Raw genomic sequence first — 55,624 nt, forward strand, 5'->3', positions numbered from 1 at the left:
TTCCTTCTGCGAGTGGTAGAAGAAGCCGAGATCGCCCACTTTCATCGTGCGCATGTGGTTGCGCGCCTGATAATTGCGTACGCCGTCCCATTCCTCGCCCGCGTCCCCTTTGGCGACCTGTTGGTCCCAGCTCCAGGTCGAGACTTCGGATTTGAACAGCCAGTACGCCATTAGCCAACCACCCGGTTCCACTGCTCGATGCGGACATCAGCAAACAGACCGGCCTTCGCATAGGGATCGCCATTGGCCCAGGCTTGTGCGTCGGCCATGTCATCAACGTCCAGCACCAGAAGCGATCCACACATCATACCGTCGGCGTCCAGAAACGGACCTGCCTGCGCGACCACGCCGGTGTCCTTGATATAGGCCAGATGCGCCTCGCGATTGGCTTTGCGGGTTTCGATGGCACCGGGTTTGTCAGTGCAGATGACGGCTACAAGCATTCATTCCTCCTTGAGCGGCCGTGACAAGAGCATGTCGACAGCTTCGTTTATGGTCAATTGATTGTCCAGCACGGCGACAACCATCTGCGCGATGGGCATTTCAATGCCGGCGTTTTGGGCAAAGTTAGAGACTGCTTTGGCGGTTGCACGCCCTTCGACGGTCGTGCCTTCCGGCAGGGGATCTCCGTGGCCAAGTGCCAGTCCATAGCTGTAGTTGCGGGATTTTTCGGACGAGCAGGTCAAGGTCAAATCGCCAAAGCCAGACAGGCCGGACAGCGTTTCCGGCTGCGCACCCTTTAGGGCCGCATAGCGCTGCATCTCGGCATAGCCGCGGGTCATCAGGGCGGCACGGGCGCTTTCGCCCAGCCCCGCGCCCATCGCGATGCCGCAGGCGATGGCGACGACGTTCTTCAGGGCGCCACCGATCTCGACCCCGATCAGGTCGCTGCTGCGATATACGCGGATGTTGTTGGTGGACAGCGCAGCTTGCAGCGCTTCGCCATTTTCACATGCCAAGGTCAGGGCCGTGGGCAATCCAGCTGCAATATCGACAGCAAAGCTGGGGCCAGACAGGATCGCTGGCGTGGCCGAGGGACAGGTGCGCTGAATGATTTCGGCTGGGCCAAGCCCAGATTGCAGATCGACCCCCTTACAGCAGGCAACAAGCGTCTTGTGCTGGAATAGGGTCGCATTCTCGGCCAGAAACCCAGCCAATTTTTGCATCGGAACCGCTAGCAGGATGATGTCCGATGTCTGCACACCTTCGATCTGATCAAGCACCGTCAGGCTGTCGGGAAAGGCAAAGCCTGGCAGGCGGCGGGTGTTTTCACGTGCGATGGCCATGTCGCCAGGATCGCGCGCCCACAGGCCGACTGCGCGGCCATCTTGCGCTAAGGAGATGGCCAAAGCCGTGCCGAATGCGCCTGCGCCTAGAACCGAAATGCTCATGCCTTTGCTCCCTTTTTCCCTGATCCCAACATTGCTGGTGCACGTTGGTCAAGCGGCCATCGAGGTCGCGCTTGCAAGGACATGTCATCTTGATGTCCTGCGCGGAAGCGCTCGATCCCGGTCCAAGCAATCATCGCGGCATTGTCGGTGCACAGCGCCAGTGGAGGGGCAAGGAAAGCCGTGTCGTGCTGTGCACAAACAGTCTCTAACTCACCACGAATGGCCATATTGGCGGCAACACCCCCGGCCACGGCCAGTGTGGGCTGTGTGGGATTAAGTAGCAGGTATTCTTTCAGCGCACGGCGTGATTTCTCGGCCAGAACATCGCGCACGGCAGCTTGGAATCCGGCGCAAAGGTCGGCGCGGTCCTGGACACGAAGCCCACCATGTTCCGCCACCAGCCGGTCACGTTCGCGCAGCAGGGCGGTTTTCAAGCCAGAGAAGCTCATATCGCAGCCGGGACGATCCAGCAGCGGGCGCGGGAACTTGAAGCGTTTGGGGTCGCCGTTCCTCGCCTCGGCCTCGACCGAGGGGCCACCGGGTTGGGGCAGGCCCAGAAGCTTTGCAGTTTTGTCGAAGGCTTCGCCGGGGGCATCGTCGATGGTGCCACCAAGGCGGCTGAATTTTTCCGGACCCTCGGCGATCAGGAATTGGCAATGCCCGCCCGACACCAAAAGCATCAGATAGGGAAATGCCGCCTGATCCGTCAGGCGCGGGGTTAGCGCGTGGCCTGCAAGGTGGTTCACGCCGACCAGCGGCTTGCCCGAACCTATCGACAGCCCTTTGGCGCACATGACGCCCGCTAGCACCCCACCGATCAGGCCGGGGCCAGCGGTGACAGCGATGGCGTCGACGTCAGAAAGCGTCATTTTAGCCTGCGTTAGAGCCTGTTCCACGCAAGTATCCAACTTTTCCGTATGGGCGCGTGCGGCGATTTCAGGCACCACCCCGCCGAAATCCGCGTGTAGATCTGTTTGGCCTGCGACCACGGATGACAGAACTTCGGGCGCCTCTCCGGGCAGATGACGCACCACTGCGGCGGCGGTATCATCGCATGAGCTTTCAAGCCCTAGAACGGTAAGAGGTTGATCTGAATTGGTCATCGGTCAAGCGATCTGTTGCGGGGACGGGTCCGCTCGGGGTAACACCAAGACAGTTCGCAGACAATCCCGGCCGCCCTTATGTCCCAACCCCCGACCCTCGTTCTGACGCGTCCGCCAGCAGCGGCACGAAGAGTCTTGGATCAGATCGAAAGTGCGCTTGGCCGCCCGGTGCGGCATATTTTGTCGCCGATCCTGCAGATTGAACCGGTCGGGACGTGGCCGGATCTGCCAAAGGGGGTTGAGGTGATTCTAAGTTCCGAGCATGCGGTGCGGGGCGATTTGTCTGACGTCGTCGTCCATTGCGTCGGAGCGCGGACGGCATCGGTTGCCATGGCGCAAGGGGCGAAGGTTCAAACCACTGCCACGACTGCCGAAGAGCTGTTGCAGGTGCTGGCGACCAGATCTGCTGAGTATCTACATTTGTGTGGATCACATAAAGCGGTCGATATTTCGGCCCGGCTGACGGCATTGGGTCACGCTTGCCGCGATCATCAAGTCTATGCGCAGGTCACACAGCCTCTTTCCGAACAGGCTCGGGCTGCTCTGGAAGGGGAAGACCCCGTATTGCTTCCCCTTTTTTCGCCCCGCTCGGCACGATTGGTTGTAGAAGCCATTGCGAAACCGGGTCCGCGGCTCCACGTAATTTGTATGAGCAAAGCGGTCGAGGCCGAGTGGCGAACAGCCACCGGCTGGCCCGCTGACATTGTTGTCACGCCCACAGGTGACGCAATGGTGAGAGAGATTGTCGCAGCGTTGGGCGGTCACGCCGCTTGAGCGATGACAAGGCAGGCGATAGGCTGTTCTACGCAGCTGCAGCATTTTAGAGTAAGATTCGAGGGGTTCGTGACATTGGCCAAGTCTCCGAAAACAGCCAAGGCAAAGACGAAAGCGGTGGAAGACGCCGTGGTCGTCGAAGAAACCAAGCTGGACGAGGAACAGGGAAACACCCCCGAAGATCCGACCAATGGCGAGACCCTGACGGAACCCGAACAGGGTAACGATACTGGCGCCGACGACGCGGATCGCGAAACGGGCGAAGACCTGCCGACAGATGAGGCCGAAGAGACCTCTGACAAGGAGCCGGAGAAGGCGGACATTCCGGTCGATGCTTCCGACACTCCTGCACCGATCATTGAACAGAAGCGCGAGTCCAGCTTCTTGCCCATGCTTTTGGGGGGTGCCATCGTCGCCGCCCTTGGATTTGGTGCGGCACGCTATCCCGATCAGTGGCCGTTTGCTCAGGCCGTCGAGGATCCGGTGATTGCCGAAATGGCCGCGCTTCAAGACCGCATCGCGGGACTGGAAAGCAGCACTGCGGCGCAGAGCGACAGCCTTGACGCACTGGCCGCGGATGACTCGCTGGATCGCCTTCGGGGCGAGACATCGGGAACGATGGACGAATTGCGCACGCAGTTGGACAGCATGACCGCCAAGCTGGGCGAGCTTGAGAACCGCATTCATACAGTTGAGAAACTGCCCCAGGGCTCGGGTATGGAAGCGGCGGCTGCCGCGGCCACCGCGTATGAACGCGAATTGCAGCAGATGCGCCAGATGCTCGATACCGAGCTTGCGCGCATCACCAGCCAGAAAGAAGACGCACAGACACTGGAAGTGTCCGCCGCCGAAACTGCACGGGCAGCTGGTGCACGCGCCGCCATGTCGCGCGTTCATGCAGCGCTTGAGACCGGCCAGCCCTTTGGCGACGCGCTGTTTGATCTGACGGAGAACGCTGGTCTTGCCGCGCCGGATGCCTTGTCGTCCATCGCTGCTGATGGCGTTGCTACTCAGCAGGGGCTGCAATCCAGCTTCCCTGAAGCGGCACGCGCATCTCTGGATGCAGCCATTCGGGCCGCTGTTGAGGGTGGCTCGATGGATCGGGTGTCGGCCTTCTTCCGGACCCAATTGGGCACACGGTCGTTGGAGCCGAAGGAAGGCGACGATCCGGATGCGATCCTGTCGCGCGCCGAAGCGGCGTTGAAAGCTGGTCAGGTGGACACCGCTTTGACTGAACTGGCGGCAATGCCCGAAGCCGGACAGCCCGCGCTGGCCGATTGGATCGCAAGCGCAACGCAGCGCCGCGATGCTTTGGCCGCAGCGACCGATCTGTCCACGCAACTGAATACGAACTGAGGATACGCCGATGCTTTGGTCTTTGATTAAGATTGTCCTGTTCATCGCCGCGATTGCGCTTTTGACGATAGGTGCTGGGATCCTCATGGAAACGGATGGTGGTGTGCGCATCGCCGTTGGCGGCACCGAATTCAATATGGAGCCACTTCAGGCCGTGATTGCCGGCGTGCTTCTGGTGATTGCGATTTGGCTGGCGCTGATCGTGTTTGGCCTGATCATCGCCTTTGTGCGCTTTGTGAACGGCGATGAAACCGCGATTTCGCGCTATTTCGACCGCTCGCGTGAACGGAAGGGATACGAGGCTTTGGCCGAAGGCATGATGGCGATTGCGTCGGGCGAAAGTTCGACCGCGATGTCGAAAGCTGCCCGGGCCGAGAAATATCTGCGTCGCCCTGAACTGACCAACCTGCTAACCGCTCAGGCGGCTGAAATGTCAGGTGACAAGCGTAAGGCCGCTCAGGTCTATAAGCGTCTACTGAAAGATGAGCGCACGCAGTTTGTCGGTGTGCGCGGGATCATGAAGCAGAAGCTGGACGAGGGTGACACCGAGACCGCGATGAAGTTGGCCGAGAAAGCCTTTGCGCTGAAGCCGCGTCATACGGAAACGCAGGATGTGTTGTTGGGCCTGCAGGCGCAAAACAATGACTGGGCCGGAGCGCGCAAAACGCTGGGTGCCAAGCTGAAGTATGGCGCCCTACCCCGTGATGTGCACAAGCGCCGCGATGCGGTTCTGGCCCTGTCCGAAGCCAAAGGCGTGATGAAAGAGGGCAACCCCGTCGAAGCGCGCGTCGCCGCGATCGAGGCGAATCGCCTGTCCCCCGATCTTGTGCCTGCTGCCGTAATGGCCGCGCGTGGCTATATTGCGGATGGCAAACCACGATACGCCTCGCGTGTGCTGGTCAAAGCGTGGTCGGCGCAGCCCCACCCTGATTTGGCCGCAGCTTTTGCTGACATCGCCCCCGATGAAACCCCTGCCGATCGGATCAAGCGCTTCCGCGCGCTGACCAAGCATCAAGATGGTAACCCCGAAACGCGGATGCTGTTGGCCGAGCTGAACATCTCGGCCGAAGACTACCCTGCCGCTCGCAAGGCGCTGGGCGATCTGCCCGACACGATGCCAACCCAACGTGCGCTGACGCTTCTGGCGGCGATTGAGCGGGGCGAGGGCGCATCGGATCACGATGTTCGTGCCGTTCTCGCACGGGCTGTGACGGCACCGCGTGGGCCGCAATGGGTTTGCGAAAGCTGCAACCATGTGCACGCCGCGTGGCTGCCGGTCTGTAACAACTGCGATGGGTTCGACACGCTTGCGTGGAAGCAGGCTCCAGAAGCCGAAGGCGCTGTTCCAAGCGGAGCGGAAATGCTGCCTTTGGTGGTCGGCGACGCGCCCGAGCCCGAGGTTGAGGACGTCGAAGAAGCTGATGACGAAGGTACCGTGCTGGACGGTGAAGTTGTCAAAGAAGCGGACGACAAGCCCGCTGCGTAAAGATCAGATCAGGCGGCGCTACTGTGTTGCCGCCTGATACCACGCCACGATTATCTGGCGTTCTTCCGGTTCCATGAAGCTGACATTTGCAGGTGGCATCGCAGTGGTGCGGCCCGAGTGCAAATAGATCGCCTTGGCCCATTTCGCGACTTCCGGCGCGGTTTCCAACAATACGCTTTTTGGGGCGCGGTGGATGCCGTCGTATCCTGGCTCGCGGGCGTGGCACATCGAACAGCGGCCCAATACGATGTCGGTCACATCTTCGAACCCGTCCGCGCTGGCAAAGACCTGTTCGGTCGGGGTCAGTTCGCGGGCCTCTTCTTCATCCCAGTCGCTTTGTTCCAGCGGAGCTGTCGACAGCCACATGATCAGGATGAACAGGATGACTGTTACGGCCCAAGTCCATGTGGGTTTTCCGATCCGCGCATGCATCGAGTTGAAATAATGCCGGATCGTAACTCCCATCAGGAAGACCAGCGCCGCAATCACCCAGTTATATTGAGACGCAAAAGCCAGCGGATAGTGGTTCGACAGCATCAGGAATACGACCGGCAGAGTCAGATAGTTGTTGTGGGTCGAACGCAGCTTGGCGATTTTGCCGTATTTGGCGTCGGGCGTGCGGCCCTCTTGCAGGTCTTTCACCACAATACGCTGGTTCGGCATGATGATCAGGAACACATTTGCGGTCATGATCGTCGCCGTAAATGCGCCAAGATGCAGCATCATCGCGCGGCCTGTGAAGATCTGGTTGTAACCCCAACCCATCACGACAAGCAGCACAAACAGAAGCACCATCAGGGCGGTCGGGCGCTCGGCCAGCCCTGATTTGCACAGCGTGTCATAGACCAGCCAGCCCACCGTCAGCGACACGGCTGAGATCAGGATCCCCTGCCACAAAGTCAAGTCAGCTTTGGCCGCGTCGATCAGATAAAGTTCGCCGCCGACCCAATAGACGATCATCATAAGGGCAGCCCCAGACAGCCAAGTGGAATAGCTTTCCCATTTGAACCAGGTCAGATGCTCGGGCATGTTTTCGGGCGCTACAAGGAACTTGCGGATGTGATAGAACCCGCCGCCATGTACCTGCCATTCCTCGCCATGCGCACCTTTCGGCAGATCTGGCGCTTTGCGCAGCCCTAGATCCAACGCGATAAAATAGAAGGACGACCCGATCCAAGCAATTGCCGTGATGACGTGCAGCCAGCGCACGGCAAAGCCCAGCCATTCCCAGAAAATTGCGGCTTCTGCCATTTCATTGTCCCTCGTTGCTGTTTGCGCCATGCGCCAAGACAAAGACTAACCTGAAACACCGGGGGCAGGTCCATTCTTTTGTGCAGATCGGGACGGGCCATTTTCTCTTGCGCAATGATCATGTCGGGTCTAAAACCCCCAACGCTGCGGGGCGGAAGTCGCCCGGCAACATGTGGGCCGCTGTAGCTCAGCTGGTAGAGCACGTCATTCGTAATGATGGGGTCGTAGGTTCAAGTCCTATCAGCGGCACCACTTCTTCAAACACAGTTGGATCAAGATAGTTCCGGTCGTGAAGGGCTGGACGCGGGTGTCGCGTCCCTTCGTTATTTTGAATTGCCGCCTGATTTCTGCGACAGAAAATAGCTGAGCGCCCCGATGACAAGTGCAATGGCAACGCCATAGCCAAGCAGGTCGCGCTCGCCATCCCAGCTGACCACTTGACCCAAAAACAGCACGCCAAGGACAACGATGACTACCGCGATCAGCTTGTTCTTCAGATCATCAAGATTATTGATCGTCAGCCAGCTTGGAAGCTTCACATTCGTGCTGATAAAGAGCTCATAAAGCCCGATAGCGACGATATAAAATACAGTGCCAAGAAGGAATAGATCGATGATCTCGATGAATTCCAGCGACAGCCCCTTGGCAACTTTTCGCGTCAACTCGCCGGCTTGAATGGTGTTCAAGATCAACTGAGCAGTCGCCATAAACCCATAGACAAGCAATGTGGTCGCCGCCAGAAGTGCGCCGATCACAGCGAAGATGACCAGAAAGCGGCTTGCGCCAAGAAGTGTGCTCATTGTCTGCTCCCTTTTGTCCTGTGTGCGCAGCACTCTGCCAGTCGTCAAGCCGAGATTCTTGTGAGGTGAGGATTAGCCGCAGCTTCAAAACCCTGAATCTGCTGTACCCGAGGGGCTATTGCCCGTGGCGATCAATCAGATTTACGAAATGGCGGATCAGGTTTTGGGGACACCGGGTTAAGCCAATGTGGTGCCCCGTTAGTTCACGCGAATAACATCCCCTGCGCGCAGACTTTTCTCTGCATTCCCAACGCGGATCCAGATTTTGTCGCCACGGATGCGCGAGACACGCAGTGTGCTTAGCTTCGTGCCGTTTGTAACTTTCACAATCTGGCCGTTATCAAGCGCCAGCAGGGCCCACGCGGCCGAGCGGGTTTGGAACACGCCTACGACTGACACACGTTTGCTTCCCGCCACCGATACTTCGCTGATTGCTGCGACTTTGGGCGCAGCAGCCTTGGGCGCAGCTTCTTTCGGCTTCTCGGCGACGACCGGTCTCTTTGGGCGAGGCTGAGGTTTAAGCGCATAGGTGGGCGTTTCTACTGCGACGGTGGTCGGCGCAGTTGGTTCCGGCACGGGATCAAGTGTGGCCGCTTCAACCGGGGCTTCGGGCTCTGCAGGGGTCAGTGTTTCCGCAAGTGCCTGTTCAGGCAGCGGATCAATCAGAACATTCGGAAACAGAGTTTCAGCGGTTGTTGGGCCATAGGAAGCAAGCCGATGGGCCGTTTCGGTCTGCACCAACTTCGGCTCATCAATCCCGATCAGAACCGGCGCGTTTGCCAGATCTTCAAAGTGCAGCTCTGGTACCAAGTTTGCTGCGACACTGGCCCGCTGGTCGGACAGGGCTTCCGGAACTTCGCGTATCGCTGGGGGCGAGAATTGGAGATCTCCAAGAGAGGCTAGGATTTCGGAGGTGTCCGCAGGGCGCGCGCTTTGCCATCCCGTGCTACGCACGATCGGCGCGAATTCGAGTGATAGGTCCGGTGAGGAAGCAGTGGTCAGCGGTATGGGCAGACCGTCCGAAACCGCAAGAACCTGCGCGGGTTCGACAAGGTTCACATAGTCGATCGCTGGCTTGGCAGGTTGTGACGCCGGTTCTGGCTTGGGGGCTACGATTTCCGGTGCAGAGGCTTCAGGCAAAGGATCCGCGGGTGCAACTTCGGTGTCCGCTGGGCTATAGGCCAGTTCGGTTTGTGAAAAGTTCACTCGGGGAACAGAGGAGTTGGGCAAAACCAAGTTTGATGCAGCGACTGCAACCGTCAAAAATAGGCATGCTGCCCCTGCAAAGACAAAGGCAACCGAAATCGGAAAATGCCGCTCTTGATACGCACTCATCAGAAAAATCCGTAAATCGTCAACAACTATACCTGTATGCCCGTCCGTCCCAACGTGAACGAAAAGGCGTCTGATCATAACTCCATTGTTAAAACCTAATATGAAATTACGTCAGAATTTTAGGCAGAATGCGTCGAAACTGCGCGGAAATCAATGATATGGCCGTATTTTCCACCAAAGGATTAACGCACATTCGCTTAGCGGGTAATCTGAACGCTTGTGTTTTGGCGTTGTTTCCGTATGTCTGTGGAACGACTGTTTAAAGTACAAGCTTATAATGAAGATAGGGTATCTTGGGGATGAACTACCTGCCAAAATTGGGACTTGCAGGCGCTGCCGTGTCGCTGATGCTAAGCGGTTGCGTAAGCAATGAGACGTCCAACAGTCAGACAGAGCCTGCTGCCAAGGCGATGTCTGAGGTGCAAACGAACACGAACTCGGATCAGTTTCTTGCTGTCGAAGATGCGCAAGAACTGGTTGATGCACGCGCCGGCGACTATGCAAAGCTGACACGTGATGCGCGTCAAAAGGGCGCCTTGGGCGGTGCCTTGCGCGGCGCGCTGATCGGTTTGATCATCGACGCGGATCCCGCGTTGATAGCGGGCGGTGCCGTGATCGGTGGAATGATTGGTGCTGAAAGCGGCAACCAGGTCGCGTCGAACCTGATCCTTGAGCACAAGAACTATTTGATCCGCCGTTGGTCGCTGGAACAGGTTCTTGCCTCGGTCCGGACTGACAGCAAGAACACGCGTTTTGATCTGATCTTGTCCAATAAGATGATTGATGCGGCCAAGGATGCGCCCGCACAATCGGTTGATACCAAGACTGTTGCGCAGTTGGGCGAGTTTAAGAACCACGCCGTATCGCGCGCATTGGCGTTGAAAGAAATCATGCCAATCTATGACGATCAGCCCGCTGCGCAGAAGCAGTTGGAGCAAGAGTTGCGGACCCAGCTTGCCATGATCTCCGATCTTAACGAGAACCTGCTTCTGTTGGAGGCGCTGACATGAACTCGCCACGTATTATGACCGCTGCTTTGGCCGGAGCCGTTCTGACGGTGGCCGCAGCGTGTACACCGACCCAGACGCTGGAAGATCCGTGTGCGGCGGCAGACCGCCCCGTGACACTTGAGAACCTGCTGGAAAACAGCTTTGCCAGTGCCTACGAAGCCTGCCTCGCCGAGGTGCGCGACGAGGCTGTTAAGGAATTGGAGAACTGATGCGAAGCAAGATCATCCTGATCGGGTTTTGCGCGTTCCTGTCAGCGTGTAGCGCGCAACATCTGCCCCACGGCACAAACGGGGATTGCACGGAAGACACGTGCGAGGTGACGCGCGCGGACGTATCCGATCGTCACTGGCTGTATCAGTGGTATTATTTCCTGGCGTTCCCGTTCATCAGCGGGTCCTGATCCAGAACTAGGCTCAGAAATTACAACAGGCAGGGTGAAAGCTCTGCCTGTTTGCTTTTCTAAGGGCATTGCCACACCATGATGGACCGGCTTCAGGCTGGGCACTTCCCTTCCCTTGATAACAGGCTCAAAGCAAAAGGGCGGCAGGTTTGCACCGGCCGCCCTTCGTAGTTGATTTCCTGTCAGATCAGAACGTGTAGTCCAACCCGATCGAAACACCCAGAGAATCCCAGCCGTCACCGCCGTCGGCAAACACCGACCCGCTGACCAGGAAGTTCGACCCGCTGTCATAGTCCAGCCCGATCTCAACCCGTCCGGAATGGCCCTCGGTGAGCGATCCGGCGGCCCCGCCATTGTCTACATCGAAGGTCCAGATCGACATGGCGCCAAGGCTTGCTGTCAGGATTGCTCCGTTGTTCAGGGCAATGTCGCGCGTGATGGTCGGGCCAACTTCGAACGAGCCGAAGGACGTCGTTACAGCCGGAATGCGATTGCCACCGTTGTCCTGATAGGCGTCAGTAGTTTCTTCGAACCAAGACACGCGAGCTTCGGGAAGAATGGTGAAGCCACCGGTCTCGAACTCGCCAACGATGGCGGCTGTTGCAAGCCAGCGTTCCGAGTTCACATCGTCGGTATAGGTGCCGAAGGGCGACACTTTGTTCTTGGCTTCACCCCAAGCAAGACGCGCATCGAAGAACAGGTTCTCGTGAATTCGAGCTGTCATGTAGGGTCCGACCATATAGCCGTCGCCCGAGATCGACGCACCACCGGGACCAGACGCCTCGGCGTGGTCGAACTGTACGCCAAGACCTACCAGCAGATCTGGGTTTACAAGGTAGTCCAAGCCTAGATGGATGATGTTGAAATCACCCTGCATCTGTCCTGCCGAGAAATCCGAATACGAAGCCTCTGCCCAGAATTTATATGGTGTGGTTTGGTCAATAATGTTGGACGCTGCAAGGAACGTACCACCACCTTCGCCTTCACCCTCTGCTGCCGAGCCACCACGTGTGACCGCTGGTGCTGCTCCGCCTGAATTGCCCAGACGCCCAACACGGCGGTGCACGCTGGGACCGCTTTGCATGATCATACGACCGCGTGCTTCCGAGAACTGGGCGACCTGTTCGGTCGTGACCCCAACGAAGTCGATGGGCTCCGTAACATCGATCGTCAGGAATGCGGTTGCGGATGAACCACCCGGCGATGCGTAAGTTGTGATGACGATCTGATGTGCCCCAGGTGCGAGCGTACCAGGCAATGTTACAGTCGTACTTACATTGTAACGGCTTGTGGCGTTTCCGCTAGCCGAGTTCGACCCAGAGGCCAGCAAGGTGGTGCCATCCAGATGGATTTCCCACGGCGCAGCCGTCGGTCCGTGCCCAATGTGATAAACAGAATAGTCAAAGCTCACGGTCATCGAAGTACCCGCGTCTAGCGTGGCTTTCGATGCTGCTTCGTTGGCAATTCCTCGATTTGAGTGCGCATAAGCGTGTGTTGCCCCAACAAGGCCAACCGCAACCACTGCTGCAAATGTTTGAAATCTTTTTAGCAAGCCGGACACACCCATTTTGTCCAACTTTTCCTTAGTGCGCGTAATCGCCATCCCCTAACTCCTTCAAGCTCGTTTACTCATGCCAATTGGCACGTTGTGCGAGTTCCAAAATCGACAAGATGTCCGGAAGGAATCAGAAGATTCAATACGCCTTGATAAACGTTTTGTTTTTGTTTCGCGCGCGCCCGGAACAGATCGTCAAAATCGAAATGTTACCCCCAAATCTGGTTGTATTTACGTTTGGTTAACTTTTGAAGAAAAGAGGGTCTGGGCGTGATGATTGCAGGACAAAAAACCCCATTTGGGTATTTTTGCTACAGTTTGAATTACCTTAGGTAGAAAGTTGAGTCGAGTGAGCGAACCAAGGGTGGATTGGGAGAGAGACAGGTTTCTGCGATGAACGCGGCTCGAGCACTATTTTAGACGGGTTAGATCCCAAAAGTCGCCATCACGGAACAAGCGCAAAACGATTGTTGCGGATGCCGAGGCAGCAATGCCCTTCGCTGAAAACTTGTTGGGCGGAGTGAACACCAGATCAAACTGCGTCTGGGATGTGCCGTCGACCAATGTCGCCTCGATTGTGATGTTCTCTGCACTTCGAGGCGTCAGGTCTAGATCATAGAGATAGACTGCGACTTCGTTGTCCAAACGTACAAGTTCGACATGGTTGTGTTGGGTCGCAACAATCGGCCCACCATGCTGCCCGTTGTGTTCGGGGCTCTGATGCGCATGTACCATCTGAGCGCTTGCTTGAAGCACTAGAATTGCGGTCGCGACGCGCTTGAACTTCGAAAGAACCATAATCACATCCCCATTTTCGGAAAAACCGGAGTCATTATACAAACGCTCCACCCGATTGATTGGATACGATGTGACCCAACGCATATCAAGCGCCCATCAATGCGCGCGGCGGCGTCGACGGTATTCCGTCATCGGCATTATGTTTCAGTGAAAGTGGTGAGCCGTGAAGGATTCGAACCTTCGACCCACTGATTAAAAGTCAGTTGCTCTACCAACTGAGCTAACGGCCCACTCTGTGAGCGCGGTGACTAAAGGCAGTGGCGGGTGGGGTCAACCCCATTTTCGAATGAATCTGCACGATCTCTGGCAAAAGTTTTGCCAAGGGCTTATATCGCGGCTCATGGCTGATACGCAGACACATACGGACGCCCTTGAGTTCATGAAATGGCACGGCGCGGGCAATGACTTCGTGATGATTGATTCACGGGGGCGGGATGCTGTTGTTTCTCGCGAACTGGCCGCAGGGCTGGGTGACCGCAATCGAGGTGTTGGCTTTGATCAGCTGGCCGAGATTCGCAGCTCGGACGTAGCTGATATTGATCTGGATTTCTGGAACGCGGATGGCAGCCGGGCCGGGGCGTGCGGAAACGCGACCCGTTGCGTGGCGCGGTACATGATGGAGCAGACCGGCAAGGATGCCCTGACCATCCGGACCTCGCGTGGAATTCTGCAGGCACGGGCCGACGGTGATCTGGTCGCTGTGAATATGGGGCAGCCTCAGCTGACGTGGCAGGAAGTGCCATTGGCACGCGACGTGGACCTGCAGCACCTGCCGCTGGAAGGAGATCCCGTCGCTGTCGGAATGGGCAACCCGCATTGTGTGTTCTTTGTAGATGATGCTGAGGCTATGGATGTCGCCGGGATCGGGCCGGGTTTCGAAACCGATCCGCTGTTCCCTGAAGCCACTAATGTTGAATTCGCCGAAATCCGCTCGCGGGATGAGATTCGTATGCGCGTCTGGGAACGCGGAACAGGGATCACGCTGGCCTGCGGCTCGGGCGCCTGCGCGACTGCCGTTGCCGCCCATCAGCGCGGTCTGACCGACAAGCGCGTACGGATGGAGCTGGATGGCGGTTGGCTGACGCTGGATTGGCGCGAGGATGGCGTCTGGATGACCGGCCCCACGGCCTTTGTATATAGCGGCCAGCTGACGCAAGCCTTTCTGAAGGGGCTGTAAGATGGGCGCGAAACCCCCTGTATTTGCGACGCTAGGTTGTCGCCTGAACGCCTATGAGACTGAGGCGATGAAACGTCTTGCCGACGAGGCTGGCGTCGAAGGCGCTGTGGTGGTGAACACCTGCGCCGTGACCGCCGAGGCGGTGCGCAAAGCCCGTCAGGAGATCCGCAAGCTGCGCCGGGAACACCCGGACGCGAAGGTGATCGTCACTGGCTGCGCCGCCCAGACCGAACCTGAGACCTTCGCCAATATGGACGAGGTCGACGCGGTTATCGGCAACCACGAGAAAATGTCGCCCGAAACCTGGGCGGGCCTTGCCCCCGATCTGATCGGCGAGACTGAGCGCGTGCAGGTCAACGACATCATGTCTGTGACCGAAACCGCCAGCCATTTGATTGATGGGTTTGGCACGCGGTCCCGCGCCTACGTACAGGTTCAGAACGGCTGCGATCACCGCTGCACTTTCTGCATTATTCCCTATGGCCGCGGAAATTCGCGGTCTGTACCGGCAGGCGTTGTGGTCGATCAGATCAAGCGACTTGTGGATCGTGGCTTCAACGAAGTTGTGCTGACTGGGGTCGACCTGACCAGTTGGGGGGCTGACCTGCCCGGAGAGCCGCGCTTGGGCGATCTGGTCATGCGCATCCTGCGACTGGTGCCAGATCTGCCGCGCCTACGCATCAGCTCGATTGATTCGATTGAAGCGGACGAGAATCTGATGCTGGCCATTGCGTCCGAGCCACGATTGATGCCGCATTTGCATCTGAGCCTCCAGCACGGGGACGACCTGATTCTGAAGCGGATGAAGCGTCGCCATTTGCGCGACGATGCGATTGCCTTCTGTGAAGAGGCGCGCAAGCTGCGCCCCGGGATTACCTTTGGCGCAGATATTATCGCAGGCTTCCCAACTGAAACTGACGAACATTTCGAAAATAGCCTGAAGCTGGTCGAAGATTGCGACCTGACATGGCTGCACGTCTTCCCGTACTCGAAACGCGAAGGCACGCCTGCCGCGAAAATCCCCAGCAAGGTTGATGGCAATGTGATCAAGGCCCGCGCGGCGCGTCTGCGGGCGGCTGGCGATGCACAAGTACAGAGGCATCTTAAAGCGCAAATCGGGAAGGAACATCAGATCCTGATGGAGAACCCCACAATGGGCCGCACCGCCCATTTCGCCGAGGTTGTGTTCGATACCCCTCAGATCGAGGGCGCGCTGATCACAGCCACGCCCACGCGGATTGTAGACAAACAGTTGGTTGTCTGATCACCGTTGATCCAGGAAGTAATCTCACACTGTTGAGGGACTTCCCGGTTTCTTGTGATGAAAGACATTGTTTAGGGTCGCAAGGCCAAACTAGATCACGATGGTTCAAACATAAAATCGTGAGCCCCAAGCTTGTGACTTTGCCGATATCCGAAATCGGCTAAGAATTCGGCGGCTGCATCGAACTCACTCTTAAACTCTCGCAGTTCAATCCAGATCTTGGGCCGTGCCTCGGTCAATGTCTTCTTTGCACCTGACAGGACTTCAATGTGCATCCCCTCAACGTCGATCTTAATAAAGTCCACAGCTCCACCGGTTTCCTCATCGATCAAGGAATCCAGTGTTCGCATGTCAAATTTGCCATCGGTGTCTTCTTTGAAGGCTGTCGCGCCGGTATTGCGGGCAGCATATGCCGTGATTGATCCTGCTCCTTCCACGCTTCCGAGCATGCAGCTAGCTACGCTGCTGTTTTGAATGTCGTTAAGGCGAATATTCTCTTGCAACGTACGATTGGCGGATTTCTGGGGTTCCACAGAAACGAGCCGCGAAGGCTGAAACATCAGAGCAAAGAAAAGGCTATGGTTTCCGATATTGGCGCCGACATCATAAATGATGCTGCCATTTTCGATCCCGGCTTTTTGATAAAGAAGCTCTAGCTGTCGAGTTTCATAGAACGTTCCTGATCTCAAAATTGCCTTCTGAATAAAGTCACGATCAGCGTGTGGAAGGCTCATTTTGACTTCCTCATCATTGTAAAGGAAGTTGAAAACATGCCCATCCTCGAGGAGCGAAATACGTTGAAGTTGAAGCATGTCTTCCATTCTGTTGGCGACAGCATTCGTAATCGAGATCAGCTTGTCGAGCTTTTCGTCCAGTGAATCCATTTTCCGGCCTTGCTTGTTAAAAATCTATTCTGCAATGCAGCATGTATATTGCGCGCGCCGCATATCGCCTGGGTTGCATTAAGGCCTGATTGGATTAACGAAGGCAAGATGTTAGTCATCCGTTTGCTGATAGATCAATGGTAGGTTGGAACCGAAACGCCCACACGGATCGTGGACAAACAGCTGGTTGTCTGATCACCTGTTGGCAGCAAGCCAAAGGATCAGCCATGCACCCGAACCCCGCCTTTCGCGGCAGCCCACGCGATGGGAACATCGCCTTCGCCCAGTCCCGCGCCTTTGGGACGCTTTGCGTGGCGGGGGATGCGCCTTTGCTGTCTCACATCCCGTTTCTTCTTTCTAACGATGGAACCCTGGCCGAATTCCATCTGGTCCGCTCGAACCCTATCGCACGTGTGGGGGAAGTGAATGCGGTGATCGCGGTCTCTGGCCCTGATGGATATGTCTCGCCCGATTGGTACGGGGTCGCTGATCAGGTGCCCACATGGAACTATGTCGCCGTACATCTGCGCGGGCGATTGGTGCCGCTGGAGCAAGACGCGTTGCATGACATTCTGGTGCGGCAGGCGGCGGCCTATGAGGCGCGGATCGATGGCAAAGCCCCGTGGACCTTCGACAAGATGACACCCGAGGTGATCGCCAAGATGGAGCGGATGATCGTCCCCATGCGGCTTGAGGTCGAAACCATCGACGGCACATGGAAGTTGGGCCAGAACAAGGACGACCCGGTACGTGAAGCGGCGGCGGCACAGATGCATACGGGCTTTGGGCAAGAGCTTGCCGAAATTGCAAAGCTGATGGGCGAACCGCCTGCGTAAGTGGACATAAGCCCCTTGCCTCCCTACATTTCTAAGTAAGGAGAATCTCATGGCTTTACCGCTCGCCCCAATTGCTGCCGTTGCGCTGCGCTACGGCGCTGTCGCCCTGACCACCTATGCCATCGCCCGTTCAGTTGAACGTGGGCGGCGGGATCAGCGAGTCGAGGACGCTTTGGACGAGGCGCCTGATGGGCTGACCGCGCGACGCGAGAAGTCCACCGAGCACGAGCAAGTGAACGCCACCGCGCGGATGCGTCGGGTGATCCGTCTTGGGGAAAATGGACCGGGGGTTGAAATTGACGCCGTTGGCCTAACCCGTATCCGCTTTAGGAAAGTATAAGCCATGCAACTGATTACGGCTGACCCGTCGCCATTTGCGCGCAAAGTGCGCGTGTTGTTGAGAGAGACCGGTCTGGAAGGCGACGTAGAAGAGGTCACAGTCGCGACCTTGCCCACAGCCCCCAATCCGGCAGTGACAGCCGCGAATCCCTTGTCGAAAATCCCGGCGTTGATCCGGCCCGATGGCCCTGCGCTTTATGACAGCAGGGTGATCACCCGTTTTCTGGATGCCCGTAGTGGTGGGAAGCTTTATCCCGAGAACCAGATTTGGGATATCCTGACGCTTGAGGCGACGGCGGATGCCATTATGGATGCTGCCGTTCTGATGACTTACGAACTTCGCCTGCGCCCCGAAGGGATGCGGTTCGATGACTGGATCGAAGGCCAATGGGGCAAAATCGAAGGCGCGCTGGACGCGCTGAACACCCGCTGGATGAGCCACCTGTCTGGTCCGCTCGACATGGGTCAGATCTCTGTCGGCTGCGCGCTGGGCTATCTGGATTTCCGCCACGACGCCCGCGGCTGGCGCAAGGGGCGTGACGCTCTGGACGACTGGTTTGCAGTGTTCTGCGAGCGGGAAAGCATGAAGGCGACGAAGCCGATTTAAAGGGCGACTCACGTGTCAGATTGCAGATGGGAGTCAGGCGCAGCCTTATATATTTTGCGCTAAGCTAAAAAAAATATCTGCAATTTTTTGGATGTTCGCGCCAACAATGCACCTGCAGCATGTTTTCCGGGTACCATATCCTTGAAAACCACCCCCTGCGCCCTAATGACTTCTGGACTGAGCGCGTTTCCTTAGCTAAACAGCCGCGAAACGGACCGCTTGCAAAGGCGGTCTTCAGTCGTGTCGGTTGCCATATTGCAACCTAGCTAGGGAGATGCGCTCGTGTCACACGCCGACGACCACGAAGGAACCCGCCGGGATTTCCTTTACTATGCGACCGGTGGCGCCGCAGCCGTAACGGCTGGTGCTGCTGTTTGGCCGCTCGTCAATCAAATGAACCCCTCTGCCGATGTTCGGGCGCTCAGCTCGATCCGCGTTGATATTGCTGACGTCGCTGTCGGCAGCCAGATCACCGTGAAATGGCTGGGCAAGCCGGTATTCATCCGCCGCCGTACTCAGGAAGAAATCGATGTTGCTCGTGCAGACAACAACGCTGACAACCTGATCGACGCGTTTGCTCGTAACGACAACCGCGATGCGGCCCTGTCGGCTGACGACCAAAACCGCGCGATGGACGAAGCTGGCGAATGGCTGGTGATGATGGGTGTGTGTACCCACCTTGGCTGTGTGCCTCTGGGCGACGGCGCTGGCGAGTTTGGCGGCTGGTATTGCCCCTGCCACGGCTCGCACTACGACACTTCGGGCCGTATCCGCAAAGGTCCGGCACCTGAAAACCTGCCCGTTCCCGTCGCCGAGTTCGTCGACGAAACGACGATCAAACTGGGATAAGGGAGGCTTACATGTCTGGAATTCCTCACGATCACTACGAGCCCAAGTCGGGCTTTGAAAAGTGGCTGGACGAGCGTCTGCCCATTGTCGGCCTTGCCTATGGCACGCTGATGATCCCCACCCCGAAGAACCTGAACTGGTGGTGGATTTGGGGCATCGTACTGGCGTTCTGCCTGGTGATGCAGATTGTCACCGGTATCATTCTGGTGATGCACTACACCCCGCATGTTGATCTGGCGTTTGCCTCGGTCGAACACATCATGCGTAACGTGAACGGCGGTCACATGATCCGCTATATTCACATGAACGGCGCGTCGCTGTTCTTCCTGGCTGTGTACATCCACATCTTCCGTGGCCTGTTCTACGGTTCGTATAAGGCACCCCGCGAGATCACATGGATCGTCGGCATGATCATCTATCTTCTGATGATGGCCACCGGCTTCATGGGTTACGTTCTGCCTTGGGGTCAGATGTCCTTCTGGGGCGCAACGGTTATCACCGGCCTGTTCGGTGCGATCCCGTTCATCGGCGAACCGCTGCAGACCTTCCTGCTGGGCGGACCTGCTGTGGACAACGCCACGCTGAACCGCTTCTTCTCGCTGCACTACCTGCTGCCCTTCGTGATCGCCGCGCTTGTCGCCGTTCACATCTGGGCCTTCCACACCACGGGCAACAACAACCCGACCGGTGTTGAGGTTCGCCGTGGTTCGAAAGAAGAAGCCAAGAAAGACACCCTGCCGTTCTGGCCCTACTTCGTGATCAAAGATCTGTTCGCGCTGGGTCTGATCCTGATTGGTTTCTTTGCAATCGTCGGCTTCATGCCCAACTATCTGGGTCACCCCGACAACTACATCGAGGCAAACGCTCTGGCGACGCCTGCACACATCGTTCCGGAATGGTACTTCCTGCCGTTCTACGCGATCCTGCGTGCTTTCACCGCGGACGTTTGGGTTGTGCAGCTGGTCAGCTTCCTGACTGGTGGCATCATCGACGCGAAATTCTTCGGCGTGCTGGCCATGTTCGGCGCCATCATCGTGATGGCTCTGGCACCTTGGCTGGACACTTCGTCGGTACGTTCGGGTCAATATCGCCCTGCCTTCAAATGGTGGTACCGCCTGCTGCTGATCGACTTCGTCGTTCTGATGTGGGTTGGCGCTCGTGACACGAACTTCCCGCATGACTGGATTTCGCTGATCGGGTCGACCTACTGGTTCGCCTACTTCCTGGTCATCCTGCCGCTGCTGGGTCTGTTCGAGAAACCGACCACCCCCCCGGCAACGATCGAGGAAGACTTCAACGCCCACTATCCCGGCGCAGCCGAGTGAGAGGATTGAGAACAATGATCAAACAACTCACAGCATCCGCGATCGTCGCTCTGGGTCTCGCCACTGGCGCGGCTCAGGCCGCTGGCGCTGGCGGCGAAGTCCATGACGTCGCCTTCTCGTTCGAAGGTCCGTTCGGCAAGTACGACAAGGAACAGCTGCGTCGTGGCCTGAAAGTGTACACCGAGGTCTGCTCGGCCTGTCACGGTCTGCGCTATGTTCCGCTGCGCACCCTGTCGGACAAAGGTGGCCCCGAGTACACCGAGGACGAAGTACGCGCCTATGCAGCCGAAAACTTCACCATCTACGATCCGGAACTGGATGACGACCGCGCTCGCGTGCCGGCTGACTTCTTCCCGACCGTATCAGGTGAAGGCATGGGTCCAGACCTGTCGCTGATGGCCAAAGCCCGCGCTGGCTTCCACGGTCCTGCTGGCACCGGCATCAACCAGCTGGTTAAAGGTATGGGTGGCGCTGAATACATCGCAGCCTTCCTGACCAGCTTTAACGGCAAAGAGCAGGAAGTCGCTGGCCAGTACCTGAACGGAAACGACGTGTTCCCGGGTGGCTGGACCTCGATGCCTCCGCAGCTGGAAGATGGCTCGGTCGACTATGACGACGGTCACAACAACTCGGTCCACCATTTGGCCGAAGATGTTTCTGCCTTCCTGATGTGGACTGCCGAGCCCAAGATGATGGCCCGCAAACAAGCTGGCTTTATCTCGGTCCTGATGCTGGTCCTGCTGACCTCGCTTCTTTACCTGACGAACAAGAAGCTTTGGGCCCCGCACAAGGGCAAGAAATTCGACGCCTAAGCGTTGGGTTTGATGGAATAGAGAAGGGCGCCTTAGGGCGCCCTTTTTTTGTGAGTACAGAAAGATCTGCAGGTCGATGTTTACGGAACGTCCAGTGTAGTTAACGAATGACCGCAAAAACGTCGAACTGCGTCGCTTAGTTATTAGTTTTACTTCCCGTCAGCCTTTGACTTGGCGATCTCTTCAAGCGCATCCGCGATACGCGTTCGTTCTATAGACTTTCTTTTGCTTGAGCGACGAATGAGCCAAACCGGTAAGCCGATAACTAGCACCAAGAATATTAGTCCCGGCAGGCCAATGTTGTTGAGCATTTTGATTTACCTTTGTGCGTTCAGATCATTGTAGACTATCCTACACCGTCATCAGTCAACACCTCAAGATCAACCTAAAATAGTTAATTCTGTAAATAGAGACAGCTCAAGGCTTTAGCCCCGTGCTGTCACCCAAATACTCTCTCATCACTTCCGGCGGGTTATCAAACATCTCCTCCGTCGCAACCGGCGCATGGGCCACCCCATCGGCCACCAGCACCACCTGATCACACAGCACGCGGGCGTCTTCGGGGGCGTGGCTGACCATCAGAAGGGTTGCGCCGGTCTCGTCCAGCAGCGTGCGAACTAGGTCCAGCATTTCGGCTTTCAATGCAGGGCCAAGCGCGCCGAAGGGTTCGTCCAGCAGCAGCACCGGGCGGTCGCGCATAAGGACGCGAGCCAGCGCGACGCGAGCGATCTGGCCGCCGGACAGCTGCGCGGGTTTGCGGTCTCCCATGCCCTCCAGCCCCACGCGGGTCAGGGCGTTTGCGACGCGGGAGTTATCCTCAACCGACAAGCGCAGGTTTGGACGTAGGCCAAGGCCCACGTTTTGCGCGACGGTGAGGTGCGGGAACAGGTTGTTGTCCTGAAACACCATGCTGATTGGGCGCGCGGCGGGGTCTTTGGGCATCGGTGTGTCGTTCCAGAGGATCAGCCCCGCGTCCAGCGGTTGGAACCCAGCAATGGCCGCCAGCAGCGTGGATTTCCCCGCGCCAGACGGGCCAAGCACGGCAACGCGCGGTCCGGCGGCAATCTTGAAGTCCCCGGCAAGGCTGAAATCGCCCATTTCGATGCGCATGGTGTCAACGGTCAGCATTCACGCGACCTCCTTTATCGAAGATCCAGAATAGCAGTAGCGACAGGGACAAGAGCAACAGCGCGGCGGCGGCGGCGTCCTCCATCCGATAGGCCGCCATCAGGCGGAACAGCTGCAGGGGCAGGGTGGCGTTGTCGCCATCGGCAAACAGCGCAATGACGCCAAGGTCGCCCATAGACAGCGCGGCGGCCAGACCCAGCGCGAACCCCATCTGGCGGCGCAGGCGGGGCAGCCACAGGTGGCGCAGGCGGGTCCAACCGGTCATGCCCAGCCCATCGGCCAGCGAGCCGAAGTCGCGTTCCACTGCGGCCAAGGCAGGCACCAGCGCGCGCAGGGTGAAGGGTAGGCTGAGCGCCGCGTTCACCACCGCAGTGATAGGCAGCGCAAGGTCGGATGGCTTCACGAAGGGGAAGGTGATGATGAACAGCCCCGTGCCGATGACTAGCGGGGAAGCGGCGATGGTCAGATAGCCCAACGCCTCGACCACGCGCGAGTTGTGGCGCACGGCAAGGGCGGCGATGGGCAGGGACAGGGCCAGTGTCAGCGCGGCAGAAACTAGCGCGACGATGACCGATCGGAGGGCGGCGCCAAAGACGACATCGGGCAGGTGCAAAAGGCGGGGAAGGCCGTCGAGCACGACCATACCCAAGGGGAGCAACAGGAACAGCGTGGCCAGCGTGATTGCGGCGATGTCCTGCACCAACAGCGCGGGGCGGTCGTCCCAGCGAGTCACAGCGCGGTCCAGCCCTGCGCCCATGTCAGAGGGCATGGCGACGCGCAGCGCGATCAGAGCCAGCGCCGCGCCCAAGGCGAATTGCACGAGTGCCAGCAGTGATGCGCGGCCAAGGTCGAAGTCGAAACGGAAGGCCTCGTAGATCGCGAGTTCCACGGTGGTGGCTTTCGGCCCGCCACCAAGGGCAAGCGCGACGGCAAAGGACGTCAGGCAGATCAGAAAGATGACAAGGAATGCGCCCGGCACGACCTCGCGCAGCATGGGGCGTTCCAGCGTGCGGGTGATGTCAGATGGGCCCATGCCAAGGGATGCCGCCAGCCGAAAGCGTTCCGACGGGATGGCCAGCCAGCCTTGCAGGATCAGGCGTGTTGCCAGCGGAAGGTTGAAGAACACATGGGCGAGGATCACGCCGTGGTAGCCATAGACCGAGATCGGCTCGAACCCGAACCACCCCAGAACCTGAGAGATCAGACCCGTGCGGCCAAAGACAGCGATCAGGCCCAGGATGGCAACGATGACTGGAAGAATGAAAGGGGCACCCAGAAGGGTAATCAGCACAGAACGACCGGGAAAGCTGCGCCGGGCCAGAGCGCGGGCCACGGGGATGGCCAGAAGGATGCTGAGAAGAGCCGACAGGGCTGCTTGCCACAGCGTGAACCGAATGGCGGCCCAATCAGCCGGGCCAAGCCTGCCCGCACCCTCGGCCCGCATCGCAACCGCGATCAGCGTGCCAAGGGTCAGGCAGACCACCACCCCAAGCGCCAAGGCGCCAAGGATGGTGGTAGAGTTTATTTGGACGCGGCGGCGAGCCATTCGTCCAGAGCCGGCTTGCGGATCGCCTCGGCCTCTTCTTCCGAGAAGACCAGCGCCTTGGCGGGTACAGGCAGGTTGGCGAAGCCTTCAGGCAGCTTGTCAGTGGCCAGTTTCGACGGGAACGACCAGTTCGAAGTGGCAATACCAGACTGGAACTCTTCGCTCAGCACATAGGCCATGAAGGCGTCTGCCAGCTCGGGCTGATCGGTGTTCGCGATCTTGCCCACGAGGTCCACATACAGATAGTGGCCTTCGTCAAAGATCGCTGCCGATTTGGTCAGGTCTTCTTCGGCGATGATGTGATAGGCGGGCGAGGTCACGTAGGACAGGACCATGTCGGCTTCGCCATCGGTGAACATGCCGTAGGCCTCGGACCAGCCTTTGGTGACGGTCAGGATCTTCGGGTTCAGCTTGGCCCACGCCTCGTCAGCTTTGTCGCCATAGACCGATTTCACCCACAAAAGCAGTGCCAGACCCGAGATCGAGCTGCGCGGATCCTGAATGACGATCTTGGTGTCGTCGGGCATCGCCAGAAGCGCGTCAAAGCTGGTCGGTGCGTCGGTGATCTTGGTGTTGTCATAGATGAAGGCGGTATAGCTGTAATCGAACGGCACGAACGTGTCGTCAGTCCAATCGACGGGCAGGGTCAGACCGCTGACGTCCAGCCCGTGCGGGGCAAACAAGCCAGAAGCGCGGGCGCGGGCGGTGACGTCGGTGTTCAAGCCGATCACAACATCTGCTTCGGTGCGCTCGCCTTCAAGCATCAAGCGGGGCATCACGTCGCCGGTGACGAATTCCAGATCGCAGGCGCACTGGGCTTCAAAGCCCGCCTCGATCGAGGGGCCGGGCCCCCACTCGGATGCGAAGTAATCAGGAGCATAAACTTGCAACACGGGTTTATCCGCAGCAACGGCTGCGGTCGTGGTCAAAGCAAGTCCTGCGACAAATGAAAGGGCTGTCTTCATTGGGTCCTCCATATGCGCCGAACGGATGGGGGCATTTGGGACATCCAAATCACCTTCCCTCCGCCGGTGTTAGCCGGTTCAGGTTCTACGGGTCCGCGCAGATGCGCATCTCAGCTGTGGTGTCACAGCACCCCGAGGTGCCCCGTTCGTGCACAATGAACGAGCGATTGGCAAGCAGATTTGACGGGCAGCCTTGCGCGGGCCTCGCTGCCTCTGTGCAAACCGCTGAAAAGAAACCTCATTTGCCCTAATGCCTGTTTTGCGAATTCGTAGTGCCAGCCATGACGCAATCGAAAAGGCGCAAAAAAGCATAGCATCCCTGCCCTTGACCCACGCGCAACAATCAGCGATGTGATCGCTAACACTTTCAGTTTCGGAGCGGTCCATGTCGGACACATCTCAATCCCCCCTGCGCGGGCTTGGCTTTGCGTTTGCTGCTTTCGGGCTATTTGCAACCCATGACGCTGTGATCAAACTGCTCGGCGCTCAGTTTGCCGTGTTCCAGATCATCTTCTTCGCGATGCTGTTTGCCTTCGTTCCGATGGCAGTGATGATGCTGGCCGACCGTCAGGTGGACAATTTCCGCCCGCATCACCCGTGGCTGATCTTGATACGCTCGGCGACCACGGTGATCGCAATGTCTGCGGCGTTCTACGCCTTTACCGTTCTTCCCCTGGCCGAGGTCTATGCGCTTCTCTTCGCGACGCCCCTTCTGATTACGGCCATGTCTGCTTGGCTTCTGGGCGAACCCGTGCGCGGACAGCGTTGGGCGGCGGTGGTTGTCGGTTTGATCGGCGTTCTGATCGTGCTTCGGCCCGGCGTCACGGTCATTACTTTCGGCCATGTCTGCGGTTTGATCGCAGCCTTCTGTTCGGCGCTTGGATCGATCATCATGCGCAAGATCGGGGGCGAAGAACGCACCGCTGTGATGATCCTGTACCCGATGCTGTCGTCAATCTTGGCCATGGGGCTGATCCTGCCTTTCGTCTATGTACCGATGCAGATTGTGGATCTGGGCCTATCCGCCAGCGTGGGTGTCATGTCTGTCTTTGCGCAGATGATGATCATTGCGGCCTATCGCGCGGCTCCGGCTGCCGTGGTCGCCCCGACTCAGTACAGCCAGATCCTGTGGGCCACAGCTTTCGGCGCTCTGTTCTTCAACGAACTGCCGGACATGTGGGTGGGCGTCGGTGCTTCGGTGATCATCGCCTCGGGCGTGTTCATCGTCTGGCGGGAAAGCCGTCCGTCCGTGTCGGTCCGCAACCCGATCCTGCGCAACCCGAACCCGCGTTACGATGCCGGTCCTTCTCCGAAACCAAAACATCGCAGGCGCGAACAAAGCGAAACCTGACACCTTGGGGCGCTTCCCTTTCGTTTCCCCCTTCGCTATCACGCTGGGGAATGAAGGAGCGCGCCCATGTCGATGAACAGCTTTGGTCATATTTTCCGCGTCACCACTTGGGGTGAAAGCCACGGACCTGCCTTGGGTGCGACCGTCGACGGGTGCCCCCCCGGTGTGCCGCTTGAGGCCGAGATGCTGCAGGTCTGGCTGGACAAACGCCGTCCGGGTCAGAACAAAAACACCACGGCACGGAACGAGCCCGATCAGGTGCGCATCCTATCGGGTGTGTATGAGGGTCAGACCACAGGTACGCCGATCCAGCTGATGATCGAGAACACGGATCAGCGTTCGAAAGACTATGGCGAGATCGAAAAGACCTTCCGCCCCGGTCATGCCGACATCACCTATTGGCAGAAATACGGCATCCGCGATCCGCGTGGCGGAGGTCGGTCGTCGGCCCGCGAAACGGCAGCGCGTGTGGCGGCTGGGGGCGTAGCGCGCGAAGCGCTGAAAGCGCTCGTTCCCGGGTTGGAGATCAAGGGCTATATGACCCAGATGGGCGAGAAGCATCTGGATCGCTCGAAGTTCGATTGGGATACCATCGACACCAACGCATTCTGGCTGCCGGATGCCAGCGCGGTGCAGGAATGGGAAGACTATCTGCAACACCTGCGCGTGAAGGAAAATGATAGCGTCGGCGCAGCGATTGAGGTCGTCGTGCGCGGCGCACCCGTTGGCCTTGGTGCGCCAGTTTATGCCAAGTTAGACACAGATCTGGCTGCTGCGATGATGTCGATCAACGCCGTGAAGGGCGTTGAGATTGGCGAAGGTATGGCCGCAGCAGGCCTGCGCGGAACCGAGAATGCGGACGAAATCTTCCTTGGAAATGATGGCAAGCCAGTCTTTTCCTCTAACCATGCAGGCGGTATTCTCGGCGGTATCTCGTCGGGTCAGGATATCGTTGTGCGTTTCGCCGTAAAGCCGACCAGCTCGATCCTGACACCGCGCCAGTCGATCACCAAAACGGGTGAGGCAATTGAGGTGATTACTAAGGGCCGCCACGACCCTTGTGTCGGCATCCGTGCCGTACCTGTGGGCGAGGCCATGGCAGCCTGCGTGATTCTGGATCACCTGATGCTCCATCGTGCGCAGATTGGCGAAGGCCCGCGCGGCCAGATCGGCTAAGGCGTTTTCCCTAGCCGATCCAAGTTTCTGAGGTCAGGCTGTGGCGGCGGTCAGCGCCGTATCCATCAATGCCTTGATGTCGGCTTTCGACGTGCCCGCCACGATGCGCCCCAGCTCGTCCTCGCCTTTCAGGACAACCAGTGTTGACCGACGCGGGATGCGCAGGGAACGGGCCAGTTTCGACTTTCCATACTTGTCCCAGTCGACATCGATAAATGTGATCGCCTCGTCATAGGCGGGGTTCTCGGCCTTCAAGGCTTTGATTACGCGTTCTTGCGCCGCGCAGGTCGAGCACCAGCTGGCTTTGAAGTCTAGAAACACGGTTTCCCCGTTTTCCAGCGCTTGAGTAACTAGGCCGCGGGAATAGTCCATAGAGCCTGCGCGGGCCAACGCGGGCACAAGCGATACGGCGGCGGTGAGGGACAGGAAGTCTCGGCGGTTCATGGTTATCTCCTTTCAGAGGGATACAGAAAAGTCATTCAGCCAGGCGGGCAGGATCTGCACTGCCCAGGCTTCAAGGGTGTGGTGAAAGCGGAACAGGATGGCGGTGCCGACGGCGACGAAGATCACGCCCATGATCGGGCGCGATTTCTGCGCAATCCGCCGCATTAGAGCCTGTCTGCGCATGATTGCGGAACGTGCGCCATAGCCCAGAACGATGATGATCGTGGACACGCCTAATGCGAAAGTCACCATGATGGCAGCGGCCCACGGGATGGATTTGCCTTGCGAGGCCAGCGAGATCGCCCCGCCAAGAGTTGGACCGATACAAGGGCTCCAGACCGCGCCAAGCAACATGCCGCCAAGAAACTGACCCGACAGACCGTTCCGGTTCACGTCATCCAGTGTCGTGTCGGCTTGGGTCGAGACACCCGCCGTTGCGGTGGCGAAGCGTTCGGACAGGACAGGGGTCATCAGAATCAGGCCAAAGCCCACCATCAGGATGGCACCGGCGCGGGCGACCATGTCCTCGGTCAGGCCGATCGTATACCCCAGCACTGTGACCAGAAGGCCAAGCGTGACGAAAGAAACGCTCATCCCGGCAGCGACTGCCAAGGGGCCAAAGCGGCTGGCCTGTAATGCCGTGGCCAACACGATGGGCAACACCGGCAATACGCAGGGGTTAATTAGGGTCAGAAGCCCGGCAAAATATCCAAAGACAAGTTCCATGCTTGGAATGTGTTGGATATCGCCGCGAAAGTCATCTCACGAAGCAGGCAAGCGGCTTCACGTCTCTGTGGGGTTTTGTTTCGAAAGCTGCACAGCAAGGATACCGGCGGTGATGATGGCCACGCCGATAAAGTCCACGACACTTAGCGCTTCGCCCAATAGCAGCCACGCAATTGCAACGCCAAAAAATGGGTTCAGGAAGTGGAAGGTGGCAGCTTTGATTGCTCCAATTCGGCCGACTAAAGTAAACCAAACCCAAGTGGCCATAAGACCGGGAACAAGAACGGTATAGCTGAACGCTGCTGCAAGGCGCAGGTTTGGTGTGAATTCCGGGCTTTCCAAGAACAGGGCTGCGATGAACAGAGCGCCGGCCCCGATAAACATTTGCAAACCGACAATCATCATCAAATTGCCGCCAGAGGAAGCCGTGCGCACCGATAGGGTTGCGGCGGTCAGCGCGGCAGCCGCGACAAAGCACAGAATGACGCCTGTGATGTCTACGCCACCTGATAGACGCGATCCCATGATCAGTGCCACGCCGATGATCCCTGCAAGCAAACCCGCGACAGCCATCGGACGCAATCGGTCCCCCAACAGGGTCCAGCCAGCAAAGGCTACCATTAAGGGCATGGTGGATGCGATGATCGAGGCCAGCCCGGCTTCAATCCACTGCATGGCGACGAAATTTAGACCCAAATACAGCGCGTTTTGGCAAAATCCGAAAATGATGACGGCCCGCCACTGGTTCCGGGTTAGCTGCCAGCTTTGCCCCAATGCGCGCGCGATGATGACGCCCAGTAGGCCCGAGATCAGAAACCTGAGAGACAGGGAATAGAGCGGCGGCGCGTCGGAGACGATGATCCGCGCCGAGGTGAAGGCCGAGCTCCACATCAAGGCAAACGCCAGCCCCATGAAGATTGCGCGCAGGTCCATGTCGTCTCCAATAGAAAAGGGCCGCCAATTTGGCGACCCTTTCCGAATTCTGGCAGCGGGGCAAGGCCCCATGTGACCAGATCAGCCGTTTACGCTGTCTTTCAGCGCTTTGGCGATGGTCATCTTAACAACCTTGTCGGCTTCTTTCTGGATCTGCTCGCCCGTGGCGGGGTTGCGAACCATGCGTGCCGGACGCTCGCGGCAATAGATTTTGCCAACGCCGGGCAGAGTCACAGCACCACCACCCGATACTTCTTTGGTGATGATGTTGATGATACCTTCCAGGGCACCTGCGGCGGACTTCTTGTCCGAACCCATTTCTTCAGCCAGAGCGGCTACCAGCTGGGTCTTGGTCATCGGTTTCGACATGTATAACACTCCTCACAATTGCCCATTTATTGGGCTTCATTGCGGGCATTTAACTGTATGTAGCAGGGCGACACAATCGTTAGTTGCCCCTATTTTCCTAGGAAATAGCGCTTTTTCGCCAAAAAATAGCGTGGCTTCCCCTGGGTCAGGTTCGAAATTACCGCCAAAGGGCGATTAGCTCCGGATTTACAGGAACGCCGTTTCTTCGAAGCTACGCAATTTCCGGCTGTGTATACGTTCGATCGGCATGTCGCGCAGGGTCTCCATCGCATGAATTCCGATCTGCAAATGTCTCGCTACCTGCGTCTTGTAGAAATCGGACGCCATGCCGGGCAATTTCAGCTCTCCATGCAGAGGTTTATCCGAGACACAGAGCAGCGTGCCATAGGGGACGCGGAAGCGGAAACCGTTGGCGGCGATGGTGGCACTTTCCATATCCAGCGCAATGGCGCGGGATTGGGACAAGCGCTGAACGGGCCCACGCTGGTCGCGCAGTTCCCAGTTGCGGTTATCAAGCGTCGCGACGGTGCCGGTCCGCATGATGCGCTTCAGGTCATAGCCTTCATACTCGGTGATCTGTGCCACGGCTTTTTCCAGCGCGATCTGGATTTCCGCCAGCGGCGGGATCGGCACCCAGATCGGCAGATCATCATCCAACACCTTGTCTTCGCGCAGATAGGCGTGGGCCAGCACGAAATCGCCAAGGCGCTGGCTGTTGCGCAACCCGGCGCAGTGACCAACCATCAGCCACGCATGGGGGCGAAGAACCGCAATATGATCGGTCGCGGTTTTCGCATTCGAGGGGCCGACACCGATGTTGACCAACGTGATGCCTGATCCGTCTGGGCGGGTCAGGTGATAGCTTGGCATTTGCGGCAGTTTGGCTGGGGTCGGAAGATCTTCGTCTTCTTTCGTAATCCGGTAATAGCCCGGCCCGACAAAGGCATCATATCCGCTGTCGGGATCGGCCAGCATCTGGCGAGCATAGGCCTCGAACTCTTCGACATAGAACTGATAGTTGGTGAACAGAACGTGGTTTTGGAAATCCTCGGGCATGGTCGCGGTGTAGTGCGACAGGCGCGCAAGGGAATAGTCCACACGTTGGGCCGTGAACGGAGCCAAGGGACCAGCGCCGCTGTCATCAAGCTCGGCCACGCCGTTTACGATGTCGTCATTTGTGGTCGACAGATCGGGCACATCGAAGACATCCCGCAGCGGATAAGTCATCGCGCCTTCTTGCGGTACGGTGATGTCCGGGTTGCGTGACACAGCGAAATGCACGGGAATCGGCGTGGTCGAATAGCCAACCTGCACTGGCACGCCGTGGTTCTGCATCAACAGCGCGATCTGCTGTTCCAGATAGTTCTCGAACAGGTCCGGGCGGGTGATCGTGCTGGCATAGGTGCCGGGGGCTGACACGTGGCCAAAGCTTAGACGGCTGTCCTTCTGCGCGTGGCTGGTCGTAGTCAGGCGAATCTCGGGGTAAAACGCACGAAAGCGGCTTGGCGGCTGCGCGCCGCTGGCGTTTTGCTCGAACGTTTCGCACAGAAAGGTGCAGGCCTTTTCATAAAGCGATTTCAGCTCGTCCACCGCGGCTTTGGGGTCGGTAAACACCTGATAGGCGCCGCCGCCGGGGCTAACCACGGGGATAGAGGGTGCGCTGGGGGTCATTAATTTTCCTTCAACAAATCGGTCAGTTCGAATTTCGTCACATCCACCAATCCCAAATCAGAGATCCGTAACTCGGGGATGACAACCAAGGCCAAGAAACTGTGTTGGATCGAGGCATTATTCAAGGTGCAGCCGCAGGTCTCCATCGCGTCAATGATGCTTTTGGCCTTTTCGGCGACCTCGGTTGCGGGGGCGTCGGACATCAGGCCCGCGACGGGTAGTTCGACCAACGCCAGCTCTTTTCCGCCTTGATAGACACACATACCGCCGCCGACCTCGGCCAGACGGTTGGCGGCCAGCGCCATGTCGTCATGCGAGGTTCCGACAACAATCATGTGATGGCTATCATGGGCAACAGTGGATGCCATGGCCATCTGGCCGGTGTATCCGAACCCGTTCACGAACCCATTGACCACACCGCCCGTGCCTTTGTGGCGCTCAACCAGCGCAACCTGCGCCACGTCCTGCGCTTCGTCGGTCTGAACGATGCCGTCTGATACCGAAAGGTCTCGGGTCAACGCCTTTGTGGGAGCTTGGTTCTCGACGATACCGATGACTTTAGCCGTGACCGAATTCGCCCCCTCAGGAGCTTCCACAATGAAATCATCAGACACGATGGTCTTGCCCATATGCATGGTGGCCTTCGCATGATCCGGCCAGTCCAGATGCGGACAGTCCACGGTGATCTTCCCGGCCTCCGCCACACTGACACCACGGGCGAAAACGCGGTTGATCGGCAGGGTGGTTAGATCATCGGTAAAGATCACATCGGCGCGCCTTCCGGGTGTAATAGAGCCTAATTCACGTTCTAACCCGAAATGGGTGGCGGTGTTGATCGTCGCCATCTGAAGCGCGACCAAAGGGTCACAGCCATAGCTGATGGCATAGCGCAGGGCGCGGTTCACGTGGCCTTCCTCGACCAGCGTGCCGGAATGGCAATCGTCAGTGCAGATGATGAAGTTGCGCGGATCCAGACCTTTTTCAGTCACGGCGGTGATCTGTTTTTCCACGTCAAACCAAGCCGAGCCCAGCCGCATCATTGACCGCATTCCCTGACGGACACGGGCAATCGCGTCGGCCTCGCAGGTGCCTTCGTGGTCATCCGCAGGCCCGCCCGCCGCATAGGCGTGGAAATTCGGGCCAAGATCGGGGCTGGCGTAGTGCCCGCCGATGGTTTTGCCCGCGTTCTGGGTCGCCGCCATTTCCGCCAACATTTTGGGATCGCTATGGATCACACCGGGGAAATTCATCATCTCGCCCAGCCCGATGATGCCAGGCCAGTTCATCGCCTCGGCCACGTCATCAGGGGTGATTTCGAAGCCTGTGGTCTCGAGCCCCGGCGCAGATGGCGCGCAGGACGGCATCTGCGTATAGATGTTAATCGGCTGGATTAGAGCCTCATCATGCATCAACCGCACGCCTTCCAACCCCAGCACATTCGCGATCTCGTGCGGGTCGGTGAACATGGTGGTGGTGCCGTGGGGGATGACGGCGCGGGCGAATTCGGCAGGGGTCAGCATCCCGCTTTCGATATGCATATGCCCGTCACACAGACCGGGGATCAGGTACTGCCCACCAGCGTCGATCACTTGTGTCTCTGGGCCAATGCAGTGGCTGGCATCTGGGCCGACATAGGCAAATCGCCCATCGGCTATCGCGACTTGCCAGTCCAGTACCTCTCGCGTGTGCACATTCACCACGCGGCCGCCTTGAATTACGGTGTCTGCTGCTTCACGCCCGGCGGCGACGGCAATCAATCGCGTCGCACTTTCGGGCCAAGATTTAAGAATTGGTCTTTCCATGGACCAATTGTTCCGAAATCTTCTGTTAGCGCAACCCCCTATCCGGGGCCGGTGATTTTGCCCTTTCAAATCGCGCGGTGGCGGCGATACTGCGTGCATGAAAAAGACACTCTTTGTATTTGGATACGGCTATTCGGCACGCGCATTGGCGGCTGAGTTGCCCGCCGACTTCACCGTTATCGGAACCTCACGCGAGGCGGGGCCGGATGTGATCCAATGGCCGGGGTCGGACATCTCCAAACCGGTGTCTCAGGCAACGCATCTTCTGATCTCGGCCGGCCCTGATGGGGACGGAGACCCCGTTTTGCGCCGGATTAGAGACGCAGTTATGGCTCTCGCCCCTCAACTAGAGTGGGTCGGCTATCTGTCGACGACCGGGGTCTATGGCGACCATCAAGGCGGATGGGTCGACGAGGACACGCCGCTTGCGCCGTCCACACGACGGGGCAAATTGCGTGTTCAGGCCGAAGCAGACTGGCAAGCGCTGGCGGAGAAGGCGGGGCTGCCTCTGCATATCTTCCGGCTGGCAGGCATCTATGGCCCCGGACGCGGTCCGTTTTCCAAAGTGCGCAAGGGGACCGCGCGGCGGATCATCAAGAAGGATCAGGTGTTTTCGCGCATTCATGTCGCGGATATCGCGCAGGTGCTAGCAGCCTCGATCGCGCAACCGAATCCGGGTAGGATCTATAACCTTTGCGACGACAACGCCGCCCCGCCCGAGGATGTGTTGGCCTATGCAGCGGAGTTGCTGGGCTTGCCCATCCCTCCCGCCGAGGATTTCGAGACCGCCGAAATGACCCCAATGGCGCGCAGTTTCTACGCGGAATCGAAACGGGTGCGGAACGACCGGATCAAGGACGAGTTGGGGGTCAAGCTGCGCTATCCGACCTATCAGGACGGGCTGGTTGCGTTGCTAAAAGCCGAGGATTAGGCTCGCTTTTCACCGATCTGCGCCACACCCAGAACGTCGAGCACTTTGGCTTCGATGTCCTTGGCGGACAGCTTGGCTTCCTCGTACATCCGTGTCGGTGAGGCATGGTCGATGAACGTATCCGGCAGCACCATGGAACGGTACTTTAGGCCGGTGTCGAACACGCCTTCTTCCGCCAGAAGCTGTGCCACATGGCTTCCAAATCCACCGACGGCGCCTTCTTCAATGGTAATCAGGGCTTCGTGATTTTCAGCCAGCGACAGGATCAGTTCGCGATCCAGCGGTTTGGCGAACCGGGCGTCGGCCACGGTAGGCGTGATGCCTCGCGCGGATAGAGCTTCGGCGGCAGCTTCGACTTCGGACAAGCGGGTGCCAAAGGACAGGATTGCAACGCGCGAGCCTTCGCGGATCACGCGGCCTTTGCCGATTTCAAGCACTTCGCCTTTTTCCGGCAGCTCGACACCCACACCCTCGCCACGCGGATAGCGGAAGGCCGAAGGGCGGTCGTTGATCGAATGGGCCGTTGCGATCATGTGCATCAGCTCGGCCTCGTCGGCGGCGGCCATCAGCACCATGTCGGGCAGGTTGGCCAAGAAGGCGATGTCAAACGACCCAGCATGGGTCGCGCCATCGGCACCCACCAGTCCGGCGCGGTCGATGGCAAAGCGCACGGGCAGGCGCTGGACGGCGACGTCATGCACAACCTGGTCGTACCCACGCTGCAGGAAGGTGGAATACATCGCACAGAAGGGCTTCATGCCACCTGCGGCCAGCGCCGCGGCGAAAGTCACGCCATGTTGTTCGGCAATACCGACGTCAAAGCAGCGCGAGGGATAACGTTCCGCCATCAGGTTCAGCCCAGTACCGTCCGGCATCGCGGCGGTGACGGCGCAGACCTTGTCGTCCTCGGCGGCCAGCCTCACCAGTTCCTTGCCGAAGACCGAGGTATAACTAGGTGCGTTCGAGGGCGCTTTGTGCTGCTTGCCGCTGGCGACATCGAATTTCGCAGTGGCGTGACCGCGGTCGCGCGCCGCCTCGGCGGGGGCATAGCCCTTGCCCTTTTTGGTGATCACATGGATCAGCATCGGGCCGGTGGCGCGGTCGTGGACGGTGCGCAGGACCGACAGAAGGCTTTCCATGTCGTGGCCGTCAATGGGGCCAACGTAAGAAAAGCCCAGTTCCTCGAACAGGGTGCCGCCAACGGTCATGGATTTCACCATTTCCTTGGCCCGGCGTGCGCCTTCCTGGAAGGGTTCGGGCAGTAGGCTGACCGCGCCTTTGGCGGCGGCTTTCAGCTCTTGAAACGGTTCTTCGGCGTAAAGACGGCTGAGATAGCTGGACAGCGCACCGACCGGCGGGGCGATCGACATGTCATTGTCGTTCAGGATCACGAACAGGCGGCGGTTCAGGTGACCTGCGTTGTTCATCGCTTCGAACGCCATGCCGGCGGACATCGACCCGTCACCGATCACGGCAACCGCGTCGCCGATCCCGTGTTCGGGTGCTCCGCCTAGGTCGCGGGCGACCGAGAAGCCGAGGGCCGCGGAAATCGAGGTCGAGCTATGCCCAGCCCCGAATGGATCAAATGGGCTTTCCGAGCGCTTGGTGAAGCCCGACAAGCCACTTTCACAGCGCAGGGTGCGGATGCGATCACGACGTCCGGTCAGGATCTTATGGGGATAGCATTGGTGGCCGACGTCCCAGACGATGCGGTCTTTGGGGGCGTCAAACACGGCGTGCAGCGCCACGGTCAGCTCAACGACGCCCAGACCTGCGCCCAGATGCCCGCCGGTTTCAGACACGGCCGAGATCGTCTCGGCCCGGACTTCATGGGCCAGCTGCTCAAGCTCGCGGTCCGACAAGGATTTCATGTCGGCGGGGACTGCTACGCGGTCCAGAATGGGTGTTTCGGGTCGGTCAGACATAAATGCCCCGTTTGCCTATCTGTCACGCTGGATAACGAAGCGCGCGGCCTCTCGCAAGGTATCGGCATCCTCACCATAGGGGGAAAGTGCATCACAGGCTTGTTCTACAAGCTCTTTTGCGCGGGTCTTTGCCGCTTCCAGTCCCAAAAGCGAAACGAAAGTGGCTTTGCCTGCGTCTGCATCTTTGCCCACGGCCTTTCCAACAGCGGTGGCATCGCCTTCGACGTCCAGAATGTCATCGGTGATCTGAAAGGCCAGCCCAAGCGCGGTGGAATAGTCGCGCATTGGGGCGATATCTGCCCCGGCCAACATGGCGCCTGCTTCACCAGACCAACGGATCAGCGCACCGGTTTTACCGGCCTGAAGCTCAGTGATCTGGTCCAAGTTCAGTGGGGTCTCGGCGGTCTCGGCGGCAATATCCAGCGCCTGTCCATGCACCATGCCCAGCTGCCCGGCAGCGCGTGCCATCGATGATACCAGCGGAACGCGGGCCTCGCCCACGTCGTCATGGGTCAGCAGTTCGAATGCCAGCGTTTGCAGGGCATCGCCAACCAGAACGGCAGTGGCATCGTCCCATTTCTTGTGCACGGTCGGCAGGCCGCGCCGCAGGTCGTCATCATCCATGCAGGGCATGTCGTCATGCACCAGAGAATAGGCGTGGATTGCTTCGATTGCGGCCGCGGGCCACAGTGCGCGGGATTCGGAAACGCCGTGAATACGTGCGCCTTCCATCACCAAAAAGGCGCGCAGACCCTTGCCGCCCGCCGTGGCATAGCGCATCGGTTCGGCCAGGGCGCCCTTGTCGGAAATCGCTGCGTGCAGATGCGCCCGCGCGGCGCGCGCCGTGTCGTCCAGACGTGTCTTGAACATTTACAGCCCTTCGACAGGAGTGGTGCCGCTTGGCTCGCCGTTTTTGTCCAAGGTGATCGCAGCGACCTTTTCTTCGGCCTCTTTCAGCTTGGTTTCGCAGCGCGCCTTCAGCTCGGCCCCGCGTTCATACAGCTTGATCGAATCCTCAAGCGCCACGTCACCGCGTTCCAGCTGGCCCACGACGGCCTCGAGTTCCCGCATGGCCTCTTCAAAGGACATTTCGCTTACTGGTTTGTCGCTCATGCGCCGCGCTCCATCATCACGTTGATATAGGCCCCGACGCTGTCGCCAAGGGCTTCCAAATCATAACCGCCCTCAAGCGACGATACCACCCGCCCATCACAGCATTTATCCGCCAGATCGCAGATGCGATGCGCCAGCCATGCGAAATCCTCGGTCTCCCAGTGCAGATTGGCCAGAGGATCGCGCCTGTGGGCATCAAACCCGGCGGATACCAGCACAAGTTGGGGGGCGTAGGGCTCGATCTCGTCGGTCAACACACGCTCCCAAGCATCTTGCATTTCTGCGCCACCGGTGCCGCTTTTCAGAGGTAGGTTAAGCACCTGTCCAAACGCGCCTTTTTGGTGAAGGCCACCGGATCCGGGATAAAGCGGCATCTGGTGGGAGGACACAAATCGCACCCGGCTTTCATGCCACAGCACATCCTGCGTGCCGTTGCCGTGGTGGACGTCGAAATCCAACACCGCCACACGATCCAGCCCATGCGCGTTGGCCGCGTGAATAGCGGCAATGGCGATGGTTGAGAACAGGCAGAACCCCATCGGCATGGCTTTCTCGGCGTGGTGACCTGGCGGGCGACAGGCGACAAATGCGTTCTGCGCTTCACCTGCCATCACGCGGTCCACGGCGTCCACGTTTCCGCCGATCGCGCGCAGGGCAGCTTCGAACGAACCGGGGGCCATGAACGTGTCGCCATCCAGCTGCGCCCAGCCTTCGACGGGCTGTGCATTCTCGATCCGCTCGAAATAGGCACGGGAATGTCCAAGGCGCACGTGGTCCAAGGAGGCAACCGGCGGTTCGGGCCGGACTAGAGACTGAAAGTGGGGGGCGGACAGGGCGGTTTCGATCGCCTCCAACCGTGCCACCTGTTCGGGGTGGCCGGGCGGCGTGACGTGGTCGAAGCTAACGGGATGGGTGTAAAGCAGCGTTGTCATGGCGCGACGCTAGGGCAATACTGACACAACAACAAGAGAGGTTCCCATGCGCTGGATCATACCGTTTCTATTGGCCGCATCCCCGGCAGCGGCTGAAGGTTTTTCGACCCAAGTCACCGGCGATTTCAACGCCGATGGCATTGCGGATCATGTGGCGCTGATTGATTTTGGGGACTTTGGCCAAGCCGACCTTCTTTTGAAGTTGGGGGATGGACTGCAAACAATTTGGCTGCAGAACCTTATCTGGGTTGGCGGAATTGGTCAGAAGCCGTCGCTGATGATCACCCCACGTGGTTCGCTTCAGATAATGTCTCACAACAGTTCAATTGGTCGGAACCGTTGGGAGCAGATCCATACGCTTGCCTGGCGGGACGATGCGATGAGGGTCGTCGGCTACACGTATCGCTGGTATGACACCCTGAACCTGGATGATATCGGCAGTTGTGATCTGAACCTGCTCACCGGGAAGGGCGAAGTTGCGATTGGGCAGGACGACGCGACGCGAATGATATCCGTCTCGACCCCAGCCTTTGCCGTTCAGGACTGGCTTTACGAAATGCCGCCAGAATGCGGGGCGCTGTTCGACTAAGCGGCTCTTAATCTGGCGCCAGCATGTATCCCGCCCCGCGCACTGTTTGCAGATAGCGCGGCTGCTTCGGATCGGCCTCGAGCTTGCGGCGCAGACGGGTGATTTGCACATCCACGGCGCGTTCTTGCGCCTGCCCCTGATCGCGGCCCAGCTGTTCCACCAAGGAGGCGCGGCTGACCGGTTCAGCAGGCGTGGCCGAGAAGATCTTCATCAACTGGTTTTCTGTCGCGGTCAGGCGCACCAACTCCTCGCCGCACCAAAGCTCGCCCCGTTCAATGTCATAGGTCTTATCACCCAAGGTCAGCGATTTCGGGCTGGCATCCTCGGTCGTGGCGGGCACGCGCCGCAGGATGGCGTTGATCCGTAGCAGAAGCTCTTTGGGCTCGAACGGTTTCGCAAGATAGTCGTCGGCGCCTGCCTCGAGCCCCTTGATGCGGTCCTCGGTCTCGCCTTTGGCGGTCAGGAGCAAGATCGGTGTGGTAAGGGTCTCGCGCAGTGATCGGGTCAGGCTGATCCCGTCTTCGCCCGGCATCATGACATCGGTGACGATCAGATCGAAATCCAACCCGGCCAACAGGCGTCGCGCATGGGCCGCATCACGCGCTGCGCTAACCCAGAACCCATTGCGCACCAGAAACTTCTGAAGCAGTCCGCGAATGCGTTCGTCATCGTCGATGATCAGAAGATGTGCCTCGGGTGCCTCAGTCATTTCTGCTATCCTTCATCCGAGTGAAATGGCGCTGCATGTCGTGGTCCATCATTGCTTCTAGCACGGTACGGAAGCCCTGTACGGCCTCTGGCCCGGCTTCGCGATAGGCTTGGCGCATCCGTTCGCGCTGGGCGTCAGACAGCTCTTGTTCTAGGGCGGCACCCTTGTCGGTCAAAAACAGATGCCGCTCGCGCTTGTCACGGGTGCCGACGCGGCTTTCGACCAGTTCATCTTCGATCAAAGTCCGCAATACGCGGTTCAGAGACTGTTTGGTCACGCCAAGAATGGACAGCAGATTGTTTACCGTCGTGCCCGGTGTGCGGCTGACAAAATGCAGCGCGCGGTGATGGGCGCGGCCATATCCATACTTGTTCAGAATACGATCCGGATCAGCGGTGAAGCCGCGATAGGCAAAGAACATCGCTTCGATGCCCTTGCGCAATTGCTCGTCCGTTAGGAACAGTAGGCTTTGCCCGCCGTGGGGCTGCCGCTCACTCATGACGCCCTCATCACAAATCATGTTACAGTTTCCAGTTTTATGTCAGTGTTGTTGACTTTCCAAGAATCAATTGTTAGCGATTTGCGGATTTCGCGAAATATTATGTCCGAAGCGGACCAATAATGCGCAACAATTGCAAAAATACTGCGGGGCGGTCCCGTGGCACAGAACTGGAAAGGACGGAAACATGAGCGGATATGATGATCGCGACGGCAAGATCTGGATGGACGGCCAATTGGTCGATTGGCGCGATGCGAACGTCCACATTCTGACCCACGCGCTGCACTATGCTTCGTCTGTATTTGAAGGTGAGCGCCTGTATGACGGCAAGATTTTTCTTAGCCGCAAGCACTCGGAACGCCTGCTGAAATCGGGCGAGATGATGGACATGCCCATCCCCTATTCCGTCGATGAAATCGAAGCCGCCAAGCAAGCAGTTGTCGAGGCGAACGGCCTGACCAACGCCTATGTGCGCGTTGTTGCATGGCGCGGGGCGGGTGAAGACATGGGTGTCAGTTCCGCGAAGAACCCGGTCCGTATGGCCGTGGCTGCGTGGGCGTGGGGCGACTATTACGGCGACGCCAAGATGAAAGGCGCCAAGCTGGACATTGCCAAGTGGAAACGCCCGTCGCCAGAAACCATCCCGACTGCAGCCAAGGCTGCTGGTCTTTACATGATCTGCACCATGTCCAAGCACGCGGCCGAGGCCAAAGGCTGCTCGGATGCGCTGTTCATGGATTACCGTGGCTATGTGGCCGAGGCGACCGGCGCGAACGTCTTCTTCGTAAAAGACGGTGAGGTTCACACCCCGATCCCCGACGCGATCCTGAACGGCCTGACCCGTCAGACCGTCATCGGGATGCTGAAGGAAAAAGGCATCAACGTGATCGAGCGCCACATCATGCCCGAAGAGCTGGCCGATTTCGAACAGTGCTGGCTGACTGGGTCGGCGGCTGAAGTTACACCTGTTGGCCAGATCGGTGACTACAAATTCGAAGTGGGCGCGCTGACCCGTGACATCTCGGAAAGCTACGAAAAACTCGTCAGAAGCTAACGCTTCTTAACGCCTTGTGAACGTCCGGTCCCTAGCGTGTAGCTACCGTAAGGGGGTCGGGCGTTTTGCTGTCCAGAAATCTGAAGATCTTGAGCGCGATTACTCTGGTCGTGGTGCTGCCGACCGTGGCGGCCCTGTCTTGGTATGCGGTGACCAAGGATCCGACGATTCGCCCCTTGGGCATAACCAAGCAGGCGCTGGTCGAGCAGACCTTGGACGACGGTGCCATTCTGACCATCGTGATCCGTTTCGATCCCGATGAACACGCGGAAGTCAGCAAGGTTCTAGGGGCGAGTATTGCTCGCGCATTCGAAGCAAAGGGCGTCGACGGCAGTATCAAACAGCGTCCAGCGCCGGGAGAAGAGATGACGGTGACCTATCTGATTGGTGCCTCATCCATCGGGCCATTCCCGGCCTCACAAGCTGCGTCTGGAATCAATGCAGCCGTTGGAGCGTATCGCATGGTTGTTCCGTCAATTGCCTCTGACAACTAGATAGCCAGAAGCCGTGCTTTGGCCCAACGCGCCGCATCTGCCACCACCGGATCCGGGTCGCCCAAATGAGGCTCTAATGCGGGCAAAAAGGTCTCGTCACCCGAGTTTCCGACGGCGTAGAGCACGTTGCGCAGAAACCGATCCCGCCCAATACGTTTGATCGGGCTGCCCGAGAACTTTTCGCGAAACCCGGCATCATCCAGAACCATGAGTTCGGCAAGTTTCGGGGCCAGCAGATCCTCGCGGGCGGCATAGCGCATCTCGTGGGCTTCGGTGGCAAACTTGTTCCACGGACAGGCGGCAAGGCAGTCGTCGCAGCCATAGATCCGGTTGCCAAGCTTCGCGCGAAGTTCCTCGTCCACCGGGCCTTTATGTTCGATGGTCAGATATGAAATGCAACGCCGCGCATCCAGCTGGAACGGCGCGGGAAAGGCGTCGGTTGGGCAGGCGTCTATACAAGAGGTACAAGACCCGCAATTCTCGCGCCCCGGTTCGTCCACCGGCAGCTCCAGCGTGGTGAAGATCGCGCCCAGAAAGAACCAGTTCCCCAGCTCGCGCGAAAGAAGGTTGGTGTGCTTGCCCTGCCAGCCCAGACCAGCGGCGGCGCCAAGGGGTTTCTCCATCACCGGGGCGGTGTCGACGAAGACTTTTATTTCGCCGCCAAAATGATCAATCATCCAGCGCCCCACGCGTTTGAGCCGCTTTTTCACGATGTCATGATAGTCTCTATTCTGCGCGTAAACGCTGATCGCGGCCCGATCAGGTTGTCCGATCACCTCCATCGGGTCGTGGCTGGGTGTATAGGGTTCGGCCAGCATGATCACGGATCTTGCCTCGGGCCAGAGGGCGGCGGGGTTGCCGCGCCAATGCATCCGCTCGCCCATCCAAGCCATGTCGCCTTGCCGTCCCTCGGCCACGAACTGCCCCAGGCGTTCGGCGATTTCTGGCACTGCATCTGGCCTGCACACACGCGCCATCGCAAAGCCTTCGGCCTGCGCCTGCGCGACAATCTCGGCCTTGCGCGACGCAGGGTCTTCAGGAAGGGGAACGCGGCGCGGTTTGCCGCCGCGTGGGCTCAAAAGTCCAGATCCGCGTAGTGCGCGGGCTGGGGGAAACCGGGGATCTGGTCGGCTAGGATCGACCGGAACGCTGGACGGGATTTGATCTTGGCATACCATTCACGCACATTGGCGTTCCTGTTCCAATCCACATCGCTGATGTAGTCCAAGGCCGACAGATGCGCCGCCGCGGCAAAATCCGCCAGCGACAGCTCGTTCCCTGCCAGCCAACGTCGTTGATCTAGAAGCCACCCCATATAGTCCAGATGGTACTTGATCGCCTTCGCACCCGCCTTCACATTGCGGCTTTCAGGGTATCCGGCCCCCATGACCTTCTTGTTCACACGTTCATACAGAAGGTTCGCTGTGACTTCATTATGGAACTTGTCGTCAAACCAGCTGACCAATCGGCGCGCTTCATAGCGGCCCTCGGGGTCGCGGGGCAAAAGGGCGGGCTCGGGAAACTTCTCTTCCAGATATTCGCAAATCGCCGCGCTTTCCGTCAGAAGCTGTCCGTCGATTTTCAAGATTGGCACCTTGCCGGCTGGGTTCCGGCGAAGGAACTCGGGGCTGCGCTCCCAATACCGTTCCTCGATAAGTTCAACCTCGACCTTTTTTTCGGCAAGGGACAACCGCACTTTGCGGCAAAACGGGGATAGTGGAACGTGAAAAAGGCGGTTCATGTGCAACTTCTGGTCTTGGAGTATGTCCCGTATTGCCCCGAACCGGCGTTGGGATCAATCCTCGAAGCAGCTTGAGCGTCCATCCGCGCGGATCGTAGCCGCTCCATCAACGATGGATTGCGCACGTTTGCGGACGAAAGGCGAGGGACGCGAGGCCGATCGTTCCTTGGGATTTGGTAGCAGGGCCGCCAGACGTCCGGCCTGTACGGCGGTCAATTCCTCGGGTCCGACGCCGAAATAGTGGCGGGCGGCGGCTTCGACCCCGAAGACACCTTCGTCAAACTCGGCAACGTTCAAATAGACTTCGACAATGCGGCGCTTGGTCCACACAAGCTCGACCGCAGGGGTGAAGACGGCCTCCAGAGCCTTCCTAAGCCACGACCGCCCGTGCCACAGGAAAGTGTTCTTCACGACCTGTTGAGTCAGGGTAGAGGCACCGCGGTTTCCACCATCTTCGATCGCGGCGCGAATCGCGCCCATGTCGAACCCCCAATGCTGACAGAAATTCGCGTCCTCGGCGGCGACAACCGAACGGGCCATAACGGGCGCGACTTCGTCCAAATCAACCCACTGCCGATCCACATCTCCCAAACGCATTTTTTCGGAAATGATATAGGGCGTGGTGGGCGGATTCAGAACCGAATAGGCAACAACGCTTAGTGCAAAGAAGACGACGACTGCCAAGACAGCGCGCCGAAGCCAGCGGATTGGTTTGAACCAGTTTCCGTTCTTGGCCTTGCCTGCCTTACCCTTACGCGGTTTCTTCTTCGCGCTGGTTTTTTTCGTTGTCTTGCTCTTTGCCACGCCGGATGTTCCCACAGGGGTGCAGACGGGTCAATGTCTGGAAATCAGGTCCGAAAATGAAAAAGACGCCCGCAATGCGAGCGTCCTTTATTCGTTCTCATGCGGCGTTTATTCCGCGGGGATGGCGTCTGCTTCCAGCGACAAAGGTGCGGGCAGCTTGTTCAGCATCTCTTTCGGGCAGATCTGCAGGAAGTTGGCTTTCTCGCTGTCCCAGTGACGCAGGATCTCTGTGGCCTTCTGGCTGCGGGTTTCTTCGGCATGGCGTTCGATCAGGCCTTTCAGTTCGGCTTCCCAGTGATCGACTGTGACCGGGCAGGTCACAAGGCTTTCCATGTTCATATGGTCCTGAGCCTCGCCATCCGGGTCGTACAGATAGGCCATACCACCCGTCATACCGGCTCCGAAGTTCGAGCCGATCGAGCCAAGGATGACGGCGATACCACCGGTCATGTATTCACAGCCGTTCGAGCCGCAGCCCTCGATCACAACCTTCGCGCCCGAGTTCCGCACCGCGAAACGCTCGCCCGCGCGGCCTGCTGCGAACAGGTAGCCGTCGGTCGCACCGTAAAGCACTGTGTTGCCGATGATCGTGTTGTCTGCGGCAACCAGCGGGCTGACCAGCGGCGGACGCACAACCACGGTGCCGCCGGAAATACCCTTGGCCACATAGTCGTTCGCGTCACCCGACACTTCGATCTTCAGGCCGGGGGCCGCAAAGGCACCCAGCGACTGACCGGCCGAGCCTTGCAGTTTCACCGTCAGGTGATCCGGCTGCAACGAGTTGCGCATTCCGAAACGCTTCACGATATGTGACGAAATCCGCGTGCCGACCGTCCGGTGCGTGTTCTGCACCGTATAGGACAGCTGCATCTTCTCGCCGTCTTCCAAGAAGCGCTGCGCATCGCGCACGATCTCGGCGTCCAGAGTATCCGGCACGGCGTTGCGATCACGGTCGCGGTTGTAGACAATCTTGTCCGCACCATCGACCACCAGCAGAAGTGGGTTCAGGTCGAGGTCGTCAAGGTGAGCCGACCCACGCGAGACCTGCGACAGCAGATCAGCGCGACCGATGACGTCGTCCAGCGAACGTGCGCCCAACTCGGCCAAAATCTCGCGCACTTCCTGAGCGTAGAAGGTGATCAGGTTCACGACCTTGTCGGCATTGCCAGTGAACTTGCCACGCAGTTCTTCGTCTTGGGTACAGACGCCAACGGGGCAGGTGTTCGACTGACATTGACGGACCATGATACAGCCCATGGCAATCAGGGCGGCGGTGCCGATGCCGTATTCCTCGGCGCCCATCATCGCGGCCATAACGATGTCACGACCGGTGCGCAGGCCACCATCGGTCCGCAGCGTAATACGGTCGCGCAGGTTGTTCATGGCCAGCACTTGGTGTGCTTCGGTCAGACCCATTTCCCACGGCAGACCCGCGAATTTGATCGAGGTCGCAGGCGATGCGCCCGTGCCGCCATTGTGGCCCGAGATCAGGATCACGTCGGCTTTCGCTTTCGCAACACCAGCCGCAATCGTACCAACGCCGGACGATGCAACCAGTTTCACCGTCACCTTACAGCGCGGGTTGATCTGCTTCAGGTCATAGATCAGCTGTGCCAGATCTTCGATCGAATAGATGTCGTGGTGCGGCGGCGGCGAGATCAGCGTCACACCCTTGGTCGAGTGGCGCAGGCGGGCGATAAGGTCAGTGACCTTCATGCCGGGCAGCTGACCACCTTCGCCGGGTTTCGCACCCTGTGCGACCTTGATCTCAAGTTCTTCACACTGGTTCAGGTATTCGGCGGTTACACCGAAGCGGCCTGACGCCACCTGCTTGATCTTGGCCGACGGGTTGTCGCCGTTGGGTTCGGGGTGGAAGTGTGCGGGATCTTCACCGCCCTCACCCGAATCCGACTTGGCGCCGATGCGGTTCATGGCGACGTTCAGGGTCTTGTGTGCTTCCGGCGACAGCGCCCCAAGAGACATACCCGGCGTCACGAAACGCTTACGGATCGCGTTGATGCTTTCCACTTCCTCAATCGGAACCGGCTTGCCCATCGGCTTGATGTCCAGAAGGTCACGCAGATGGATCGGCGGGTTCGACTGCATACGCGCCGAATACTGCTTCCACATCTCGAACGAGGCGCGGTCACAAGCCGATTGCAACAGGTGCATGGTCTGGGCTTCCCAAGCGTGCGTCTCGCCCGAGCGGCGCGCCTTGTAGAAACCGCCAACCGGCAGAACCTTGTCGCCACCACCGAAGCCAGCAGCGTGGATGTTTTCCAGTTTCTTCTGAATGCCGCCGACACCGATGCCCGAAATGCGCGAGGTCATGCCGGGGAAGTATTCCGCAACCATCGCACGCGACAGGCCGACGGCCTCGAAGTTCAGGCCGCCGCGATAGGACGAGATAACCGAGATCCCCATCTTCGCCATGATCTTCAGCAGACCTTGGTCGATGGCTTCACGATAGCGGCTAATGGCTTCGGTCAGCGAGCAATCCAGCAGGCCACGTTCGATACGATCAGCCAGCGAATCTTCTGCCAGATAGGCGTTCACCGTGGTCGCACCACAGCCCACCAGAACCGCGAAGTAATGCGGGTCGATACATTCAGCCGAACGCACGTTCAGCGATGTAAACGTCCGCAGGCCGTTTTTGACCAGCCAGCTGTGCACAGCCGAGGTGGCAAGGATCATTGGCATCGCCACGCGGTCTTCGCCCTGCGCCTGATCGGTCAGAACAAGGTGACCTGCGCCCGAGCGCACGGCGTCTTCCGCTTGGGCACGGATGTCTTCCAGTGCGATGCGCAGCGCGCTTTCGTCGCCGCCTGCCGGGAAGGTACAGTCGATCTCGGTCACTGAGGTTTCGAAGGATTCGATCAGTTTCACGAACTGTTCGTTGCCGACGAAGGGGCTTTCCAGCACGACGATTTCCGTCTGTGCACCGCTTTCATCCAGCACGTTCTTCAGGTTGCCGAAGCGCGTTTTCAGCGACATCACGCGGTATTCGCGCAGACTGTCGATCGGAGGGTTCGTCACCTGGCTGAAGTTCTGGCGGAAGAAGTGGCTTAGCGGGCGGTACTTGTTCGACAGAACAGCCGACGGGGTGTCGTCGCCCATCGAGGCCAGCGTTTCCTTGCCGTCTTCTGCCATCGGGGCCAGAATTTGCTCTAGCTCTTCCAGCGTATAGCCAGCAGCCACCTGACGGCGACGCAGTTCATCACCTGAGAACAGCGGCTTTTCTTCGATCTGCGACAGGCTTTCTTCCATGTCGTTAATCTTACCAACCCATTCCCCGAAGGGCTGGGCAGCGGCCAGTTTGTCCTTGATTTCAACGTCGTGGTACAGCTTGCCTTCTTTGGTATCCACGGCCAGAAGCTGACCCGGACCAAGTGCGCCCTTTTCCACAACGTTGGCTTCGTCGGTGGGAACCATGCCCGCTTCCGAACCCGCGATGACCAGACCGTCACCGGTTACGACGTAGCGCATCGGACGCAGGCCGTTGCGATCAAGACCGGCGCAAACCCAGCGACCATCGGTCATGGCAAGGGCGGCGGGGCCGTCCCACGGTTCCATCACCGAGTTGCAGTAGGAATACATGTCCTTCCACGCCTGCGGCAGGTCGATGGCCTGTTTGGACCAGCTTTCCGGCACCAGCATGGTTTTCGCCATCGGGGCCGAGCGGCCCGCGCGCACCATGACCTCGAACACGGCGTCCAGTGCGGCCGAGTCCGACGACCCGCCTGGAACGATCGGCTTGATGTCTTCAGCAAGGTCGCCAAAGAACGTCGAGGCCATGCGGATCTCGTGCGATTTCATCCAGTTCAGGTTGCCCTTCAGCGTGTTGATCTCGCCGTTATGGGCCAGCATGCGGAAGGGCTGGGCCAGCCACCACTGCGGGAACGTGTTGGTCGAGTAGCGCTGGTGATAGATCGCGAAGGTCGACTTGAAGCGCTCGTCCATCAGGTCGGGATAGAACACTGCAACCTGCTCGGCCAGCATCATGCCTTTATAGATGATCGAGCGGCAGGACAGCGACGCGATATACAGATCGTTGATCTGTGCGGCGTTGGCGGCTTTTTCAATCCGGCGACGGATCACGTACAGCTCGCGCTCGAATTGTTCTTCGTCGACACCTTTCGAGTTCGAGATCAGGATTTGCTCGATCTCGGGGCGGGTGGCGTTGGCCTTGTCGCCCAGACAGTCGATGTCGACCGGCACGTGGCGCCAGCCATAGATGTAATAGCCCATTTTCAGGACTTCGGTCTCAACGATCGTCCGGCAGGTTTCCTGCGCGCCGAAATCGGTGCGGGGCAGGAAGACCTGACCAACCGCGACCAGTTGATCTTCGCGCGGCTCGTGACCCGTGCGACGGATCTGGTCGTAGAAGAACGGTACCGGGATTTCGACGTGAATGCCTGCGCCGTCGCCCGTCTTGCCGTCGGCGTCAACAGCGCCGCGGTGCCAGATGGCTTTCAGGGCGTCGATACCCGCTTCGACCACTTTGCGTGTGGGCTTACCGTCAACGGCAACCACAAGGCCCACCCCGCACGAGCTATGCTCTTCTTCTTCGCGGTACAGGCTGTGTTCGTTCATAAAGGCGCGCTTGGCTTCCTCGCGGCGGACCCAGTTTTCATCGTATTTCGTCATTTCGGTTCTCCTTGCGGATGGGCGCGGGCGGTGATGCCCTGCAGGCCCTTGAATTTGATTACTCAGCAGCGACAGCGGCGGATGCGTTCAGGCTGTCCAGAATGTTGGCGCCTGCTTCACGACCGTCACGGATGGCCCAGACCACCAGCGATGCACCGCGCACGATGTCGCCCACGGCCCAGACGCCATCCAGATCGGTCTTGTGGGTGCCAAAAGCGGCTTTCACAGTGCCCCAGCGAGTCACGGGCAGATCCTGTTCGCCCCAGAGGGTCGGCAGATCTTCGGGCTCGAAGCCCAGTGCCTTGATGACCAGATCGGCGTCTTCGGTATAGTCCGAGCCTTCGATCACTTCCGGGCTGCGACGACCCGAGGCATCCGGTGCGCCAAGGCGCATCTTCTGCACGATCACGCCGTTCACAGGATTGCCGGTAAAGCCCTTGGGGGCCGACAGCCAGACGAATTCCACGCCTTCCTCTTCGGCGTTCTGCGTTTCGCGCTGCGAACCCGGCATGTTGGCGCGGTCGCGGCGGTACAGACATTTCACCGACTTGGCGCCCTGACGGATCGCGGTACGGACACAGTCCATCGCGGTGTCACCACCGCCGATAACCACGACGTTCTTGCCTTCAGCATTCAGTTCGCCGCTTTCGTATTCCGGCACGGTGTCGCCAAAGCTCAGCTTGTTCGAGCAGGTCAGATAGTCCAGCGCGGGAACGATACCGTCAGCACCAGCACCCGGACCCGACAGGTCGCGGCCTTTATAGACGCCGGTGGCCAACAGAACGGCGTCGTTCTGGGCGCGGATGTCTTGGAAGGTGATGTCTTCGCCGACATTGCAGTTCAGAACGAACTCGACGCCCGCATCTTCCAGCAGCTTCACACGGCGCATGACCACGTCTTTTTCCAGCTTGAAGCCGGGGATGCCATAGGTCAGCAGACCACCTGCGCGGTCATGGCGGTCATAGACGGTGACTTTCACACCAGCGCGCACCAGAACGTCAGCAGCAGCCAGGCCACCGGGGCCTGCGCCGATGATGGCGACTTTTTCCGAGCGATCCGCAACCGGGGTGATGTCTTCGACCCAGCCGTTTTCCCAGGCAGTATCGGTGATGTATTTCTCGACCGCGCCGATGGTGACGGTGCCGTGGCCCGACTGTTCGATCACGCAGTTGCCTTCGCACAGGCGGTCCTGCGGGCAGATGCGGCCACAGATCTCGGGGAAGGTGTTGGTGGACTGGCTGAGGGCATAGGCCTCTTTCAGGCGACCGGTCGCGGTCATGCGCAGCCAATCGGGGATGTTGTTGTGCAGCGGGCAATGCGACTGACAATAAGGTACGCCGCACTGGCTACAGCGGCTGGCCTGCTCGGCTGCCTTCTGCGCGGCGAATTCGGCGTAGATCTCGTTGAAGTCTTCTTTACGGTTTTCGGCGGCGCGCTTCTCGGGCATGTCCCGATCGACCGACACGAATTTCAACATAGGCTGCTTTGCCATCCTGGCTCTCCCTCGGCTGGCCCGTTTTCGGGCAGACTCTTGGCTTGGAGTTTGGCTTTTAAGGGGACTCGTCAGAAATGAAAAGTCAATAATGCTTACCTAAATGCGAAAATGTAGCCTGAAATGAGCCAAATTCTCGCCGGGGTGTCAATAAATAGGTCAGCAAAGCATACCCATAAAGCCTCTTCCCTTTCCGGACCGCTGCTTTAGCTTGCCGCTGAGCTTTATTTTCAAGGAACCGCGCATGTCGCTTGCCCACATTCTTCTGGTCGCCATCATTCAGGGAATCACCGAGTTTCTGCCCGTTTCGTCCTCGGGCCATCTGGTTCTGGTGCCACATCTGACCGGACTTCCAGATCAGGGGCTGGCGATTGATGTGGCGGTGCATATCGGCACGCTGGGGGCGGTGATGCTGTATTTCTGGCGCGATGTGCAGATCGGATTGGCGGGTATCCCGCGGATGCTGACGGGGCGGATCGATACGCCGGGCGCGAAGCTGGCATTCCTGTTGCTGATTGCCACCATTCCGGCCGTGATCCTTGGGCTTATCTTCAAAATGACCGGTTTCAGTGACCAGTTGCGGTCGATCAAGGTCATCGCATGGACGATGATCCTGTTTGGCTTGGTGCTCTATTGGGTTGATCAGAAGGGCGGCGTTCAGAAGAGCGCGGATGATTGGAGCCTGCGGGACGCGGTGATCATGGGGCTGTGGCAGGCGCTCGCGCTGATACCGGGCACGTCGCGGTCTGGGGCGACGATCTCGGGCGCGCGGGCGTTGGGGTACGAACGGTCCGACGGGGCGAAGCTGGCCATGTTGATGTCGATCCCGACGATCATCGCTTCGGGTGTATTGCTGGGGGCCGAGGTTGCGGCCACGGCGGATGCTCAAGTTGCCCGCGATGGCGCAATTGCGGCGGTGTTTTCTTTCGTCGCCGCCCTGCTGGCGCTTAGCCTGATGATGCGGCTTCTGCGGTCTGTCAGCTTTACACCTTATGTGATCTATCGGATCGCGCTGGGCGTTGTGCTGTTGGGAATTGCCTATCTCTAAAGAAAAAAGGCGCGGAAAGCCGCGCCCTTTCTAATTCAGTGACCCTAAGGTTTAGATATCCGTGCGCAGGTTCTTGGCCGAGCTCTGGATCGCCGCATACTGGCCGCCTGCGCGGAAGCGCCACAGATAGTCCGGCAGGATCGCAGCCATAGCGCGTGGGGTGATGCCCAGATCGCCAAAGCCCTTCGCGTCGTCGGCAACCACGTTGTCATAGCCAAGGCTGATTACCTGATCACGGGTCAGAGGCGATGCGATCAACCCACCCGAGATCCACTGGATCAAGTCAAAGATCCCAGCCTGAAGGCGCGCAATACCAAAGGGCAGGTTCAGCACCAAGCGACGGCGCTGGGTGACTTCCAGCATCCGATCAATCGACTCGCGCAGCGTTTCCACGTCCGGGCCGCCCAGCTCGTAAATACCGGCCTCGGCCTGACCAAGAACCGCCATCTCGGCTGCTTTGGCCACATCATCTACGTGAACCGGCTGAAACTTCGTGTTGCCACCAGTGATCGGAAGGACAGGACCGAAGCGGGTCATGTTGGCGAAACGGTTGAAGAACTGGTCGTCGGTTCCGAAGATGACCGAGGGACGCAGGATCACAGCACCGGGGAACGCGGCTTTAACGTCTTCTTCGCCCTGCGCCTTGGTGCGGGCGTATTCACTGTCGCTTTCGGCACTCGCGCCGATGGCCGACAGTTGAACCAACTGGCCCACGCCTTCTTCAGTTGCGATGCGTGCCACGCGGCCTGCGCCGTCATGGTGCACAGCGTCGAAGCTGTTCTTCCCGATCGAGTTCAGAACACCCACGCAGTTTACAACTGCATCAGCCCCCTGCATGGCAGTCCGGACCGAATTGTCGTCGCGGATGTTGCACAGGATCGGCTCGACCTGACCTACAGCGCCATAGGGCTTTACGAACAGCGCTTCGTTGGGTCGGCGCACGGCGACGCGAACGCGCCACCCCTGCTTGGCCATGCGGCGGGCAATATAGCGCCCGACAAAGCCTGAACCGCCATAGATCGTGACCAGCTTGGACATGGAAGCTCTCCTTGAATTCCTTGGCTTTTGCATAGCTTTTCAAGCGCGTTTGAGCAAGGCGCAAACGGATTCCATGAAAAGCCAAGAAATGTTGTTGACACTCTTCACTGGTCACACTAAATCCCCCTTCACCAACCCGTGCCCAGATGGCGGAATTGGTAGACGCGCTAGCTTCAGGTGCTAGTGTCCGTATGGACGTGGAGGTTCGAGTCCTCTTCTGGGCACCATTTCTTCCGAACATAGATAGCCTTAGATCCTCAATATTGTTGAGTTATTGGCCTGTTTTGCTGCATTATCCTGCATGCAGATGGACACTTGGCATCCCCAGAAAACATGATGTTTAGGGTGGTATTGGGGTATTATTCCGACCTTCGAAGGAAGTTTCTCTACGCCCCTTTTGGATTCAAAACTTCAGAAAACTAAGATTCAAGGCAAGTCATAAAGGCTGCCTGATAGCAGTGGTGGCGCTGATGGAAGGGAATTGGATTATAGTTGAAGATGTTGAATTGGTGGTTCTCTCGCTCAGATCTAACCGTTGACTGCTTTCCGAGAATGCCTTCAATTCATCATTGCGACGTATGGGCTGCTCCAACGAAGAGGTGTCCGCCCACAGCTTTCGCGCCGCCCAATTGATTTTGATTTGTGGGTCAAAGGTTCCAATCCTTCGCACCTCGAAATATTCATAATTCTATCAATGCTTTATGCATGTGCACTAGAGATGCGGCGGGCGTCACGCTTAGCTTGCCGGAAGCATCCGAACGAGGAACCGAGCGTTGTTTTTTGGTGACAGGAGCGCACGTCTCTTTTTTGTCCTTGCCGATCAGATTGCCGAATTATACTCATGATTGTATCCCGCTGAGCAGGATTTGGTATCGGAGACCCTGCTAGATCACCAGATGGTCAGAACCACATTTCGTCTATCAATTTATTAAGTTTGGATTGGAAATTTTAATCGTGCTGAAGAAAAACTCTGCCGGATTTTACTTAGGGCTTGCCATTATCGCGGGTGTCGTACTTGCGCTACAGATCTTGCACACACGATTTCTGTCAATTTCATCATACTATTCCTTGGCATTCTTCGCGATTAGCATGGCGATGCTCGGGCTGACGACCGGCGCGATATTCGTCTATTTCAAGAAAGATTGGTTGGATCGTTTCCGTCTGGACCACCTGCTATCTAGCTTGTCCAATCTGGTATCGCTCGCGATTTTGCTCAGCCTCTCGCTTTACCTCACAAGTCTCGTTTTTGTTGAATCTGGAAACCCCCTCATGACATTCTTGGTCTGGGGTAAACTGGTGGTCACACTGGCCATACCCTACTTCATTGCTGGGGTTCTGATTTCTCTGGCTTTGACTAAACCGCGACTTCCAATCGGGTATGTATACGGCAGCGATTTGATCGGGGCAGCCATCGGATGCTTTCTGGTGTTGGGATTGCTCGCCGTAATGGATGGAGTTTCAGCAGTTCTGGCGCTGGCAGCGTTGTCGTCTCTCGCGGGGGTGCTGTTTCGTAACGGGTTGGCAGAAGACGCCATCCCGTCCCATGACGATCTAATTCCTAGCACACAGAAACGTTTACCGAGCGGGAGCCCGCTAACATTCTTCGCTCTTGCCGCTCTTTGTGTGGCGAATGCTTTGATTTTTCCGAACGGCGCACGCATTTTCGTCGAGAAGGGCAGAATTGCCCATCCCGCCTTTCAAGAAGCGATATTCTGGAACTCTTTCTCACGCGTGGACATGACACCTCCGTTCTACGACCATGTGCGACTGCATGGGATTGGCAGCAACGTCACGCGTGCAGATCTCCCCAAAGCGGTGATGCGGGATCTGAAGATGGATGCAGATGCTGCAACGATTCTGTTGGAATATAAGGTTGGCGAAACAGATATTTCCTTTCTTGAACATGATGTCGTGAATGTCGCTTACTCGGCGGCGCCGGATGGAAAGGCTGCCATCATTGGTGTGGGAGGCGGGCGCGATATTCTGTCCGCACTGCACTTTGGCCACGAAGAAGTCATCGGAGTGGAGATCAACCCAATTTTCGTTGAGAACCTTGAGGGCCGGTCTCGGGAATTCAATCAGGTCGCAGATGTTCCGGGCGTCCAGTTGGTCGTTGATGAAGCAAGAGCTTGGTTTGCTTCGACAGACGAACGATTTGCTTCGATCCAAATGAGTCTCATTGATACTTGGGCAGCAACGGGTGTGGGTGCATTTTCGCTAACCGAGAACGGGCTCTACACGATTGAGGGATGGACAAAGTTTCTCTCCAGACTCGAAGAAGGTGGCGTATTCTCAGTATCGCGGTGGTTCTCGCCTAAAAATATTGGAGAGGCCGGGCGTACAGTCTCGCTGGCGAAAGCGACGCTTTACGAGCTAGGGGCCAGCAATCCAGATGATCACATCATGCTGGTGTCAGCGGCACGGCTCGCGACCATTATCGTCGGGCGCGACCCGCTCACCCCGGCCCAAATCGCGGCCATTGAAAATCTGTCGGTGCGCGAGGGGTTTGATATTCTCTACACCCCGAAACGCCAGCCGGATAACGAAATTCTAAACATGATCCGCGGTGCTGGAAGCGTCGAAGAACTGAATAGCTTGGCCAAGTATTCATCGCTGAATTTTGCGCCACCAACGGACAGTGCGCCGTTCTTCTTCAATCAGCTACAAGCCTCGTCACTTCTAAACCCCGGCGAGTTGAAACGACAGCTGGCATCAGGCGGAGGGGTCGTTCCGGGCAACATTACCGCGACGCTCGTTCTGATCTTCATTATTTGCCTATCGACAATCGCGGTGGTTGCGACAGCGATCATTCCATCAAGGGCCAAGATACGTAACGTATCGCGAACCCTGAGCACATTAGGAACCTCGTATTTCCTCTGCATTGGCTTGGGTTTCATGTTCGTCGAAATTGCTTTGATGCAACGGCTTTCGATCTTCTTGGGTCACCCAGTTTATGGACTGGCGGTTGCTCTTGCGGGAATTATCCTAGCGACTGGAATCGGAAGCCTGATTTCCGAGCGCTTCCAATTGAACAGCGGATGGCGGTTGATGGCTTGGTCCCTAGGAACAGCGGTATACGTGGCGGCAACGCCAATTTGGCTACCAGCTGTAGTTAGCGTTCTAGACACCAGCAGCATCGTGGTTC

General features: G+C 58.4%; 53 protein-coding genes, 3 tRNA genes and 1 riboswitch (2 of these 57 cut by a window edge). Of the genes, 24 read left to right on the plus strand and 32 right to left on the minus strand.

Annotated elements, in window-relative coordinates; translation table 11 throughout:
* The 4 genes in view from ACP15F_RS13955 to tsaD are tightly spaced (each overlapping or abutting the next) and all read right to left on the minus strand, a layout consistent with a single transcriptional unit that may run on beyond the window.
* Positions 1-171 carry the start of an EVE domain-containing protein gene (locus ACP15F_RS13955; protein ID WP_424941431.1) on the minus strand. 246 nt of this gene lie to the left of the window's left edge, so the window shows 171 of its 417 coding nt (coding positions 1-171); its start codon is at positions 169-171; its stop codon lies beyond the left edge, outside the window.
* Positions 171-443 (minus strand): YciI family protein, encoded by a 273-nt coding sequence (locus ACP15F_RS13960; protein WP_424941432.1) that lies wholly within the window; start codon positions 441-443, stop codon positions 171-173. The genes ACP15F_RS13955 and ACP15F_RS13960 overlap by 1 nt, the downstream gene beginning before the upstream one ends.
* Positions 444-1,391 (minus strand): NAD(P)H-dependent glycerol-3-phosphate dehydrogenase, encoded by a 948-nt coding sequence (locus ACP15F_RS13965; protein ID WP_424941433.1) that lies wholly within the window; start codon positions 1,389-1,391, stop codon positions 444-446.
* On the minus strand, positions 1,388-2,494 hold the full coding sequence (tsaD, locus tag ACP15F_RS13970) for a tRNA (adenosine(37)-N6)-threonylcarbamoyltransferase complex transferase subunit TsaD (RefSeq protein ID WP_424941434.1): 1,107 nt from the start codon (positions 2,492-2,494) through the stop codon (positions 1,388-1,390). Before tsaD ends, ACP15F_RS13965 begins: the two co-directional genes overlap by 4 nt.
* Positions 2,495-2,572: 78 nt before the next feature.
* On the opposite strand from tsaD, the gene ACP15F_RS13975 reads away from it, so the two are divergent.
* The 3 genes from ACP15F_RS13975 to ACP15F_RS13985 all read left to right on the plus strand — a co-directional run bounded on the left by ACP15F_RS13975 (position 2,573) and on the right by ACP15F_RS13985 (position 6,110).
* The gene (locus ACP15F_RS13975) at positions 2,573-3,268 is read left to right on the plus strand and encodes a uroporphyrinogen-III synthase (RefSeq protein WP_424941435.1); all 696 of its coding nucleotides are present in this window, start codon (positions 2,573-2,575) and stop codon (positions 3,266-3,268) included.
* Positions 3,269-3,337: 69 nt separating this feature from the next.
* A complete protein-coding gene (locus ACP15F_RS13980; RefSeq protein ID WP_424941436.1) occupies positions 3,338-4,624 on the plus strand; it encodes a COG4223 family protein in 1,287 nt (428 codons plus the stop codon).
* A gap of 10 nt (positions 4,625-4,634) precedes the next feature.
* Positions 4,635-6,110, plus strand: coding sequence for a heme biosynthesis protein HemY (locus tag ACP15F_RS13985; protein WP_424941437.1), 1,476 nt, complete (start codon positions 4,635-4,637; stop codon positions 6,108-6,110).
* 18 nt (positions 6,111-6,128) lie between these two features.
* Here ACP15F_RS13985 and ACP15F_RS13990 read toward each other — a convergent pair whose 3' ends face one another.
* The gene (locus tag ACP15F_RS13990; protein ID WP_424941438.1) at positions 6,129-7,361 is read right to left on the minus strand and encodes a urate hydroxylase PuuD; all 1,233 of its coding nucleotides are present in this window, start codon (positions 7,359-7,361) and stop codon (positions 6,129-6,131) included.
* Positions 7,362-7,537: 176 nt separating this feature from the next.
* Here ACP15F_RS13990 and ACP15F_RS13995 point away from each other — a divergent pair.
* Positions 7,538-7,613: transfer RNA gene (locus tag ACP15F_RS13995), tRNA-Thr, on the plus strand.
* Between the two features lie 71 nt (positions 7,614-7,684).
* On the opposite strand, the gene ACP15F_RS14000 is transcribed toward ACP15F_RS13995, so the two are convergent.
* Positions 7,685-8,161 carry a YqhA family protein gene (locus ACP15F_RS14000; protein WP_424941439.1) on the minus strand — a complete coding sequence of 159 codons (477 nt, stop codon included), beginning with the start codon at positions 8,159-8,161 and terminating at the stop codon, positions 7,685-7,687.
* Positions 8,162-8,359: 198 nt separating this feature from the next.
* Positions 8,360-9,367 carry a hypothetical protein gene (locus tag ACP15F_RS14005; RefSeq protein WP_424941440.1) on the minus strand — a complete coding sequence of 336 codons (1,008 nt, stop codon included), beginning with the start codon at positions 9,365-9,367 and terminating at the stop codon, positions 8,360-8,362.
* Positions 9,368-9,795: 428 nt separating this feature from the next.
* On the opposite strand from ACP15F_RS14005, the gene ACP15F_RS14010 reads away from it, so the two are divergent.
* Genes ACP15F_RS14010 through ACP15F_RS14020 form a run of 3 tightly spaced genes read left to right on the plus strand, consistent with a single transcriptional unit; the run spans position 9,796 to position 10,906 of the window.
* Positions 9,796-10,506, plus strand: a complete 711-nt coding sequence (locus ACP15F_RS14010) for a hypothetical protein (RefSeq protein ID WP_424941441.1) — start codon at positions 9,796-9,798, stop codon at positions 10,504-10,506.
* A complete protein-coding gene (locus ACP15F_RS14015; protein WP_424941442.1) occupies positions 10,503-10,715 on the plus strand; it encodes a hypothetical protein in 213 nt (70 codons plus the stop codon). Before ACP15F_RS14010 ends, ACP15F_RS14015 begins: the two co-directional genes overlap by 4 nt.
* On the plus strand, positions 10,715-10,906 hold the full coding sequence (locus tag ACP15F_RS14020; protein ID WP_424941443.1) for a hypothetical protein: 192 nt from the start codon (positions 10,715-10,717) through the stop codon (positions 10,904-10,906). Before ACP15F_RS14015 ends, ACP15F_RS14020 begins: the two co-directional genes overlap by 1 nt.
* Before the next feature lie 187 nt (positions 10,907-11,093).
* Here the strand turns inward: ACP15F_RS14020 and ACP15F_RS14025 are convergent, their stop codons facing one another.
* The 3 genes from ACP15F_RS14025 to ACP15F_RS14035 all read right to left on the minus strand — a co-directional run bounded on the left by ACP15F_RS14025 (position 11,094) and on the right by ACP15F_RS14035 (position 13,489).
* The gene (locus tag ACP15F_RS14025; RefSeq protein ID WP_424941444.1) at positions 11,094-12,509 is read right to left on the minus strand and encodes an autotransporter outer membrane beta-barrel domain-containing protein; all 1,416 of its coding nucleotides are present in this window, start codon (positions 12,507-12,509) and stop codon (positions 11,094-11,096) included.
* 363 nt (positions 12,510-12,872) lie between these two features.
* The gene (locus tag ACP15F_RS14030; RefSeq protein ID WP_424941445.1) at positions 12,873-13,259 is read right to left on the minus strand and encodes a hypothetical protein; all 387 of its coding nucleotides are present in this window, start codon (positions 13,257-13,259) and stop codon (positions 12,873-12,875) included.
* A gap of 154 nt (positions 13,260-13,413) precedes the next feature.
* Positions 13,414-13,489, minus strand: a tRNA-Lys gene (locus tag ACP15F_RS14035).
* 110 nt (positions 13,490-13,599) lie between these two features.
* Here ACP15F_RS14035 and dapF point away from each other — a divergent pair.
* Positions 13,600-14,436, plus strand: coding sequence for a diaminopimelate epimerase (dapF, locus tag ACP15F_RS14040; RefSeq protein WP_424941446.1), 837 nt, complete (start codon positions 13,600-13,602; stop codon positions 14,434-14,436).
* Between the two features lies 1 nt (position 14,437).
* Complete coding sequence (gene mtaB / locus ACP15F_RS14045; RefSeq protein WP_424941447.1) at positions 14,438-15,700, plus strand: tRNA (N(6)-L-threonylcarbamoyladenosine(37)-C(2))-methylthiotransferase MtaB; 1,263 nt, start codon at positions 14,438-14,440, stop codon at positions 15,698-15,700.
* Positions 15,701-15,795: 95 nt separating this feature from the next.
* Here mtaB and ACP15F_RS14050 read toward each other — a convergent pair whose 3' ends face one another.
* Positions 15,796-16,584 carry an FkbM family methyltransferase gene (locus tag ACP15F_RS14050; protein WP_424941448.1) on the minus strand — a complete coding sequence of 263 codons (789 nt, stop codon included), beginning with the start codon at positions 16,582-16,584 and terminating at the stop codon, positions 15,796-15,798.
* A 227-nt stretch (positions 16,585-16,811) separates the two neighbouring features.
* On the opposite strand from ACP15F_RS14050, the gene ACP15F_RS14055 reads away from it, so the two are divergent.
* The 6 genes from ACP15F_RS14055 (at position 16,812) to ACP15F_RS14080 (ending at position 21,352) form a co-directional block, all read left to right on the plus strand.
* Positions 16,812-17,420: an FMN-binding negative transcriptional regulator gene (locus tag ACP15F_RS14055; RefSeq protein ID WP_424941449.1), complete on the plus strand. Its 609-nt coding sequence runs from the start codon at positions 16,812-16,814 to the stop codon at positions 17,418-17,420.
* Positions 17,421-17,469: 49 nt separating this feature from the next.
* A complete protein-coding gene (locus ACP15F_RS14060; protein WP_424941450.1) occupies positions 17,470-17,760 on the plus strand; it encodes a hypothetical protein in 291 nt (96 codons plus the stop codon).
* Between the two features lie 3 nt (positions 17,761-17,763).
* On the plus strand, positions 17,764-18,366 hold the full coding sequence (locus ACP15F_RS14065) for a glutathione S-transferase (RefSeq protein ID WP_424941451.1): 603 nt from the start codon (positions 17,764-17,766) through the stop codon (positions 18,364-18,366).
* A gap of 282 nt (positions 18,367-18,648) precedes the next feature.
* A complete protein-coding gene (petA, locus tag ACP15F_RS14070) occupies positions 18,649-19,215 on the plus strand; it encodes a ubiquinol-cytochrome c reductase iron-sulfur subunit (RefSeq protein ID WP_424941452.1) in 567 nt (188 codons plus the stop codon).
* A gap of 11 nt (positions 19,216-19,226) precedes the next feature.
* Entirely contained in the window at positions 19,227-20,540 is a 1,314-nt protein-coding gene (gene petB / locus ACP15F_RS14075; protein ID WP_424941453.1) for a cytochrome b, read from the plus strand.
* Between the two features lie 14 nt (positions 20,541-20,554).
* Complete coding sequence (locus ACP15F_RS14080) at positions 20,555-21,352, plus strand: cytochrome c1 (protein WP_424941454.1); 798 nt, start codon at positions 20,555-20,557, stop codon at positions 21,350-21,352.
* A 417-nt stretch (positions 21,353-21,769) separates the two neighbouring features.
* Here ACP15F_RS14080 and ACP15F_RS14085 read toward each other — a convergent pair whose 3' ends face one another.
* The 3 genes from ACP15F_RS14085 to ACP15F_RS14095 are packed head-to-tail and all read right to left on the minus strand — an operon-like array spanning position 21,770 to position 24,991.
* Positions 21,770-22,480, minus strand: coding sequence for an ATP-binding cassette domain-containing protein (locus ACP15F_RS14085; protein ID WP_424941455.1), 711 nt, complete (start codon positions 22,478-22,480; stop codon positions 21,770-21,772).
* Positions 22,467-24,026, minus strand: a complete 1,560-nt coding sequence (locus ACP15F_RS14090; protein WP_424941456.1) for a thiamine/thiamine pyrophosphate ABC transporter permease ThiP — start codon at positions 24,024-24,026, stop codon at positions 22,467-22,469. Before ACP15F_RS14090 ends, ACP15F_RS14085 begins: the two co-directional genes overlap by 14 nt.
* The gene (locus ACP15F_RS14095; RefSeq protein WP_424941457.1) at positions 24,002-24,991 is read right to left on the minus strand and encodes a thiamine ABC transporter substrate-binding protein; all 990 of its coding nucleotides are present in this window, start codon (positions 24,989-24,991) and stop codon (positions 24,002-24,004) included. The genes ACP15F_RS14090 and ACP15F_RS14095 overlap by 25 nt, the downstream gene beginning before the upstream one ends.
* Positions 24,992-25,029: 38 nt before the next feature.
* Positions 25,030-25,136: riboswitch (TPP riboswitch) on the minus strand.
* A gap of 240 nt (positions 25,137-25,376) precedes the next feature.
* Between ACP15F_RS14095 and ACP15F_RS14100 the strand changes: the two genes are divergently transcribed.
* Together ACP15F_RS14100 and aroC are read left to right on the plus strand one after the other, a co-directional pair.
* Positions 25,377-26,342, plus strand: a complete 966-nt coding sequence (locus tag ACP15F_RS14100; RefSeq protein WP_424941458.1) for a DMT family transporter — start codon at positions 25,377-25,379, stop codon at positions 26,340-26,342.
* A gap of 66 nt (positions 26,343-26,408) precedes the next feature.
* Entirely contained in the window at positions 26,409-27,518 is a 1,110-nt protein-coding gene (gene aroC / locus ACP15F_RS14105) for a chorismate synthase (protein WP_424941459.1), read from the plus strand.
* Positions 27,519-27,551: 33 nt separating this feature from the next.
* Here aroC and ACP15F_RS14110 read toward each other — a convergent pair whose 3' ends face one another.
* From ACP15F_RS14110 to ade, 6 genes are all read right to left on the minus strand, one after another.
* Positions 27,552-27,962, minus strand: a complete 411-nt coding sequence (locus ACP15F_RS14110) for a thioredoxin family protein (protein ID WP_424941460.1) — start codon at positions 27,960-27,962, stop codon at positions 27,552-27,554.
* A gap of 12 nt (positions 27,963-27,974) precedes the next feature.
* Entirely contained in the window at positions 27,975-28,688 is a 714-nt protein-coding gene (locus ACP15F_RS14115; protein WP_424941461.1) for a cytochrome c biogenesis CcdA family protein, read from the minus strand.
* Positions 28,689-28,745: 57 nt separating this feature from the next.
* A complete protein-coding gene (locus tag ACP15F_RS14120) occupies positions 28,746-29,621 on the minus strand; it encodes a DMT family transporter (protein ID WP_424941462.1) in 876 nt (291 codons plus the stop codon).
* An 81-nt stretch (positions 29,622-29,702) separates the two neighbouring features.
* Positions 29,703-29,990 carry an HU family DNA-binding protein gene (locus tag ACP15F_RS14125; RefSeq protein ID WP_424941463.1) on the minus strand — a complete coding sequence of 96 codons (288 nt, stop codon included), beginning with the start codon at positions 29,988-29,990 and terminating at the stop codon, positions 29,703-29,705.
* A gap of 186 nt (positions 29,991-30,176) precedes the next feature.
* The gene (locus ACP15F_RS14130; protein ID WP_424941464.1) at positions 30,177-31,661 is read right to left on the minus strand and encodes an AMP nucleosidase; all 1,485 of its coding nucleotides are present in this window, start codon (positions 31,659-31,661) and stop codon (positions 30,177-30,179) included.
* The gene (gene ade / locus ACP15F_RS14135; RefSeq protein ID WP_424941465.1) at positions 31,661-33,463 is read right to left on the minus strand and encodes an adenine deaminase; all 1,803 of its coding nucleotides are present in this window, start codon (positions 33,461-33,463) and stop codon (positions 31,661-31,663) included. Before ade ends, ACP15F_RS14130 begins: the two co-directional genes overlap by 1 nt.
* Before the next feature lie 97 nt (positions 33,464-33,560).
* Between ade and ACP15F_RS14140 the strand changes: the two genes are divergently transcribed.
* Entirely contained in the window at positions 33,561-34,394 is an 834-nt protein-coding gene (locus tag ACP15F_RS14140; RefSeq protein WP_424941466.1) for an SDR family oxidoreductase, read from the plus strand.
* On the opposite strand, the gene dxs is transcribed toward ACP15F_RS14140, so the two are convergent.
* Genes dxs through ACP15F_RS14160 form a run of 4 tightly spaced genes read right to left on the minus strand, consistent with a single transcriptional unit; the run spans position 34,391 to position 38,364 of the window.
* Entirely contained in the window at positions 34,391-36,319 is a 1,929-nt protein-coding gene (gene dxs, locus ACP15F_RS14145) for a 1-deoxy-D-xylulose-5-phosphate synthase (RefSeq protein WP_424941467.1), read from the minus strand. The two genes, ACP15F_RS14140 and dxs, sit on opposite strands and share 4 nt — an antisense overlap.
* Before the next feature lie 15 nt (positions 36,320-36,334).
* The gene (locus ACP15F_RS14150) at positions 36,335-37,189 is read right to left on the minus strand and encodes a polyprenyl synthetase family protein (RefSeq protein ID WP_424941468.1); all 855 of its coding nucleotides are present in this window, start codon (positions 37,187-37,189) and stop codon (positions 36,335-36,337) included.
* Entirely contained in the window at positions 37,190-37,432 is a 243-nt protein-coding gene (locus ACP15F_RS14155) for an exodeoxyribonuclease VII small subunit (protein WP_108858115.1), read from the minus strand.
* Positions 37,429-38,364: a histone deacetylase family protein gene (locus tag ACP15F_RS14160; protein ID WP_424941469.1), complete on the minus strand. Its 936-nt coding sequence runs from the start codon at positions 38,362-38,364 to the stop codon at positions 37,429-37,431. Before ACP15F_RS14160 ends, ACP15F_RS14155 begins: the two co-directional genes overlap by 4 nt.
* Positions 38,365-38,410: 46 nt before the next feature.
* On the opposite strand from ACP15F_RS14160, the gene ACP15F_RS14165 reads away from it, so the two are divergent.
* Positions 38,411-38,953, plus strand: a complete 543-nt coding sequence (locus ACP15F_RS14165; RefSeq protein ID WP_424941470.1) for a hypothetical protein — start codon at positions 38,411-38,413, stop codon at positions 38,951-38,953.
* Between the two features lie 7 nt (positions 38,954-38,960).
* Here the strand turns inward: ACP15F_RS14165 and ACP15F_RS14170 are convergent, their stop codons facing one another.
* Entirely contained in the window at positions 38,961-39,662 is a 702-nt protein-coding gene (locus tag ACP15F_RS14170) for a response regulator (protein ID WP_424941471.1), read from the minus strand.
* A complete protein-coding gene (locus ACP15F_RS14175) occupies positions 39,655-40,161 on the minus strand; it encodes a MarR family winged helix-turn-helix transcriptional regulator (RefSeq protein WP_424941472.1) in 507 nt (168 codons plus the stop codon). Before ACP15F_RS14175 ends, ACP15F_RS14170 begins: the two co-directional genes overlap by 8 nt.
* Positions 40,162-40,348: 187 nt before the next feature.
* Between ACP15F_RS14175 and ACP15F_RS14180 the strand changes: the two genes are divergently transcribed.
* Both ACP15F_RS14180 and ACP15F_RS14185 read left to right on the plus strand, forming a co-directional pair.
* The gene (locus tag ACP15F_RS14180) at positions 40,349-41,215 is read left to right on the plus strand and encodes a branched-chain amino acid aminotransferase (protein WP_424941473.1); all 867 of its coding nucleotides are present in this window, start codon (positions 40,349-40,351) and stop codon (positions 41,213-41,215) included.
* Between the two features lie 89 nt (positions 41,216-41,304).
* Positions 41,305-41,709: a hypothetical protein gene (locus ACP15F_RS14185; protein WP_424941474.1), complete on the plus strand. Its 405-nt coding sequence runs from the start codon at positions 41,305-41,307 to the stop codon at positions 41,707-41,709.
* On the opposite strand, the gene queG is transcribed toward ACP15F_RS14185, so the two are convergent.
* The 5 genes from queG to ACP15F_RS14210 form a co-directional block, all read right to left on the minus strand.
* A complete protein-coding gene (queG, locus tag ACP15F_RS14190; RefSeq protein ID WP_424941643.1) occupies positions 41,706-42,719 on the minus strand; it encodes a tRNA epoxyqueuosine(34) reductase QueG in 1,014 nt (337 codons plus the stop codon). The two genes, ACP15F_RS14185 and queG, sit on opposite strands and share 4 nt — an antisense overlap.
* 65 nt (positions 42,720-42,784) lie before the next feature.
* Positions 42,785-43,450 (minus strand): glutathione S-transferase family protein, encoded by a 666-nt coding sequence (locus tag ACP15F_RS14195; protein WP_424941475.1) that lies wholly within the window; start codon positions 43,448-43,450, stop codon positions 42,785-42,787.
* Between the two features lie 54 nt (positions 43,451-43,504).
* The gene (gene mtgA / locus ACP15F_RS14200) at positions 43,505-44,254 is read right to left on the minus strand and encodes a monofunctional biosynthetic peptidoglycan transglycosylase (RefSeq protein WP_424941476.1); all 750 of its coding nucleotides are present in this window, start codon (positions 44,252-44,254) and stop codon (positions 43,505-43,507) included.
* A 108-nt stretch (positions 44,255-44,362) separates the two neighbouring features.
* The gene (gltB, locus tag ACP15F_RS14205) at positions 44,363-48,901 is read right to left on the minus strand and encodes a glutamate synthase large subunit (RefSeq protein WP_424941477.1); all 4,539 of its coding nucleotides are present in this window, start codon (positions 48,899-48,901) and stop codon (positions 44,363-44,365) included.
* A 58-nt stretch (positions 48,902-48,959) separates the two neighbouring features.
* Positions 48,960-50,393 carry an NAD(P)-dependent oxidoreductase gene (locus tag ACP15F_RS14210; protein ID WP_424941478.1) on the minus strand — a complete coding sequence of 478 codons (1,434 nt, stop codon included), beginning with the start codon at positions 50,391-50,393 and terminating at the stop codon, positions 48,960-48,962.
* A 244-nt stretch (positions 50,394-50,637) separates the two neighbouring features.
* On the opposite strand from ACP15F_RS14210, the gene ACP15F_RS14215 reads away from it, so the two are divergent.
* The gene (locus ACP15F_RS14215; protein WP_424941479.1) at positions 50,638-51,441 is read left to right on the plus strand and encodes an undecaprenyl-diphosphate phosphatase; all 804 of its coding nucleotides are present in this window, start codon (positions 50,638-50,640) and stop codon (positions 51,439-51,441) included.
* A gap of 51 nt (positions 51,442-51,492) precedes the next feature.
* Here ACP15F_RS14215 and ACP15F_RS14220 read toward each other — a convergent pair whose 3' ends face one another.
* The gene (locus ACP15F_RS14220) at positions 51,493-52,479 is read right to left on the minus strand and encodes a complex I NDUFA9 subunit family protein (RefSeq protein ID WP_424941480.1); all 987 of its coding nucleotides are present in this window, start codon (positions 52,477-52,479) and stop codon (positions 51,493-51,495) included.
* Positions 52,480-52,619: 140 nt separating this feature from the next.
* On the opposite strand from ACP15F_RS14220, the gene ACP15F_RS14225 reads away from it, so the two are divergent.
* Both ACP15F_RS14225 and ACP15F_RS14230 read left to right on the plus strand, forming a co-directional pair.
* A tRNA-Leu gene (locus tag ACP15F_RS14225) sits at positions 52,620-52,706 on the plus strand.
* A 727-nt stretch (positions 52,707-53,433) separates the two neighbouring features.
* Positions 53,434-55,624, plus strand: the 5' portion of a protein-coding gene (locus ACP15F_RS14230) for a hypothetical protein (RefSeq protein ID WP_424941481.1). It continues 305 nt past the right edge of the window; only the first 2,191 of its 2,496 coding nucleotides appear in the window; the start codon lies at positions 53,434-53,436; the stop codon falls past the right edge of the window.

The organism is Aliiroseovarius sp. S253 (genome assembly GCF_049800855.1).
In the GTDB taxonomy this organism is placed as follows: Bacteria; Pseudomonadota; Alphaproteobacteria; order Rhodobacterales; family Rhodobacteraceae; genus Aliiroseovarius.

What these genes read in the sequence shown, in the direction of transcription:
- ACP15F_RS13960 (WP_424941432.1), bottom strand. Translation starts at nt 443, where the DNA reads ATGCTTGTAGCCGTCATCTGCACTGACAAACCCGGTGCCATCGAAACC.
- ACP15F_RS13965 (WP_424941433.1), bottom strand. Translation starts at nt 1,391, where the DNA reads ATGAGCATTTCGGTTCTAGGCGCAGGCGCATTCGGCACGGCTTTGGCC.
- tsaD (WP_424941434.1), bottom strand. Translation starts at nt 2,494, where the DNA reads ATGACCAATTCAGATCAACCTCTTACCGTTCTAGGGCTTGAAAGCTCA.
- ACP15F_RS13975 (WP_424941435.1), top strand. Translation starts at nt 2,573, where the DNA reads ATGTCCCAACCCCCGACCCTCGTTCTGACGCGTCCGCCAGCAGCGGCA.
- ACP15F_RS13985 (WP_424941437.1), top strand. Translation starts at nt 4,635, where the DNA reads ATGCTTTGGTCTTTGATTAAGATTGTCCTGTTCATCGCCGCGATTGCG.
- ACP15F_RS13990 (WP_424941438.1), bottom strand. Translation starts at nt 7,361, where the DNA reads ATGGCAGAAGCCGCAATTTTCTGGGAATGGCTGGGCTTTGCCGTGCGC.
- ACP15F_RS14000 (WP_424941439.1), bottom strand. Translation starts at nt 8,161, where the DNA reads ATGAGCACACTTCTTGGCGCAAGCCGCTTTCTGGTCATCTTCGCTGTG.
- ACP15F_RS14010 (WP_424941441.1), top strand. Translation starts at nt 9,796, where the DNA reads ATGAACTACCTGCCAAAATTGGGACTTGCAGGCGCTGCCGTGTCGCTG.
- ACP15F_RS14015 (WP_424941442.1), top strand. Translation starts at nt 10,503, where the DNA reads ATGAACTCGCCACGTATTATGACCGCTGCTTTGGCCGGAGCCGTTCTG.
- ACP15F_RS14020 (WP_424941443.1), top strand. Translation starts at nt 10,715, where the DNA reads ATGCGAAGCAAGATCATCCTGATCGGGTTTTGCGCGTTCCTGTCAGCG.
- ACP15F_RS14025 (WP_424941444.1), bottom strand. Translation starts at nt 12,509, where the DNA reads ATGGCGATTACGCGCACTAAGGAAAAGTTGGACAAAATGGGTGTGTCC.
- ACP15F_RS14030 (WP_424941445.1), bottom strand. Translation starts at nt 13,259, where the DNA reads ATGGTTCTTTCGAAGTTCAAGCGCGTCGCGACCGCAATTCTAGTGCTT.
- dapF (WP_424941446.1), top strand. Translation starts at nt 13,600, where the DNA reads ATGGCTGATACGCAGACACATACGGACGCCCTTGAGTTCATGAAATGG.
- mtaB (WP_424941447.1), top strand. Translation starts at nt 14,438, where the DNA reads ATGGGCGCGAAACCCCCTGTATTTGCGACGCTAGGTTGTCGCCTGAAC.
- ACP15F_RS14050 (WP_424941448.1), bottom strand. Translation starts at nt 16,584, where the DNA reads ATGGATTCACTGGACGAAAAGCTCGACAAGCTGATCTCGATTACGAAT.
- ACP15F_RS14055 (WP_424941449.1), top strand. Translation starts at nt 16,812, where the DNA reads ATGCACCCGAACCCCGCCTTTCGCGGCAGCCCACGCGATGGGAACATC.
- ACP15F_RS14060 (WP_424941450.1), top strand. Translation starts at nt 17,470, where the DNA reads ATGGCTTTACCGCTCGCCCCAATTGCTGCCGTTGCGCTGCGCTACGGC.
- ACP15F_RS14065 (WP_424941451.1), top strand. Translation starts at nt 17,764, where the DNA reads ATGCAACTGATTACGGCTGACCCGTCGCCATTTGCGCGCAAAGTGCGC.
- petB (WP_424941453.1), top strand. Translation starts at nt 19,227, where the DNA reads ATGTCTGGAATTCCTCACGATCACTACGAGCCCAAGTCGGGCTTTGAA.
- ACP15F_RS14080 (WP_424941454.1), top strand. Translation starts at nt 20,555, where the DNA reads ATGATCAAACAACTCACAGCATCCGCGATCGTCGCTCTGGGTCTCGCC.
- ACP15F_RS14085 (WP_424941455.1), bottom strand. Translation starts at nt 22,480, where the DNA reads ATGCTGACCGTTGACACCATGCGCATCGAAATGGGCGATTTCAGCCTT.
- ACP15F_RS14090 (WP_424941456.1), bottom strand. Translation starts at nt 24,026, where the DNA reads ATGGCTCGCCGCCGCGTCCAAATAAACTCTACCACCATCCTTGGCGCC.
- ACP15F_RS14095 (WP_424941457.1), bottom strand. Translation starts at nt 24,991, where the DNA reads ATGAAGACAGCCCTTTCATTTGTCGCAGGACTTGCTTTGACCACGACC.
- ACP15F_RS14100 (WP_424941458.1), top strand. Translation starts at nt 25,377, where the DNA reads ATGTCGGACACATCTCAATCCCCCCTGCGCGGGCTTGGCTTTGCGTTT.
- aroC (WP_424941459.1), top strand. Translation starts at nt 26,409, where the DNA reads ATGTCGATGAACAGCTTTGGTCATATTTTCCGCGTCACCACTTGGGGT.
- ACP15F_RS14110 (WP_424941460.1), bottom strand. Translation starts at nt 27,962, where the DNA reads ATGAACCGCCGAGACTTCCTGTCCCTCACCGCCGCCGTATCGCTTGTG.
- ACP15F_RS14115 (WP_424941461.1), bottom strand. Translation starts at nt 28,688, where the DNA reads ATGGAACTTGTCTTTGGATATTTTGCCGGGCTTCTGACCCTAATTAAC.
- ACP15F_RS14120 (WP_424941462.1), bottom strand. Translation starts at nt 29,621, where the DNA reads ATGGACCTGCGCGCAATCTTCATGGGGCTGGCGTTTGCCTTGATGTGG.
- ACP15F_RS14125 (WP_424941463.1), bottom strand. Translation starts at nt 29,990, where the DNA reads ATGTCGAAACCGATGACCAAGACCCAGCTGGTAGCCGCTCTGGCTGAA.
- ACP15F_RS14130 (WP_424941464.1), bottom strand. Translation starts at nt 31,661, where the DNA reads ATGACCCCCAGCGCACCCTCTATCCCCGTGGTTAGCCCCGGCGGCGGC.
- ade (WP_424941465.1), bottom strand. Translation starts at nt 33,463, where the DNA reads ATGGAAAGACCAATTCTTAAATCTTGGCCCGAAAGTGCGACGCGATTG.
- ACP15F_RS14140 (WP_424941466.1), top strand. Translation starts at nt 33,561, where the DNA reads ATGAAAAAGACACTCTTTGTATTTGGATACGGCTATTCGGCACGCGCA.
- dxs (WP_424941467.1), bottom strand. Translation starts at nt 36,319, where the DNA reads ATGTCTGACCGACCCGAAACACCCATTCTGGACCGCGTAGCAGTCCCC.
- ACP15F_RS14150 (WP_424941468.1), bottom strand. Translation starts at nt 37,189, where the DNA reads ATGTTCAAGACACGTCTGGACGACACGGCGCGCGCCGCGCGGGCGCAT.
- ACP15F_RS14155 (WP_108858115.1), bottom strand. Translation starts at nt 37,432, where the DNA reads ATGAGCGACAAACCAGTAAGCGAAATGTCCTTTGAAGAGGCCATGCGG.
- ACP15F_RS14160 (WP_424941469.1), bottom strand. Translation starts at nt 38,364, where the DNA reads ATGACAACGCTGCTTTACACCCATCCCGTTAGCTTCGACCACGTCACG.
- ACP15F_RS14165 (WP_424941470.1), top strand. Translation starts at nt 38,411, where the DNA reads ATGCGCTGGATCATACCGTTTCTATTGGCCGCATCCCCGGCAGCGGCT.
- ACP15F_RS14170 (WP_424941471.1), bottom strand. Translation starts at nt 39,662, where the DNA reads ATGACTGAGGCACCCGAGGCACATCTTCTGATCATCGACGATGACGAA.
- ACP15F_RS14175 (WP_424941472.1), bottom strand. Translation starts at nt 40,161, where the DNA reads ATGAGTGAGCGGCAGCCCCACGGCGGGCAAAGCCTACTGTTCCTAACG.
- ACP15F_RS14180 (WP_424941473.1), top strand. Translation starts at nt 40,349, where the DNA reads ATGAGCGGATATGATGATCGCGACGGCAAGATCTGGATGGACGGCCAA.
- ACP15F_RS14195 (WP_424941475.1), bottom strand. Translation starts at nt 43,450, where the DNA reads ATGAACCGCCTTTTTCACGTTCCACTATCCCCGTTTTGCCGCAAAGTG.
- gltB (WP_424941477.1), bottom strand. Translation starts at nt 48,901, where the DNA reads ATGACGAAATACGATGAAAACTGGGTCCGCCGCGAGGAAGCCAAGCGC.
- ACP15F_RS14210 (WP_424941478.1), bottom strand. Translation starts at nt 50,393, where the DNA reads ATGGCAAAGCAGCCTATGTTGAAATTCGTGTCGGTCGATCGGGACATG.
- ACP15F_RS14215 (WP_424941479.1), top strand. Translation starts at nt 50,638, where the DNA reads ATGTCGCTTGCCCACATTCTTCTGGTCGCCATCATTCAGGGAATCACC.
- ACP15F_RS14220 (WP_424941480.1), bottom strand. Translation starts at nt 52,479, where the DNA reads ATGTCCAAGCTGGTCACGATCTATGGCGGTTCAGGCTTTGTCGGGCGC.